At 62.8% G+C, this 55,342-nt stretch carries 58 protein-coding genes and 1 tRNA gene (1 of these 59 cut by a window edge); 19 read left to right on the forward strand and 40 right to left on the reverse strand.

All coding sequences use genetic code 11. The features are described 5' to 3' along the window. From SE91_RS17795 to SE91_RS17825, 7 genes are all read left to right on the forward strand, one after another. A partial coding sequence (locus SE91_RS17795; protein ID WP_197489480.1) for a substrate-binding domain-containing protein occupies window positions 1-282 on the forward strand: 282 nt, incomplete at its 5' end. Between the two features lie 136 nt (window positions 283-418). Further along, a complete protein-coding gene (locus SE91_RS17800) occupies window positions 419-2,245 on the forward strand; it encodes an IlvD/Edd family dehydratase (protein ID WP_061848497.1) in 1,827 nt (608 codons plus the stop codon). 134 nt (window positions 2,246-2,379) lie between these two features. After that, window positions 2,380-3,111, forward strand: a complete 732-nt coding sequence (locus SE91_RS17805; RefSeq protein WP_061848498.1) for an SDR family oxidoreductase — start codon at window positions 2,380-2,382, stop codon at window positions 3,109-3,111. Window positions 3,112-3,128: 17 nt separating this feature from the next. Beyond that, window positions 3,129-3,875: an SDR family NAD(P)-dependent oxidoreductase gene (locus tag SE91_RS17810; RefSeq protein ID WP_061848499.1), complete on the forward strand. Its 747-nt coding sequence runs from the start codon at window positions 3,129-3,131 to the stop codon at window positions 3,873-3,875. 7 nt (window positions 3,876-3,882) lie between these two features. Next, window positions 3,883-4,275 carry a GFA family protein gene (locus tag SE91_RS17815; protein WP_008552412.1) on the forward strand — a complete coding sequence of 131 codons (393 nt, stop codon included), beginning with the start codon at window positions 3,883-3,885 and terminating at the stop codon, window positions 4,273-4,275. A gap of 151 nt (window positions 4,276-4,426) precedes the next feature. Continuing rightward, window positions 4,427-5,107, forward strand: coding sequence for a site-2 protease family protein (locus SE91_RS17820; RefSeq protein ID WP_060735792.1), 681 nt, complete (start codon window positions 4,427-4,429; stop codon window positions 5,105-5,107). A 62-nt stretch (window positions 5,108-5,169) separates the two neighbouring features. After that, window positions 5,170-5,592: a hypothetical protein gene (locus SE91_RS17825; protein ID WP_061848500.1), complete on the forward strand. Its 423-nt coding sequence runs from the start codon at window positions 5,170-5,172 to the stop codon at window positions 5,590-5,592. On the opposite strand, the gene SE91_RS17830 is transcribed toward SE91_RS17825, so the two are convergent. From SE91_RS17830 to SE91_RS17855, 6 genes are all read right to left on the reverse strand, one after another. Further along, window positions 5,580-6,395, reverse strand: a complete 816-nt coding sequence (locus tag SE91_RS17830; RefSeq protein ID WP_061848501.1) for an energy transducer TonB — start codon at window positions 6,393-6,395, stop codon at window positions 5,580-5,582. The genes SE91_RS17825 and SE91_RS17830 overlap by 13 nt on opposite strands. An 11-nt stretch (window positions 6,396-6,406) precedes the next feature. Further along, complete coding sequence (gene exbD / locus SE91_RS17835; protein ID WP_061848502.1) at window positions 6,407-6,865, reverse strand: TonB system transport protein ExbD; 459 nt, start codon at window positions 6,863-6,865, stop codon at window positions 6,407-6,409. 3 nt (window positions 6,866-6,868) lie between these two features. Further along, entirely contained in the window at window positions 6,869-7,828 is a 960-nt protein-coding gene (exbB, locus tag SE91_RS17840; RefSeq protein ID WP_061848503.1) for a tonB-system energizer ExbB, read from the reverse strand. Beyond that, on the reverse strand, window positions 7,825-8,514 hold the full coding sequence (locus SE91_RS17845) for a Fe2+-dependent dioxygenase (protein ID WP_061848504.1): 690 nt from the start codon (window positions 8,512-8,514) through the stop codon (window positions 7,825-7,827). The genes exbB and SE91_RS17845 overlap by 4 nt, the downstream gene beginning before the upstream one ends. Window positions 8,515-8,516: 2 nt before the next feature. Then, window positions 8,517-10,916: a TonB-dependent receptor gene (locus SE91_RS17850; protein WP_061848505.1), complete on the reverse strand. Its 2,400-nt coding sequence runs from the start codon at window positions 10,914-10,916 to the stop codon at window positions 8,517-8,519. A 386-nt stretch (window positions 10,917-11,302) separates the two neighbouring features. After that, window positions 11,303-11,542, reverse strand: a complete 240-nt coding sequence (locus tag SE91_RS17855) for a hypothetical protein (protein WP_008552445.1) — start codon at window positions 11,540-11,542, stop codon at window positions 11,303-11,305. A 357-nt stretch (window positions 11,543-11,899) separates the two neighbouring features. Here SE91_RS17855 and SE91_RS17860 point away from each other — a divergent pair, with 357 nt between their 5' ends. The 3 genes from SE91_RS17860 (at window position 11,900) to SE91_RS17870 (ending at window position 16,843) form a co-directional block, all read left to right on the forward strand. Next, complete coding sequence (locus SE91_RS17860) at window positions 11,900-13,066, forward strand: efflux RND transporter periplasmic adaptor subunit (protein WP_061848506.1); 1,167 nt, start codon at window positions 11,900-11,902, stop codon at window positions 13,064-13,066. Beyond that, window positions 13,063-16,209 (forward strand): multidrug efflux RND transporter permease subunit, encoded by a 3,147-nt coding sequence (locus SE91_RS17865; protein WP_061848507.1) that lies wholly within the window; start codon window positions 13,063-13,065, stop codon window positions 16,207-16,209. Before SE91_RS17860 ends, SE91_RS17865 begins: the two co-directional genes overlap by 4 nt. Window positions 16,210-16,273: 64 nt before the next feature. Beyond that, a complete protein-coding gene (locus tag SE91_RS17870; protein WP_061848508.1) occupies window positions 16,274-16,843 on the forward strand; it encodes an invasion associated locus B family protein in 570 nt (189 codons plus the stop codon). Window positions 16,844-16,852: 9 nt separating this feature from the next. On the opposite strand, the gene SE91_RS17875 is transcribed toward SE91_RS17870, so the two are convergent. Further along, on the reverse strand, window positions 16,853-17,215 hold the full coding sequence (locus SE91_RS17875; protein ID WP_061848509.1) for a DUF1428 domain-containing protein: 363 nt from the start codon (window positions 17,213-17,215) through the stop codon (window positions 16,853-16,855). A gap of 360 nt (window positions 17,216-17,575) precedes the next feature. On the opposite strand from SE91_RS17875, the gene SE91_RS17880 reads away from it, so the two are divergent. Continuing rightward, complete coding sequence (locus SE91_RS17880) at window positions 17,576-19,360, forward strand: site-specific integrase (RefSeq protein ID WP_061848510.1); 1,785 nt, start codon at window positions 17,576-17,578, stop codon at window positions 19,358-19,360. On the opposite strand, the gene SE91_RS17885 is transcribed toward SE91_RS17880, so the two are convergent. From SE91_RS17885 to SE91_RS17895, 4 genes are all read right to left on the reverse strand, one after another. Next, window positions 19,357-20,277 carry a hypothetical protein gene (locus SE91_RS17885; protein ID WP_061848511.1) on the reverse strand — a complete coding sequence of 307 codons (921 nt, stop codon included), beginning with the start codon at window positions 20,275-20,277 and terminating at the stop codon, window positions 19,357-19,359. The two genes, SE91_RS17880 and SE91_RS17885, sit on opposite strands and share 4 nt — an antisense overlap. Window positions 20,278-20,335: 58 nt before the next feature. After that, a complete protein-coding gene (locus SE91_RS36360) occupies window positions 20,336-20,545 on the reverse strand; it encodes a hypothetical protein (RefSeq protein WP_156489664.1) in 210 nt (69 codons plus the stop codon). Beyond that, window positions 20,542-20,781 (reverse strand): hypothetical protein, encoded by a 240-nt coding sequence (locus SE91_RS17890; RefSeq protein ID WP_061848512.1) that lies wholly within the window; start codon window positions 20,779-20,781, stop codon window positions 20,542-20,544. Before SE91_RS17890 ends, SE91_RS36360 begins: the two co-directional genes overlap by 4 nt. A 231-nt stretch (window positions 20,782-21,012) precedes the next feature. Beyond that, window positions 21,013-21,240 carry a hypothetical protein gene (locus tag SE91_RS17895; RefSeq protein ID WP_061848513.1) on the reverse strand — a complete coding sequence of 76 codons (228 nt, stop codon included), beginning with the start codon at window positions 21,238-21,240 and terminating at the stop codon, window positions 21,013-21,015. 261 nt (window positions 21,241-21,501) lie between these two features. Here SE91_RS17895 and SE91_RS17900 point away from each other — a divergent pair, with 261 nt between their 5' ends. After that, window positions 21,502-22,233: a hypothetical protein gene (locus SE91_RS17900; RefSeq protein ID WP_061848514.1), complete on the forward strand. Its 732-nt coding sequence runs from the start codon at window positions 21,502-21,504 to the stop codon at window positions 22,231-22,233. Between the two features lie 403 nt (window positions 22,234-22,636). On the opposite strand, the gene SE91_RS17905 is transcribed toward SE91_RS17900, so the two are convergent. The 6 genes from SE91_RS17905 to SE91_RS17930 all read right to left on the reverse strand — a co-directional run bounded on the left by SE91_RS17905 (window position 22,637) and on the right by SE91_RS17930 (window position 28,444). Continuing rightward, window positions 22,637-23,407 carry a hypothetical protein gene (locus SE91_RS17905; RefSeq protein WP_156489665.1) on the reverse strand — a complete coding sequence of 257 codons (771 nt, stop codon included), beginning with the start codon at window positions 23,405-23,407 and terminating at the stop codon, window positions 22,637-22,639. Between the two features lie 113 nt (window positions 23,408-23,520). After that, window positions 23,521-25,773 (reverse strand): hypothetical protein, encoded by a 2,253-nt coding sequence (locus tag SE91_RS17910; RefSeq protein ID WP_061848516.1) that lies wholly within the window; start codon window positions 25,771-25,773, stop codon window positions 23,521-23,523. After that, window positions 25,773-26,081 (reverse strand): gene transfer agent family protein, encoded by a 309-nt coding sequence (locus SE91_RS17915; RefSeq protein WP_061848517.1) that lies wholly within the window; start codon window positions 26,079-26,081, stop codon window positions 25,773-25,775. The genes SE91_RS17910 and SE91_RS17915 overlap by 1 nt, the downstream gene beginning before the upstream one ends. Further along, window positions 26,074-26,466, reverse strand: a complete 393-nt coding sequence (locus tag SE91_RS17920; protein WP_061848518.1) for an HK97-gp10 family putative phage morphogenesis protein — start codon at window positions 26,464-26,466, stop codon at window positions 26,074-26,076. Before SE91_RS17920 ends, SE91_RS17915 begins: the two co-directional genes overlap by 8 nt. Window positions 26,467-26,469: 3 nt before the next feature. Then, window positions 26,470-28,068 carry a terminase large subunit gene (locus tag SE91_RS17925; protein ID WP_197489481.1) on the reverse strand — a complete coding sequence of 533 codons (1,599 nt, stop codon included), beginning with the start codon at window positions 28,066-28,068 and terminating at the stop codon, window positions 26,470-26,472. Continuing rightward, a complete protein-coding gene (locus SE91_RS17930) occupies window positions 28,040-28,444 on the reverse strand; it encodes a phage terminase small subunit P27 family (RefSeq protein ID WP_061848520.1) in 405 nt (134 codons plus the stop codon). The genes SE91_RS17925 and SE91_RS17930 overlap by 29 nt, the downstream gene beginning before the upstream one ends. Window positions 28,445-28,491: 47 nt before the next feature. On the opposite strand from SE91_RS17930, the gene SE91_RS17935 reads away from it, so the two are divergent. After that, on the forward strand, window positions 28,492-29,217 hold the full coding sequence (locus SE91_RS17935) for a hypothetical protein (protein ID WP_061848521.1): 726 nt from the start codon (window positions 28,492-28,494) through the stop codon (window positions 29,215-29,217). Between the two features lie 5 nt (window positions 29,218-29,222). Here SE91_RS17935 and SE91_RS17940 read toward each other — a convergent pair whose 3' ends face one another. The 18 genes from SE91_RS17940 to SE91_RS18025 all read right to left on the reverse strand — a co-directional run bounded on the left by SE91_RS17940 (window position 29,223) and on the right by SE91_RS18025 (window position 42,618). Further along, window positions 29,223-29,540 carry a head-tail adaptor protein gene (locus SE91_RS17940; RefSeq protein WP_061848522.1) on the reverse strand — a complete coding sequence of 106 codons (318 nt, stop codon included), beginning with the start codon at window positions 29,538-29,540 and terminating at the stop codon, window positions 29,223-29,225. Further along, window positions 29,537-29,959, reverse strand: a complete 423-nt coding sequence (locus SE91_RS17945) for a DUF3168 domain-containing protein (protein ID WP_061848523.1) — start codon at window positions 29,957-29,959, stop codon at window positions 29,537-29,539. The genes SE91_RS17940 and SE91_RS17945 overlap by 4 nt, the downstream gene beginning before the upstream one ends. Window position 29,960: 1 nt before the next feature. Then, window positions 29,961-30,248, reverse strand: coding sequence for a head-tail connector protein (locus SE91_RS17950; RefSeq protein ID WP_061848524.1), 288 nt, complete (start codon window positions 30,246-30,248; stop codon window positions 29,961-29,963). A gap of 17 nt (window positions 30,249-30,265) precedes the next feature. After that, window positions 30,266-30,622 (reverse strand): hypothetical protein, encoded by a 357-nt coding sequence (locus SE91_RS17955; RefSeq protein WP_061848525.1) that lies wholly within the window; start codon window positions 30,620-30,622, stop codon window positions 30,266-30,268. Then, window positions 30,619-30,948 (reverse strand): HNH endonuclease signature motif containing protein, encoded by a 330-nt coding sequence (locus SE91_RS17960; protein WP_061848526.1) that lies wholly within the window; start codon window positions 30,946-30,948, stop codon window positions 30,619-30,621. Before SE91_RS17960 ends, SE91_RS17955 begins: the two co-directional genes overlap by 4 nt. Next, complete coding sequence (locus SE91_RS17965) at window positions 30,948-31,520, reverse strand: hypothetical protein (RefSeq protein ID WP_061848527.1); 573 nt, start codon at window positions 31,518-31,520, stop codon at window positions 30,948-30,950. Before SE91_RS17965 ends, SE91_RS17960 begins: the two co-directional genes overlap by 1 nt. Before the next feature lie 11 nt (window positions 31,521-31,531). Next, complete coding sequence (locus SE91_RS17970; protein ID WP_061848528.1) at window positions 31,532-32,665, reverse strand: phage major capsid protein; 1,134 nt, start codon at window positions 32,663-32,665, stop codon at window positions 31,532-31,534. A 17-nt stretch (window positions 32,666-32,682) separates the two neighbouring features. After that, window positions 32,683-33,267, reverse strand: coding sequence for an HK97 family phage prohead protease (locus SE91_RS17975; RefSeq protein WP_349540751.1), 585 nt, complete (start codon window positions 33,265-33,267; stop codon window positions 32,683-32,685). Then, on the reverse strand, window positions 33,170-33,487 hold the full coding sequence (locus SE91_RS17980; RefSeq protein WP_061848530.1) for a gene transfer agent family protein: 318 nt from the start codon (window positions 33,485-33,487) through the stop codon (window positions 33,170-33,172). The genes SE91_RS17975 and SE91_RS17980 overlap by 98 nt, the downstream gene beginning before the upstream one ends. Further along, on the reverse strand, window positions 33,487-34,164 hold the full coding sequence (locus SE91_RS17985) for a tail assembly protein (protein WP_061848531.1): 678 nt from the start codon (window positions 34,162-34,164) through the stop codon (window positions 33,487-33,489). Before SE91_RS17985 ends, SE91_RS17980 begins: the two co-directional genes overlap by 1 nt. After that, on the reverse strand, window positions 34,164-35,396 hold the full coding sequence (locus tag SE91_RS17990) for a phage portal protein (protein ID WP_061848532.1): 1,233 nt from the start codon (window positions 35,394-35,396) through the stop codon (window positions 34,164-34,166). Before SE91_RS17990 ends, SE91_RS17985 begins: the two co-directional genes overlap by 1 nt. 229 nt (window positions 35,397-35,625) lie before the next feature. Beyond that, a tRNA-Gln gene (locus SE91_RS17995) sits at window positions 35,626-35,699 on the reverse strand. Between the two features lie 213 nt (window positions 35,700-35,912). Next, complete coding sequence (locus SE91_RS18000; RefSeq protein WP_061848533.1) at window positions 35,913-36,884, reverse strand: Bug family tripartite tricarboxylate transporter substrate binding protein; 972 nt, start codon at window positions 36,882-36,884, stop codon at window positions 35,913-35,915. A gap of 64 nt (window positions 36,885-36,948) precedes the next feature. Then, the gene (locus SE91_RS18005; protein WP_197489483.1) at window positions 36,949-38,079 is read right to left on the reverse strand and encodes an iron-containing alcohol dehydrogenase; all 1,131 of its coding nucleotides are present in this window, start codon (window positions 38,077-38,079) and stop codon (window positions 36,949-36,951) included. A gap of 13 nt (window positions 38,080-38,092) precedes the next feature. Further along, window positions 38,093-39,130, reverse strand: coding sequence for a 4-hydroxythreonine-4-phosphate dehydrogenase PdxA (gene pdxA, locus SE91_RS18010; RefSeq protein WP_061848535.1), 1,038 nt, complete (start codon window positions 39,128-39,130; stop codon window positions 38,093-38,095). Next, entirely contained in the window at window positions 39,127-40,233 is a 1,107-nt protein-coding gene (locus SE91_RS18015) for a four-carbon acid sugar kinase family protein (protein ID WP_061848536.1), read from the reverse strand. Before SE91_RS18015 ends, pdxA begins: the two co-directional genes overlap by 4 nt. Then, on the reverse strand, window positions 40,230-41,675 hold the full coding sequence (locus tag SE91_RS18020) for an FAD-binding oxidoreductase (protein WP_061848537.1): 1,446 nt from the start codon (window positions 41,673-41,675) through the stop codon (window positions 40,230-40,232). The genes SE91_RS18015 and SE91_RS18020 overlap by 4 nt, the downstream gene beginning before the upstream one ends. A 22-nt stretch (window positions 41,676-41,697) precedes the next feature. Further along, window positions 41,698-42,618: a dihydrodipicolinate synthase family protein gene (locus SE91_RS18025; protein ID WP_060735784.1), complete on the reverse strand. Its 921-nt coding sequence runs from the start codon at window positions 42,616-42,618 to the stop codon at window positions 41,698-41,700. 122 nt (window positions 42,619-42,740) lie between these two features. On the opposite strand from SE91_RS18025, the gene SE91_RS18030 reads away from it, so the two are divergent. Both SE91_RS18030 and SE91_RS18035 read left to right on the forward strand, forming a co-directional pair. Next, on the forward strand, window positions 42,741-43,574 hold the full coding sequence (locus SE91_RS18030; protein ID WP_061848538.1) for an IclR family transcriptional regulator: 834 nt from the start codon (window positions 42,741-42,743) through the stop codon (window positions 43,572-43,574). A gap of 93 nt (window positions 43,575-43,667) precedes the next feature. Continuing rightward, window positions 43,668-44,399: a DUF3750 domain-containing protein gene (locus SE91_RS18035; RefSeq protein ID WP_061848539.1), complete on the forward strand. Its 732-nt coding sequence runs from the start codon at window positions 43,668-43,670 to the stop codon at window positions 44,397-44,399. 22 nt (window positions 44,400-44,421) lie between these two features. On the opposite strand, the gene SE91_RS18040 is transcribed toward SE91_RS18035, so the two are convergent. The 5 genes from SE91_RS18040 to SE91_RS18060 form a co-directional block, all read right to left on the reverse strand. Continuing rightward, the gene (locus tag SE91_RS18040) at window positions 44,422-45,324 is read right to left on the reverse strand and encodes a ribonuclease Z (RefSeq protein ID WP_061848540.1); all 903 of its coding nucleotides are present in this window, start codon (window positions 45,322-45,324) and stop codon (window positions 44,422-44,424) included. A gap of 28 nt (window positions 45,325-45,352) precedes the next feature. Continuing rightward, window positions 45,353-46,336, reverse strand: a complete 984-nt coding sequence (locus SE91_RS18045; protein ID WP_061848541.1) for an antibiotic biosynthesis monooxygenase — start codon at window positions 46,334-46,336, stop codon at window positions 45,353-45,355. A 14-nt stretch (window positions 46,337-46,350) separates the two neighbouring features. After that, window positions 46,351-47,748, reverse strand: a complete 1,398-nt coding sequence (guaD, locus tag SE91_RS18050; RefSeq protein ID WP_061848542.1) for a guanine deaminase — start codon at window positions 47,746-47,748, stop codon at window positions 46,351-46,353. Between the two features lie 15 nt (window positions 47,749-47,763). Next, window positions 47,764-48,981: a multidrug effflux MFS transporter gene (locus tag SE91_RS18055; protein ID WP_061848543.1), complete on the reverse strand. Its 1,218-nt coding sequence runs from the start codon at window positions 48,979-48,981 to the stop codon at window positions 47,764-47,766. A gap of 310 nt (window positions 48,982-49,291) precedes the next feature. After that, the gene (locus SE91_RS18060; protein ID WP_061848544.1) at window positions 49,292-50,065 is read right to left on the reverse strand and encodes an alpha/beta fold hydrolase; all 774 of its coding nucleotides are present in this window, start codon (window positions 50,063-50,065) and stop codon (window positions 49,292-49,294) included. A 147-nt stretch (window positions 50,066-50,212) separates the two neighbouring features. Between SE91_RS18060 and SE91_RS18065 the strand changes: the two genes are divergently transcribed. The 4 genes from SE91_RS18065 to SE91_RS18080 all read left to right on the forward strand — a co-directional run. Then, the gene (locus SE91_RS18065; protein WP_061848545.1) at window positions 50,213-50,863 is read left to right on the forward strand and encodes a GntR family transcriptional regulator; all 651 of its coding nucleotides are present in this window, start codon (window positions 50,213-50,215) and stop codon (window positions 50,861-50,863) included. Next, window positions 50,860-52,389: an aldehyde dehydrogenase gene (locus SE91_RS18070; protein WP_061848546.1), complete on the forward strand. Its 1,530-nt coding sequence runs from the start codon at window positions 50,860-50,862 to the stop codon at window positions 52,387-52,389. The genes SE91_RS18065 and SE91_RS18070 overlap by 4 nt, the downstream gene beginning before the upstream one ends. Window positions 52,390-52,462: 73 nt before the next feature. Further along, window positions 52,463-53,830, forward strand: coding sequence for an MFS transporter (locus SE91_RS18075; RefSeq protein WP_061848547.1), 1,368 nt, complete (start codon window positions 52,463-52,465; stop codon window positions 53,828-53,830). Between the two features lie 236 nt (window positions 53,831-54,066). After that, window positions 54,067-55,342, forward strand: partial view of an amidase gene (locus tag SE91_RS18080; protein WP_061848548.1) — the 5' portion only. Its footprint extends 203 nt past the window's final position; the window shows 1,276 of its 1,479 coding nt (coding positions 1-1,276); the start codon lies at window positions 54,067-54,069; the stop codon falls past the right edge of the window.

The following is a 55,342-nucleotide window of genomic DNA, read 5'->3' on the forward strand; positions in this document are numbered from 1 at the left end:
GAACAGATCGCGATCGTCGGATTCAACGACCTCGAATTCATGGCGTCAGCCGTCCCCACCCTCACCAGCGTGCGCACCAATCGCTATGAGATGGGGAAGACGGCTGCAACCATGCTGATCGAGGCGATCGACGGGCGTCGCCCGGAGCAGCCGGTGCTCGATCTCGGCTTTAAGGTGATCGAGCGGCAAAGCTCGTCGGCGCGGCGTTCGGACAGCAGGCCGGTCGCTTCCAGTGCCAGTACGGTGAACAAAATGGTAGCGTTACCAAGTAGCCATGACTAGTATCGCACTTGTGAGGAAATGACCCGCCAGCGGGCCGGCAGACCGGCGCTCGCGCCGCTGGGCATCGCACAAGCCGACACTTGAAGCGGACGCGAGTGAAACGGACGCAAGTGCGTTTGCATTGCAGGAGAGACCAATGACAAAAAAGCCAACCAATGGGCACGCTGCCGGCAACGGCGCTCGCCGCCACCTCCGCTCGCAGGAATGGTTCAACAACCCGCATAATCCGGGCATGACCGCGCTCTATATGGAGCGCTATCTGAACTACGGCCTCACCCGTGCCGAGCTTCAATCGGGCAAGCCGATCATCGGCATCGCCCAGACCGGCAACGACCTCTCCCCCTGCAACCGCCACCATATCGAGCTCGCCCATCGCGTCCGCGAGGGCATCCGCGAGGCCGGCGGCATTGCGATGGAATTCCCGACCCACCCAATCCAGGAGACCGGCAAGCGCCCGACCGCGGCGCTCGACCGCAATCTCGCCTATCTGGGCCTCGTCGAAATTCTCTACGGCTATCCGCTCGACGGCGTGGTGCTGACCACCGGCTGCGACAAGACCACGCCGGCCTGCATGATGGCGGCGGCGACCGTCAACCTGCCGGCCATCGTGCTGTCGGGCGGCCCGATGCTCAACGGCTGGCACGCCGGCGAGCGCACAGGCTCCGGTACCATCGTCTGGAAGTCGCGCGAGCGGCTTGCTGCCGGCGAGATCGACTATGAGGAGTTCATGGAGATCGTGGCCTCCTCGGCCCCCTCGGTCGGCCATTGCAACACCATGGGGACCGCATCGACCATGAACGGGCTCGCCGAAGCCCTGGGCTTCTCGCTGCCGGGCTGTGCGGCGATCCCCGCTCCGTATCGCGAGCGCGGCCAGATCGCCTACGAGACCGGCAAGCGCATCGTCGAGATGGTCTGGGAGGATCTGAAGCCATCGGACATCCTGACCCGCAAGGCGTTCGAGAATTGCATCGTGATCAATTCGGCGATCGGCGGCTCCACCAACGCGCCGATCCACATCAACGCACTGGCCCGCCACATCGGCGTCGAGCTCTCGATCGAGGATTGGCAGAAATTCGGCCATGACGTGCCGCTGCTGGTCAACATGCAGCCGGCCGGCTTCTATCTCGGCGAGGAATTCCACCGCGCCGGCGGCGTGCCGGCCGTGGTGCGCGAGCTGATGAAGCACAAGCGCATCCATGAGGATGCGGTCACGGTCAATGGCCGCGGCATCGGCGAGAACTGCAAGAATGCGCCCGCGCCCGACAACGACGTGATCTGGGCTTACGACAAGCCGCTGGTGAAGGACGCCGGCTTCCTGGTGCTGAAGGGCAATCTGTTCGATTCCGCGATCATGAAAACCAGCGTGATCTCGAAGGAATTCCGCGACCGCTATCTCAGCAACTCCAAGGATCTCAACGCCTTCGAAGGCCGTGCCATCGTGTTCGAGGGGCCGGAGGACTATCACGAGCGGATCGACGATCCCTCACTCGACATCGACGAGCGCTGCGTGCTGTTCATCCGCGGCACCGGGCCGATCGGCTATCCCGGCGGCGCCGAGGTCGTGAACATGCAGCCGCCGGCGGCGCTGATCAAACGCGGCATCCTGTCCCTGCCCTGCATCGGCGATGGCCGCCAGTCCGGCACCTCGGGCTCGCCGTCGATCCTGAACGCCTCGCCGGAAGCCGCCGCCAATGGCGGACTCGCGATCCTGCGGACCGGCGACAAGGTGCGCATCGACCTCAACAAGGGCAGCGCCAACATCCTGATTTCGGACGACGAGGTGAAGAAGCGCCATGCCGAGCTGATGGCCAGCGGCGGTTTCAAGCATCCGGCGAACCAGACGCCTTGGCAGGAGATCTATCGCAATACCGTCGGCCAGCAATCCACCGGCGCCTGCATGGAGCTCGCCACGCGGTATCAGAACGTCGCCGGCACGTTCGGCGTGGCGCGGGATAATCACTAGCAGCCAAACCGTCATTGCGAGCGAAGCGAAGCAATCCAGAGATATCCCCGCGGCGACAGTCCTGGATTGCTTCGTCGCTTCGCTCCTCGCAATGACGCGGGGTGAGCATTCGAATGAATACAAGGGAGAATAAAATGGCAGACCGCCTCAAAGGAAAGCGCGCCGTCGTCACGGCGGCTGCGGCAGGCATCGGGCGCGCATGCGCCGTCGCTTTCGCGCGTGAGGGCGCAACCGTCATCGCCACCGACATCAACGAAGCCGGCATCGCGAGCCTGACCAAGGAAGGCGTGGCCGAGGTCGCCAAGCTCGACGTCCGCAATACCGCCGACGTCAACGCCTTCGCCAAGCGCGTCGGCAAGATCGACATCCTGCTCAATGCTGCGGGCTTCGTGCATCACGGCACCATCCTGGAATGCTCGGAGGAGGATTTCGACTTCTCGTTCGACCTCAACGTCAAATCGATGCACCGGACCATCAAGGCATTCCTGCCCGACATGATCGCGGGTGGCGGCGGCAGCATCGTGAACATCTCGTCCTGCGCCGCGCTGCGGCCGCCGGCGAACCGCTATGTTTACAGCTCGTCGAAGGCGGCGGTGTCGCTGCTGTCGCGCGCCGTCGCGCTGGACTTCATCACCAAGGGCATCCGCTGCAACTCGATCTGCCCCGGCACCGTCGAGACGCCATCGATGCTCGACCGCGCCGCCGCGCAAGGGCCGCAGGGCAAGGAGATGTTCATCTCTCGCCAGAAGATGGGCCGGCTCGGCACCGCCGAGGAGATCGCATCCATGGCGGTCTATCTCGGCAGCGACGAGAGCGCCTTCACCACCGGCGTCGACCTCGTGGTCGACGGCGGCTACATGCTCTGACGCTTGGGGCACCCGGCATGAACAAGATCGATCTCAATGGGCGCGTTGCCGTCGTCACCGGCGGCGCACAGGGCTTTGGCCGCGCCATCACCGAGCGCTTCGTCGCCTCCGGCGCCAAGGTCGCGATCTGGGATTTCGATGCGACGCTCGCTGAGAAGACCGCGAAAGAAATCGGCGACAGCGCCCGCGTGTTCAAGGTCGACGTCACCGACACCGCTGCGGTCGAGCAGGCTCGCGACGCCACGCTGGCCGCGTTCGGCAAGATCGACATCCTCGTCAACAATGCCGGCATCGCCGGCGTCAACAAGCCGGTCTGGGAGACTGACCTCGAGGAATGGCGGAAAGTTCTGCGCATCAACCTCGATGGTCCCTTCATGGTCTGCAAGGCGATCGTGCCCGTGATGCTCAAGCAGAAGTACGGGAGGATCGTGAACATCGCCTCGATCGCCGGCAAGGAAGGCAATCCGAACGCCTCGCATTATTCGGCGTCCAAGGCCGGCCTGATCGCGCTGACGAAGTCACTCGGCAAGGAGCTCGCCGCTCACGACATCCTCGTCAACGCAGTGACGCCGGCAGCGGCAAAGACCGCGATCTTCGACCAGATGACGCAGCAGCATATCGACTTCATGCTGTCGAAGATCCCGAAGGCGCGCTTCGTGTTGGTGGAGGAGCTCGCCGCGATGGTGAGCTGGCTTGCATCGGAGGACTGCGCGTTCTCGACCGGCGCCGTCTTCGACATCTCGGGCGGACGCGCAACCTATTGAGGTCATCATGATCCGGGAGGGCGGATGCCTGTGCGGCGCGGTGCGGTTCAAGGCGGAGGGCGAGCCGCTCAACGTCCGCATCTGCCATTGCCGCATCTGTCAGAAGGCGATGGGCTCGCCCTACTTCGCCCGCGCGCAGTTCGACCAACGCGCGCTCAGCGTTGATGGCGAGACTGCCCGCTACGCGTCCTCCGAGAACATCGACCGCGTGTTCTGCAAACAGTGCGGCACGCGGCTGTTCGCCTGGCGCCGCAACGGAACGCTCGCCGGCGTCGCGCTGGCCACCTTCGACGATCGCAACGCCTTCGCGCCGACCGAGCACATCTGGGTCTCGGAAAAGCTCGCCTGGGTGAAGATTGACGACGCACTGACGCAGTATCAGACGACGATTCCGGCGTGAATTTGCGCGACCGCACGGCGGCGCACCGGGTCAGTGATTTTGCAGCGTGGCATTTCGGAACCGGCCACCCTATGTTGAGCTGGAGCGCTGCTGCACCGCCGGTTCGGCTGGAACGGCTGCGAAGCCGCGAGCCAACCGGGACCAACGAGCCGTGAACATTTCCTTTTATGATCTTTCCGTCTGGGTGCTGCCGCTGGTGCTCGCCATCACCTTCCACGAGGCCGCGCACGCCTTCGTCGCGGATCGGCTCGGCGACAACACGGCCTCGCAGCTCGGCCGGGTCAGCTTCAATCCACTCAGGCATATCGACCCGTTCGGCACCGTGATCCTGCCGGCGATGCTGCTATTCGCGCATTCGCCGTTCCTGTTCGGCTACGCCAAGCCGGTGCCGGTGAACTTCCGCAAGCTGAACAACCCCCGGCTCGACATGGTCTGGGTGGCGCTGGCCGGGCCCGCCACCAACATCCTGCTGGCACTCGCCACCGCGCTCGCCTTCCATGCCCTGCCCCTGGTGCCCGCGAGCGCGGCGAAATGGGTTGCCGACAACCTCAAGAATGCCCTCATCATCAACGCGGTGCTCGCGGTCTTCAACATGATGCCGATTCCGCCGCTCGACGGCGGCCGGGTCGCGGTCGGACTGCTGCCGCGGCCGCTCGCCGTGCCCCTGGCCCGGCTCGAGCCGTTTGGGATGCTGATCCTAATCGGCCTGTTGATCCTGCTGCCGCTGGCGGGTTCGCAGTTCGGTCTAAATCTTGATGTTATTTCAGCAATACTGCGGACGTTGACCGGATATGTGATTCAGGCTGTTCTCTTCCTGACCGGCAATACGTAGTTGACGGCGACACCCGAACACAAGCCGAAGGGCCCGAGGCCGACTTGGTCAAAGCTGCCGATATGCTGATCGCGCGACGCGCCGATACCCGCGCCCGCGCGGATTTTGCCACCTGGAAGATGATGGCCAAGCTCAATGGGTCGTCCGCGCTCCCTCCGGAGGCCCAGGAGTTCCTCGCAAGCTACAAGAACCTCTTGGCACAGCTGAGCGAGGGCGAGGCCACCGAGGCTACCATCGGCGCGATCTACAAGGCCTATTATGCCGAGATGGGCGGCGCTGGAACCCCGCCTGACGTCCGCCCCCGTCCGCCTGAAACCGCGCAAGACAATGTTACCGCCTTCCGCCGCCCGGCACCGAGGCCGAAGACCACCAGCTTTTTCGGAGCGGGCACAGCCGCTGGAACCCAGAAGCGGCCGCTGCCTGTGGCGCTGATCTTCGCCTGCCTGGTCGTGGTCTATGTCGGCATCCGCCTCTACTGGCGCTGAGCCGTGTTCTTCTTTTTCTTGGCGTCCGGCGGCGTGAAGATGATGTCGACGGTGCGCTCGAAGCGGTCGTCGGTCAGCCCGGCGGGCGGCTGGGGAATGGGATCGGACTTGCGGACGATCGAGACCGCGGCCGCATCGTAAGCGGCGTCTCCGGACGACTCCACGACGTCGACCGACAGCACGTTGCCTCTGCGATTGATCGCAAAGCTCACCTTGACCTTCTGGTTATTGGGCTGCTTGCCCTCCGGATTGACCTTGTGGGCTGTCAGATGCGCACTGATCTTGCGATTCCAGTCGGCCGTGATCTTGAGGATGTCCTTGCCGAGGCCAAGCACCGGCGCCAGCGCCTTCTCGGCCTCCCGCGCGTCTTCATCGAGCGTCTGCCGTGCCGTCGCAACCGATTGCGGCGATGCCTCGGCGGCGGGAGTCTCGACCGCCGCGATCTTCGGATCCTCGTCCTGCGGCTTCTTCGAGATGGTCTCGGTGACGACGCGATCGGGATCCTCGACCTCTTGCGACTGATCCTTCGGCAGCTCGGTTTCCTTGGTCTCGGCCTTTTGCTCGGGGAGCGCCTGCTGCTCCTGCATCGCTTCGCTGTCAGGCCCCGGCGGAAGGTCGGTCTCGGGCGCCTTTGGCGAAGCCATCTCGACGGCGAACTCGGCGCCGGCCGCGCCAAGGCCATCGCCGTCGTCGTCGGCCTGCAGATGCGCCAGCGCGAGCGCGGCGCCACCGAGATGAAGCGCCAGCGCAGCCACCGCTGCAAAGATCCAAAGCTTCCGGGAGGGTCCAGCTTCGTTCGGCATCGCGCGTCTTCTCAAGGCTGACCAGCGCCGGCCGCAGGTGCCCCCGGGGCGCCTTCCAGCGCCACCAGCTTCACCCGCGTATAGCCGCCTGAGCGCAGGAGCTCCATGACCCCCATCAACTCCCCATACGGCACCGACTTGTCGGCACGCAGGAAGACGTACTTATCCTTGCTCATGTCGGACATGCCGTCGAGGGTGCCGATCAGCTCGGGCCGATGGACCGGGTTCTCTCCGATCGCAAGCGTCAGATCCGGCTTGATGCTGAGATAGGTCGGCTTGTCCGGCTTCTTCTGCGGCGTCGCGCTCGACGTCGGCAGATCGATCGGCAAATCGACGGTCGAAAGCGGAGCTGCGACCATGAAGATGATCAGCAGCACCAGGATCACGTCGATGAACGGCGTGACGTTGATGTCATGCGTTTCCGAGAAATCGTCGTCTTCGCCGTCGTTGTCTGCGAGTGAAACGCCCATGGCTCACTCCGCTGCGCGTGAATGCACGCTGCCGTGGCTGCGGTCGAGATCGCGCGAGAGCAGCCGACCCGCTGCGCCCGAGGCGCGGCTGACGAGCTCGAGATAGCCTTTCGTCACGCGTGCGAAATGATTGTAGATGATGACGGCGGGGATGGCGGCGACGAGGCCGATCGCCGTGGCGAGCAGCGCCTCGGCGATGCCGGGCGCAACCACGGCGAGGTTCGTCGTCTGCGATTTCGAGATGCCGATGAAGCTGTTCATGATGCCCCAGACCGTGCCGAACAGGCCGACGAAGGGCGACGTGGAGCCGATGGTCGCGAGCACGCCCATGCCGATGCGGATGCGCCGCTGCTCCGCACGCACGATCTCCTGGAAGCTCGAGGCCGCACGCTCCTTGATGCCGGCATCGCTGGAGAGGCCGGCCGACATACGCGCCTCGCGCAGCGCGGCGGCGAGGAAGGACGGCAGGATTCCCTCCTTGGCTCCGAGGGCCATCTGAGCTTCCGCGAGCGAGCGCGCTTCTGCGGTCTTCTTCAGTGCCGAACGAAGCTTGCTGGAGGCGACCGACAGCTCGAGCGACTTGGCGATGAAGACGGTCCAGGTCATCAACGAGGCGAAGGCGAGCCCGACCATCACCGCCTTCACGACGATGTCCGCCGACATGAACATCACCCAGGGCGACAATTCCTTCATGGCCGGGGCGGCAGCCGCTGCATCGAGCTTGGCGGTCGTCGACGCCGTAGCCGCGGGGGACGCCGTTGGAGCAGCGGGCACGGTTGCCGTCGAAGAAGGCGCCGGGGCATTGGGTGCGGTGGCTGCCGGCGCCGCCGGAGCCGGACCGGCCGGTGCCGATTGCGCCGGTGCCGGCGGAGTTTGTGTCTGGGCGGAAACAGGCGAAACGAGCCAGACGGCCGCCAGCATCGCGGCGGCGGCAAGGCTTGCTTGGAAGGTCATGCTCTTCATAGTTCGGCCCAGTAGCGAATGAGGTTGTGATAGATACCCGTCAATTTGACCGTTTCGGGATCGTCACGCCCGAGCCGTTCCACCAGCGCCTGAATCGCGGTGTCGAGGTCAAAGATCATGCTGCGAGCTTGATCGTCCCGTATCATGCTCTGAAGCCAGAAGAAAGACGCAACCCGCGTTCCGCGCGTCACCGGCGTGACGAGATGCAGGCTGGTCGCTGGATAGAGCACGCAGTCGCCGGCCGGCAACTTGACTTCGTGCGAACCGTAGGTGTCCTCGATCACAAGTTCGCCACCGTCGTACTCGTCCGGCTCGGCGAGGAACAGCGTGACCGACAGGTCCGTGCGGATGCGAAGGCCGGTCAAGCGGTCGCCGCGGATCGCATTGTCGACATGCAGGCCGAAATGGTGGCCGCTGCTCGCCGCATAGCGGTTGAACAGCGGCGGGAAGATCTGGAGCGGGATCGCCGCCGCGACGAAGCGCGGGTTCGACGTCAACGCCGAGATGATGCGGTTGCCGAGCTTGCGCGCGACCTCGCCATCCGGCGGCAACTGCTCGTTACGCTTGACCATGGCCGACTGCGCACCCGCAGTCGACCGGCCGTCCTCCCATGCGCTGGCATCCATGATGCGGCGAAAATCCGCCACATCATGCTTGCTGAGAATGCCAGGCAGGCAGGTCAACATGATCAGAACTTCGCTGTCGTGACGACGTAGAAGGCCCGCCCCGGCGCGACCGCCACGAACGGCACGTTGCTGCGATAGAACGAGTCGTAATAGAGCTTGTTGGTGAGGTTCTGCGCGTAGAACTTCATGGTCCAGTTCTGGTCGATCTTCTTCTCGACGAAGGCGTCAAAACGCCAATAGCTCGGCAGCTCGTTGGTGTTGGCCGCAAAGGTGCCGCCATAGACCTTGGAGCGATACACCGCCTGCCCGCCAAGCTCCCAGCCGCCGTCGAACTTGTACTTGGTCAGCATGCTGAACGACTGGTGCGCGATGTTGGCGAGCTGGAGGCCGATGTTGGTGGGAATGTTGCTCTGCGTGACCTTCGACTGCATCAGGACCAGGCCACCGAAGATGCTCCAGCGATCGGTGATCTTGCCTTCGGCTTCGATGTCGATGCCCTGGATACGGTAGGCCGCGTTGGCGGTGAGCAGACCTGCGGCATTGGTCTCGCGCGCATTGTCCTTGGTGGTCTGGAAAAGCGCACCGGTCACCAGCAGGTGGCGATCGGCAAGCTCCCATTTGGTGCCGAGCTCGATCGCCTTGTTGCGCTCGGGCCCGAGCAAGAGCGTCGCGTTGGGGGGAACACCGCCGTAATCGGTGGCGGTCGCGTCAAGCTCCGAACCGAACGGGTTGGCCGAGGTCGCATAGGCCGCATAGATGCTGCCAATCGACATCGGCTTGTAAACCAGGCCGACGTTGTAGTTCACCAGGTCGGCGTTCTGCTTCACATAGCTCGCATTGTTCGACGCGCTCTGGCTATAGCCGTCATAGCGGACGCCGCCATTGACGATGATCGTGTCCTGCCAGTTCGCAGTGTCCATGACATAGACGCTGCTGGTGTTAACGCCATAGCGCGTCGGATTGCCGACCAGCGACGGTATGCCGAAGGGAATGTAGGTGAACTGCGGAGAGTAGAGATTGACGTTCTGGACGGCGCCATTGCTCGTGAAGCCGGCGCCGTTGAGCTCCGATGCAAGGCCGGCATAACGGTCGATCGAGATGTTCTCGTTCGAGTATTCGACGCCGAACACCGCGGTATGCTTGACCCCGCCGGTGTCGAGCTTGAACGTGGCCTCGTTCTGGTTGGCCCAGACGTCAACGTTCTGGTAGCGGCTCTGCGCGCTCGCCGTCGTGGTCCAGAGCAGCGGATTGGGGCTGGTCGTGTTCGGGTTCTGCGGCAGCGTACCGATGTAGTTGAGCACCGAGTGCTCGCCGCGCACCTTGCTCGTGAGCGTGATCGCCTCGTTGACCCGGTACTCGATCGTGCCGGTGCCGAAATCCTGCCGCGCGGTCTGGAAGTCGCGGTTGAGGAAGCCGTACCAGTTGCCGCGCGGAATGCCGGCCGAGGTCACCGGCACGTTGCCCTGCTTGTAATAGGGCACGCCGAAATCGGGCAGACCGCTGAGATCGGTGTGGACGTAGTTCGTCGTGATCTTGATGTCGCTCGTTGGGGTGTACTTGGTCGAGATGAAGCTGCCCCAGCGATTGTCGGTCACGTAGTTGCGACCGGCGACGTTGGCGTCCTGGAACAGGCCGCCGGTGCGCACCGAGAAGGTCGGGTCGATGACCTGGTTGACGTCGAGCGTGACGCGCTTGGTCATGTCGGTGCCGAACTCGGAATCCACGCGCTGGAAGTTGCGATCACCCGCCTGCTTGGTGACGATGTTGATGGCGCCGCCGGCGGTGCCGCGGCCGGCATAGGAGGATGCCGGTCCGCGCAGGATCTCGATCTGCTCGGTGAAGAAGTTCTCGCGGATCGAGACGGCGGGATCGCGGATCCCGTCGATGAAGACGTCGTTGCGTGCGTCGAAACCGCGAATGAAGAAGCGGTCGCCGAACGCGTTGCCGCCCTCGCCCGAGCCCAGCGTGACGCCCGCGGTCGATCGCCCGATCTCCTTCAGCGTCGTCGCGTTCTTGTCCTCGAGCACTTCCTTGCTGAGCACCGTGATGGACTTCGGCGTGTTCAGCATCTTCTCGGGAAACTTGCCCGAGGCCTGGACGTGGTCGACCTTGTAGGGCGCGGCAGGATCGGCATAGGGATTGCCATCGGGCGGTCCGGACGGCGTGGTGGGTGCCGTCTGACGGGCCTGCTGTCGCTGCGCGGCACGGCGCAGCGCGTTGCGGGCGCGAACCTGCTCCGGCGAAGGCTTCGACGTCACCGGACGCGGACGCTGCACAGGAGCATCGACCGTCACCGGGGGCAGGCTCGACTGCTGCGCCTCAGCGCCGCTCGACACCGTCGCGACGGCGAGGAAGCTTGCAACGGCGGAGACTGTCTTGCCCGCGGCAGCATCGAAATTCTTGTCTATAGACTTTCTTGACGCGGCCGAACGCAACGACCGCGGTGACCTCATATTCCCCATTTCACGCCCCACTATTGCACGACGATTGGTCGCATTGCGACAACTCGACGCAACGGTGCTATCGGGCGTGTGAACAGGGGTCAACGCGATCAGGGCAACATTCCGACTGAATCCGTCCATTTCAAAACAATTCTAATCTCGACGGCCGCCGCAGCTTCAAACGATTCTAAAGTTGAAGCGTTCTAATCTGCATTTCGATTGCCGCGCTCCGCAACGCTTCCATCAGCGCACTGAGTGATGCGCGTGATCGAAACGGAGCTGCCGACAACAACGCGGTCCTATCGGTCGAGCAAAATCAGGTCAATGCAACTCGCCCGTCCGCAGATTTGAATTTGTCCAGATCGGCCGTGCTGAGATTTCAAACAGTCGAGGTGCCCGAACCCCACTCAGTCGCTGCTCGGCGGCTTCATCAGCGAGAACAACTCGTCGACAGTCTTCTGCGCGACCGCACGCACGCGATCGGTGCTGTCCATGCCCGCGATGTTGACGCCGTTGACGACGGCTTTGATCTCGTCGCGAAAGTCGGTGAGGAAGCGCAAGGGATCGTGCTGCTCGTTGGCGACGCGCGCGATCAGCCCCGTGATCAGGATCTGACACGCGATCAACTTGCCGTTCAGTTCGTCCATTCCTTGCGCTCCCTTCGTGGCGGCGCCGATATGGACGATGCCGAATTTCCTGACAACCGAAACCGCCTGCGCGCGATTTAGAACCGTTCTCGCAACGCTTCGACCTGCACGGCGCACACCGTCAGCGTGCATTGTTCGACGGAGACACGCCGCATCGGGCGCACGGATGGAAATGCAATACTGCGCACGCCCGCGCCAGCGACTGCTCCAAGCGGTGCAAAGCTTTCCAATTGTTTAGGATTCTCGACCGATAGTGCTGTTTACACTGGAACTTGGCGTGTATTATACAAGCCCGCTGGAACCGTACGATTGCCCCATAATTCGTAAGTTAGGGCACAAGAGCCGACACGAGACGATATGAAAAAGTCCCGGCCGATCCTCTGGATTCTGATCATCGCGGCCGTGGCCTCCGCAGGTTACTATGGGTGGGAGAAATTCGGCTCGGCCGGAACGACCCGGACAGCACTGAAGGCGCCGCCTCGGCCGTCCGCCGTGCCCGTCAGCGTTGCGCCGGTCCAGAAGACCGACTTCCCGGTCTACCTGACCGGTCTCGGCACGGTTCAGGGCTTCAATACCGTCCAGGTCCGCAGCCGGGTGGACGGGCAGATCACCAGGCTTGAGTTTAAAGAGGGCCAGATCGTCCAGCAGGGGGAGCTTCTGGTCTCGATCGATCCCCGCCCCTATCAGGCCGCGCTCGACCAGGCCAAGGCCAAGAAGGCGCAGGACGAGGCGAGCCTCGCCAACGCCAATCTCGAGCTCCAGCGCGCCATGAAGCTTGGCGAATTCTCCACCGCACAACGGGTCGACACCCAGCGCTCCACCGTCGCTCAGCTCACCGCCCAGATCGCCGGCGACGAAGCCGCGATCGTCAACGCCCAGACCCAGCTCGACTACACGCAGATCAAGGCGCCGATCACGGGCGTCGCTGGGCTCCGCCAAGTGGACGTCGGCAACATCGTCAACGCCTCGACGCAGACGGGCATCGTCACGATCTCACAGGTCGAGCCGATCTCAGTGATCTTCACGGCGCCAGAGGACCAGCTCCCCTATATCAGCGAAGGCCAGAAGGACGGCGCGCTCAAGGTCATCGCCTTCACGACGGACGGCAAGAAGACGCTGGCCGAGGGCAAGCTCGCCGTCATCAACAACCAGGTCGACACCACCAGCGGGACGATCCGGCTCAAAGCGGTGTTCGAGAACAAGGACCACGCGCTGTGGCCGGGGCAGTCCGTTTCGACGCGGCTTCTGGTGCGGACGCTGAAGGATGCCACGGTGGTTCCCGATGATGCGGTCCAGCATTCGACGAATGGTCTTTACGCTTATACCGTCAATCAGGACAACAAGGCCGAGCTGCACAAGATCAAGGTCCGTTATGCCATCGATGGACGTTCCGTCGTCGATGAAGGCCTGACCCCCGGGCAGCAGGTCATCACCGGCGGTCAATTCAAGGTCCAGCCCGGAAGCGTCGTCTCGACAGCGGTGGCGAGTTCGGATCCGGCCCAGAAAAAGGTTCGACAGGAATGATCGGCGGCGGGATTTCGGCACCTTTCATCCGTTATCCCATCGGCACCTCGCTGCTGATGGCCGGCATTCTGTTCGTCGGCCTCGTCGCCTACCCTCTGCTGCCGGTCGCGCCGCTGCCGCAGGTGGACTTCCCGACCATCCAGATCACCGCCAATTTGCCGGGCGGCAGCCCCGAGACGATGGCCTCGTCGGTGGCACAGCCGCTCGAGCGGCAATTCGCCCAGATTCCAGGCATCGCACAGATGACCTCGACGAGCTATCTGGGCACGGCGTCGATCACCATCCAGTTCGACCTCAATCGCAGCATCGACGGCGCCGCCAACGACGTCCAGGGCGCCATCAACGCGGCCAGCGGCCAATTGCCGAAGAACCTGCCCTCGCCGCCGACCTATCGCAAGGTCAACCCGGCGGACGCCCCGATCCTGCTGCTGTCGGCAACGTCCGACACGCTGCCCTTGACCAGCGTCAGCGACGCCGTCGACGCCCAGCTCGCCCAGCAGATCAGCCAGCTCTCCGGCGTCGCGCAAGTGTTCATCGGCGGCCAGCAGAAACCGTCGATCCGCATTCAGATCGACCCGGCGAAACTCGTCGCCAAAGGCCTCTCGATGGAGGACGTGCGCAGCCAGATCGCCATCACCACGGTCGATAGCCCCAAGGGCAATATCGACGGCCCCAAACGCGCGTACACGATTTACGCCAACGATCAGCTCACCGACGCCAAGGACTGGAACGACGTCATCATCGCCTATCGCAATGGCGGCCCGCTCCGAATCCGCGACATTGGCCAGGCGGTCAGAGCCGCCGAAGACGCCAAGCAGGCGGCCTGGGCCAATGGCAAGCGCGGCGTATTCCTTGTCATCTTCAAGCAGCCCGGCGCAAACGTCATCGAGACGGTCGACCGCATCAAGGCCACCCTGCCCCGGCTGGTGGCCGCCATTCCGCCCGCCATCAAAATCGAGCTGATCAGCGACCGCACCGCGACGATCCGCGCCGCGGTCGAAGACGTCCAGTTCACGCTGCTGTTGACCATCGCCCTCGTGGTCATGGTCATCTTCATCTTCCTGCGTAGCTTCTGGGCCACCGTCATTCCCACCGTGACGGTGCCATTGGCGCTATTGGGCGCGTGCGCCTTGATGTGGCCGGTCGGCTATTCGCTCGACAATTTGTCGCTGATGGCACTCACCATCGCAGTCGGTTTCGTCGTCGACGACGCCATCGTGATGCTCGAGAACATCACCCGCTACATCGAAGAAGGCTACTCGCCGATGGAGGCCGCCTTCAAGGGCTCCAAGGAAATCGGCTTCACCATCGTCTCGATCAGCATCTCGCTGGTCGCGGTGCTGATCCCCCTTTTGCTGATGGGCGGTATCATCGGGCGCCTGTTCCGCGAGTTCGCCGTGGTGTTGGCGATGACCATCTTCGTCTCGATGTTCGTGTCGCTGACGCTGACGCCGATGATGGCTTCGCGCTTCCTGCGCGCTCACGGCGAAGTCACCCACGGCAAGCTCTACCAATGGAGCGAGCGCGCCTTCGACGGCTTGCTGCGCGGCTATGAGTATGTTCTGGACCACGCCCTCGCCTGGCGCCGCACCACGCTGGCAATCTTCTTCGCGACGCTCGGATTGTCGATCTACCTGTTCGTTTTGATCCCAAAGGGCTTCTTCCCGCAGCAAGACGTCGGCCTGATCACGGCGACTTCCGAAGCCTCGCAGGACATTTCGTTCAAGGAGATGGTCAGACGCCAGGAGCAGCTTGGCAAAATCATCCTGGCCGATCCCGACGTCGCCAGTGTTGCCATGTCGATCGGCGGCAGCGGCCGCGCCGGCAACAACGGCAATCTGTACATCACGCTGAAGCCCCGCGAACAGCGCGACGCCTCGGCGCAGCAGATCATCGCACGGCTGCGCCCGCAATTCGACAAGGTCGAGGGCGCCCGCCTCTACATGCAGGCGGCCCAGGACGTCCGGCTCGGCGGCCGCCCGACCCGCACCCAGTTCGAGTTCACGCTGCAGGACGCCAATCTCGACGAGCTCAACGAATGGGCGCCGAAGATCCTCGCCAAGATGCAAACGCTGCCGCAGCTGCGTGACGTAGCGACCGACCAGCAGACGCAGGGCACCACCGTCCAGCTCAAGATCAACCGCGACACTGCCTCGCGCTACGGCATCCAGCCGCAGTTAATCGATGACACGCTGTACGACTCCTTCGGACAGCGGCAGGTGACGCAGTATTTCACGCAGCTCAACACCTACAAGGTCATCTTGGAAGTCCTGCCTGAATTGCAGGGCGATCTCGAAACCTTGAACAAGCTCTATCTGAAATCACCCTTGACCGGCGAGCAGGTGCCGCTGTCGACCTTCGCAACCTGGAGCACCGATCCGGTCCGTCCGCTGTCGATCAGCCATCAGGGCCAGTTCCCGTCGATCACGATCAGCTTCAACCTGGCTCAAGGCGTCGCGCTCGGGCAGGCAACTGAGGCCGTGCAGCGGGCGATGGCCGAGCTCGGCACGCCGCCGACGCTCAATTCCAGCTTCCAGGGCACCGCGCAGGCGTTCCAGCAATCGCTCGGCACCGTGCCGCTGTTGATCCTGGCGGCTCTCGTCGTGGTCTATCTGATCCTCGGCATTCTCTACGAGAGCTACATCCATCCGCTCACGATCCTGTCGACCCTGCCCTCGGCCGGCGTCGGCGCGCTCGCGATCCTGATGGCGGCGGGCTTCGACTTCAGCCTCATTGCATTGATCGGAATCATTCTGCTGATCGGCATCGTGAAGAAGAACGGCATCATGATGGTCGACTTCGCGATCGCGGCCGAGCGCGACGAGCACAAGACGCCGGAAGAATCGATCCGCCAGGCGGCGCTGCTGCGCTTCCGGCCGATCATGATGACGACGATGGCCGCGCTGCTGGGGGGCGTGCCGCTGATGCTCGGTCACGGCACCGGCGCGGAGATCCGCCAGCCGCTCGGCTACGCCATGGTCGGCGGCCTGATCGTCAGCCAGGCGCTGACGCTGTTCACGACGCCGGTCGTCTATCTCTATCTCGACAAGCTCAACAACTGGTTCTCGACCTGGGGCCGCTCGGGTGACGGCGAAGGCGACGAGACGCCCGCGCACGGCACGGTCAAGGAAGCCGCCGAGTAAGCTTGCGCCGCGCCTCCCGCGACGCTACAGCGGGACTTTCGGTTCACGCCAACGCGGTTTCGCCATGCTCATGCAATCCAGACTTGCCGCCCTCGCCGCCGCCGTCCTGTTGTCGAACGGCGTCGCGTTTGCCCAGCAGGGCGCCAAGAAGAACGCCGCTCCTGCTGCACCGGCCGCGCAGCCCGCGGCTGCCCCGACGCAAGCGCCGGCGGACGGCACACCGGGACAGCCCGGCTGGATCGTGCGCTGTACCAGCCCGAGCCGCGAGGCGCCGCTCGAATGCGCGATGGAGCAGAACGCGGTGCTGACCAAGACAGGCCAGACCGTGATCCTGATCAACATCCGCATCGCGCCCGATACACGCACGCCGATTGCGCTGCTTCAATTGCCGCTCGGCCTCAACCTTCCCGTCGGCGCCAAGCTCCAGGTCGACGAGGGCAAGACGTTCGATCTCCAGATCCAGACCTGCGAGAACCGAGGCTGCTACGCCTCGACGCCGGTCGCGCCCGACCTGCTCACCGCCTTGCGGTCAGGCAAGCAGCTCAGGGTCTCCTTCCAGAACATGGCCAAGGAGACGATCGCGATCCCGATGCCGCTGAACGATTTCGCGGCGGCCTACGACAAGATCAAGTAAGGGGTATCATCAGGTCACGATGTCGTTCGCCCGGAGCAGCGTCGTGAAACCGCCGTAGATCATGCGCTTGCCGTCGAACGGCATGCCGTCCATCTTCAGCCGTGGGTCCTCCATCACCTTCTTGTTGATGGCGTCGCGGCTCTCCCGGTCACGATAAACGATCCAGGCGAAGATGACGACCTCGTCCTCCTTCGCGATCACCGCGCGTGGGAACGAGGTGAGTTCGCCATAGGGAACGTCGTCACCTATGCATTCGACATAGTCGAGCGCGCCGTGCTCCATCCAGATCGCGCAGGCTGTCGTCGCCATAGCCTTGTAGGCTTCGATGTTGTCCTTGGGCACGGCGAGCACGAAACCATCGACATAGGGCATCACGGATCTCCTTGGGTTATGTGCCTCAAGGACGATGGAGTACGCGGCGATCCGACACGAAAATGCGATCTTCTGATGAGGCAAACGGTCGCGACCGGCGGCACGGCCAATCGCGCGCCCCGGCCGCGGCTTCTTTGCGCTCACCCGCTGCTGCGGGACGCCAAGCGTGCATAAGGACGACCATTCCACGCGGACTCGCAGAAGGCTCGGACGGCTATCGTCGGGGAGCTGGCTGGGGAACCTGGACCCTGGGGACCCCCAGCAAAAATTCAACAATTTCAACAAAGGCATGATTCAAAACGGCTTTTCAGGTCGAGCGGTTACGAGTAGTGGTTACGAGCCACGGTTACGAGGACTCGAATGTCGATCGCCACGAACATCCAAAAACGTCCGGGTCGCACGTCCTACTACGTCCGCGTTGGCGTGCCGCTGAAGCTCCAGCCGGTGCTCAAGCGCAAAGAGATTTGGCAGTCACTCAAGACCAGCGACCCCAGGCAGGCACGTGATAGAGCCGCGCCGGTGATCGCTTCATTCCGCGCTCGCTTCGCTGACCTGGAGCAGCGCCGAGAGCCCTCCCCGGCCGATCTTCAGACTGCCGTGTGGTCCCACTACCAAACCGGGCTCGACCAAGACGGCCGGGCGCGCGCGGCGATGCCGACCGACGCGGTGATCCAGGAAGCAAAGGGCAAGCTCGCAACCGATATCGAGGCGGGCCGCGTCCCATGGTCCGGTGATCCGTTGGTGCAGCTCAACGCGACCATTGATCTGATTGTCATGAGGGATGCGGCGAAGCTCGACCGCGAACGGCGGGCTATCCAGCTTGTCGAGTTGCGGAAGCACCTCGCCACGGGCGAGACGGCGCTGATCGAATGGAAGGCTGATGAGGTGATCCAGAGCGAGCGGCTTCTGGTCGCCAAGGGCTCGCCGGCCTATCGCGATCTATGCCAGCGATTGCAGCGCGCGCAGATCGAGGTCTTGGAGCGAGCCGCCGAACGCGACGCCGGCAACTGGGCCGGTGTCCCGTCTGACCCGATCGTCGTGCCGGCCGATCTCACGCAGGGCAAGCGGGTTGCCGCGCCGGGTGAAACCCTGATGGAGCTTTACGACAAGTTCAAAGCTGAGCGCATTGGCGACGCGCGGCCGGACACCTGGGATCAGAACCGCAAAATTGTGAAGCTATTCGCTGAATTCGTCGGCGAAGCCTCGCACGTCTCGGTGATCACGCGCAAAGCGGTGCGCAACTGGAAGCAGGAGCTGGCGCGCTGGCCGGTCAAGGCGGCGGACAGCAAGGCATTCGAGGGCATGTCGTTCCGCAAGGTGATCGAGGCGAACGAGACCGTCAAAAAGCCGACGATCAGCCAGAAGTCGATCAACAAATATCTGGCAGCGCTCGGCAGCTTTGCGCGATGGCTCTTGCAGAACGAGTATATCGACGATGACGTGATGAGCGGCATGTATCTGTCGATCGACAAGCGACGGAAGAACCGCTTCCCGTTCACAGACGATCAGCTCAAGACGATCTTCAATTCACCACTGTTCGGCACCTGCCTTGGCGACGGTGCCGAGCACAAGCCGGGCAATGTGGCGATCAGAGATTGGCGCTACTGGATTCCGTTGATCGCGATCTATTCGGGCGCACGCCTGGGCGAGCTGTGCCAGTTGCTGACAGCCGACGTGCGGCAGCTTCACGGAGTGTGGATCTTTCATATCACCGAGGTCGGCGATGAGGATGAGGACGGGTCGGCCAAATCGACCAAGACCGGCGGGTCAATGCGCGTGGTGCCGGTGCATTCCAGGCTGATCGAGCTGGGCTTCATCGACTATCATGTCAGCGTGGCCGCGCGTGGCGAGCAGCGACTATTTCCAGAAGCCGCACGCGACAAGCGCGGCTACTTCGGCGAGGCCTCGAAATTCTTCAATGGCTATTTCAAAGCCGTCGGCGTGAAAGTGGATAGGCGCGTCAACTTCCATAGCTTCCGACACAATGTCGCGGATGCCTTCCGTGCGGCGGGCTACCTCGATGAGCAGCATGGTGTGCTGTTGGGGCACACCAAGGCGAGCACGACAGGACGCTATGGCGTGCTACCAGAGGGACCGCTGCGGGATCGCGTGGCAATGATCGAGGCGATAAAATATGGCTTCTAAAAATCAACGCGGCGCTTAGCAAAGTTGACCATCGTGAAATACTTCTTTTGCATGTGTTCGAGGTATTCCACCATGGGCCCCGAAATATACACGGGCTCGCCAGCCTGGGTGCCATCTTCATCAATCGGCAAGATAGAAAGGGGCGCAGGATATTGAGGGTTCGGAACGCAACTAGTGAAGCGGGCCTCGCTTGTCGCCAATTGTGCGACCCAGGCCCTTCTCTTTGAATCCGTCATTTTTCGGAACTTGTCGTGGACCGCTGAGACGCCCTCAATGTATTCGCGAACCATCGGCTTAAATTCGATCTGCCCAAGCTGAGATATCTCCAGCAACACAGATTTTTTGAATTGGCCATCTTGAGCGAGGCGCTCACGATCGACAGTTGGTAACACTGCGAACGTCATGCTAGTCGGCTGGTCCACTCGATCCCACAACGCGTGGGTAGTGACACCATGGATAGGTAGGGCGGCATGCTGGGCGTAGTTGCGAAGCGCCTCCATCACCCGGTAAGCAAGACATGCGTCATACTGTAAATTTGTTTCCTGTTTGACTTTGGCTTCCATTTCGGCGGCGTCGTCGGCCGCAAAAATCTTCTTTATGGCCTTAGGAAGTGTGTCGAGATATAGACGAGCGGAAGTCAGTAGGTTGGCGAGCCTTCGAGCAATAAGTTTCCGTGCAGCTTGCAGTTGGTCGTAGTCGGCCCGGAAAGAGATCATCTGCTGAAGAGTGTGCTGGCTGATCGCGCTCTCCCATTCGACGTAGTTCTCGATCAGGCTCTCGTAATTTTCTTCGACGGCTGTGATCTCGTCGATACCCCCGACCGCAGAGACGCAACTGTCATACTCGGCCTTGGTGCTCGGAACGTGCTCACAAGAGCCGATCGCCGTCCCACAAATAATATATGATACTGCTGACATAAAAGCTCCCTCGCGCAATCTAAGCGCGAGGGATCGATTTGGGCAATAGGTCGCGATGCTAACGTGGCTTGGCCGTGCCGAGCTTTATTGCCGTCGCTAGCTCAGCGAGCATCCATTCCGCCGTTCCTTCGGGCGTCTTGCCCGGAAGAGGTCTGCACGGCGCGGTTCGGTATCGAGAATGCTCCAGGTAGACAAGCTGACCATCAAAATACCAATCGGCTATGAGGCCCGATTTCGGGCCGACCGTTCCCTCTAGGACGTCGCTCATGCAGCTTCCTCCAAGAGATCGAACTGTTCCTTTATCCAATCATCGATCCGTTCGAGCTCCTGGAGGGACGCCTTCTCGACCAGAGTCGGTGACGTCGCCATCATCACCCGCACATACAGAGCTCTCCATTCTTCCACTCGCCGGATTCGCTCTAGCTCCTTCACCGACGTCTTGTGCCAAAAGCTCATAACGCGATGCAACCTATCCTCCGGTGTCTCCTTCGGCTTCCTGGGCATTCACTTCTCTCCTTGTCAGCAGTTGGATTGATCGCTCCCCTGACAGATCAGCCGGCGGATGCGCCGCCGGCTGAGTCACTGACAGAGGAGAAGACGAGCAGCGCGACTAAAGCCGCTCACCCATTCGGCCCTATAGTCAGGGCGATGTAGGACAATCGGCGCTTTGCGATCACGAAGTGTTGCAGAATGTTACAAAGAGCGATGCTGCGCAAATGCCACGCGGATCAGGTTCTATTGCCGGTCGGCATGCTCCAGAGCGTCAATGATCAGGTCCCCGCGAATCTCCAGCGGCCAGATATCGCCGATCATGCCGAGCACAAGCTTGATCTCGTTCTCGCGCCACTCGTGGGCTGCGCGACTGCCCTCACTGAAGGGATTGCGGTGATCGATCGCAATCAGCGCGGTGACGAGATCGTTGTAAGTCGAGGTGGGAATGAACGTCCCAAGGTCGGTGGTCATCTGTCAGCCCATGTTGGTGATGCACGGGAATCCAGATGCGCGATTTGCGAGAAACTAGCCAGGGCAGTAAGTTCGCTAAAAGCGAAATGTAAGCCGCCACTAACTGCGAGAAGCGAATCACCCCAATGAGTTGGCCGCGCAATATTTATTTTCAAACAGCTCGCACTTACCAACATTTGGCGAAAACCGGTGGAAGCGACCGGAGCGTGCTACTCTTCCGTGCTAGAAGACTGACGACATAAGTTGAACCAGAGGCGCTCCATGCTTGATGGCTGGCCGATCATTGCGCGTTTCGTTCTTGGCGGGTTTTTGGCCGCTATCGGAGCGGTCGTCGTTCCGATGGCGGGTTACATTTTGAAGGATGCATGGGACGCTTGGAAGGCGAAGTCGCAGCCGGCGACGTCAACCAGTCAACCTGTTCAGGGGCCCGCAGCCCTTCTCTTCAAGTGCGATCTCGCGAAACTGCCCTCGACGGTTCCAGCCTCCGGGCAGGTATTCACGATGGATATCATCAGCAAGCAAGAAGTCGGCGCTGAAGCATGGGGATTAGGCACGCGCCACGGTCAGCCGGGAGAGAAGTGGGAATGGTTCAAAGAGCGCGAGATCTCGCTGGTTTCACGCTGCGATATTACCAACTACGCCGACTTCCCAATCTTCAACGTCGTTATGGTGTTCAAGCAAGAATTCCGCGCGGCCGTAGTCCCGAAAGACAATCCCGCATCCACTGTTTCGGGCGACGTAGTGGACGCTTCCGACAGAACAGTCGTGATCGATAACATTGACGCGAAGTCCACCTTCAGCTTCTACGCCTATAGCCAGAGCCGACACTTCGTGGCCGTGGAGATACCAAAGGAGGTGACCTACCTGCGTGCCGGCGGGGAAACGCGGGAGAGTGCGAAGATTCTGCCTGGGTTTCTGGCCGGCATGTCTTTCAGCCCTCGAACGGATAATAGCGGGCCGGAGACGCCTCCAGCCGGAGTCACTGTTCACTAGAACCTAAATCACGAGACAAGCCGGTGAGATGAACGCGCTAACTGCGTCACGACGTGACGAAAGCCACGCCGGCAGAGCAGAATATCGGCGGAGGAGCAATGCGATTAGCTGATGTCATCAAGGATGCACTTCGAGAGTTAGGCGGAAATGAGAGGCCCATCCATGGGAGTAAACTCATTCCCCTGGTAGAAAAACGGTGGCGTGAACTCGGACACCTTATCGAGGGTGATTTCGGCGCGCAGGTAAGATCAACAGTGCAACAATACTCCTCCGACAGCGCAACGTGGAGGAGGAGCAAGATAGACAGACCGGATTCGGAGGACATGTTCGTAATGCACAAAGAACGCGGCCGCTGGAGTGGTGCATATTCGCTGCGACCGGGAGCTACTTTGGAGGAATTGATTTAGGAGCGCATGATCCTCCGCACCTCGCTGTAGGTCCATTGCGCATCCTGTTGTAGCGGTCGGGTCATAGTGAACGCAGTGCCAATTTTGGTCGACACCCGACGCAGATTCCGCGTCGCGTAGGTTGCCCATCCGTCGTCGCGAAGCGGCTTTATTTTGATCTGGTATTGCCGGCTTCCCTTCCGGGATGCACCCCAGGCCCGGCGCATGACTTCCTTCAGAACCTCGTTTTCGGTGACGGCGCTGAAAGCACCGTGAATGTGCAGCCGGCCATCCCAATCCCGATCGATGCAGAACCAGTAAGGCAGCCGAACGCCAGCCCGGGCCAGCTGCTTGTCAAAGGACCGTTTCAGCGACTCCAGGAAGCCCCTGGGATGAGTCAGGGCCTTTTCCCGCGCCTTCTGAGTCAGATTGAACGTAAACGCATAGGCGGGCTTGTCTGCGATCTGGAGGGCCGCTGTCGCGGCCACGGCTTTGACCACGTCACCGGTAAGAGCCCACACGGGTATATTGTCGTTGGAGAGTGGTGTTACAGAGCTGTCGATAGAGAGATTAGAGGGTGTGGGGTGTGCAACTGAAGTCTCTTCGGCCAGCACGTGAGCCGGAACGCGGAAAGACGCTATCTTTGCGAGGGTTTGCTTGTCCTTGAAGGCGGATTGCCGAACCCGTTTGGGGACTTTTTTCGACCGCTTTGTGGGCTGGTTGTCCTGTGGGATCGGGCGCGCGGCGCTATACTGATCTCGTTCGGGCGTTCTATTGAGCAATGGCAACGTTCGGCACTCCTTAGAAAGCCACCGTCTTCGCCGGGCGGTGGCTTTCGCATTTCAGGTTGATCGTCCAATGACCGGATATAGCGTCCGCGAGTAGACCTTCACCGGGTTTGTTATCGCAGCACGCCGCCTGGGCGCCGCTGGGTGCGGAGTTCCTGGGCGATCAGCGACTTGATCTGATGTTGGGCTGCCTGGGCGATGGTCTCGCCCATGCGCTGATGGTCCTGCGAGGATTGCCCCGGACTCCCCTGCACCGAGACGCTGATCTGCGGCGCGATGACATTCGATGGCGCGATCATGGGCGCCGACGACGCTCCGCCGCCGGCTGAGCCGCCAACCAATCCGCCATCCGCAAACCTGGGGGCGCGGTTGATGCGCTCCAGGAGGTCGCGGTGTTTGGCGGTGGCGTGGGCGTTGACTACATACTCGCCCGGCGACAAGCGGGCCAAAACTCGGTCATCCCTGGGGCCGCCCGGTCCCGTCACGGGTCCACCATCGGCGAACGTCGGCATGGAGTAGTCGCCAACCATTATGCTGCCGGCCCCGCCGAACATGCCGCCCAGGGAGCGCATGAGTGGCTGCACGATCAGCATTTTGATCATGGCCTCTTCCATGGCGCGGACGATCGCCCGGGACATGTCAGCGAAGCCAGCCGACACGCTTTTGGTCCCATCCAGGATGTCCGCAAGACCAGTCGTCAGGCTGCTGCTCATGGTGCTGCCGATGGACCGCATGGCTTCGTTCGTCCGCATTGCGCTCGCCTCTACCGAGTTCAACGCCTCCGAAACATTCGGATAGAGGCCCCTAAGTTGTTCCGCGATTGCGACGTCGCTGGGGTCCAATAATGCCGTCTGCCCGCCGCGCCGGATTGACTGTGCGACGGTCGCCTTTTCGATGGCCTCGGTGGCTTTCCCATAGGCCTCGGTGACTTCCTCGATACGCTGACGCTGCTCAGCCGTAACCACGCCCTCGCCCTTCCCAGCGGCGGCGTTGGCCTGCATGGCGACGGTTTCAAGCTGTGCAGCCACCTTGCCGCGCTCCCGCGCGGCCGTTGTCAAATCGAGCCCGGCCGCCTCCGCCTGCAATGCGGCGATGCGCTTTTCGATGCTGTCGGCGGCTGAGCCGAGCTTGTCCACGTTGCTGCCGGTGCTGATCTTGGTCGGCGCCGGGCCGGTGCCCCGCGTCTGGTTGGGCGCCGGCGGGCCATACTGCTCCCCGTTTGCCGTCAGGGCAGTGATCTCCTTTTGCAGTCGATCGCGGTGCGCCTCCAGGTCCGCCGTCGTGCCAGCGTAGACCTGACCGATGCCGGGGATCGACAACGGTGGAAGGTTGACGCTGCCGAGCAGCCCGCCGCCTGTCCCATTCAGGCGCGCGTTGACCTGGGCGAGCGCGTCACGCTTAGCCTCCAAGTCGGTCGAGCTGGCAGGCATGCCGGGAATGCGCGGGAGCTTGTTAGTCAACTCCACGGCCTTGGAAATATAGCCGATCACGTCTGCCCATGCGCCCTTGATGTCCATCATAACGCTGGCGAGATCATCCCAGGATGGCTTTAGGGCCGTCGAGAGGCGTTGATGGGCGAGCTTGAGTTGGTCGTCGACTTCCTTCGCGCGCTCCACCAGGGCATTGCTGAAAATCCCGTCCGCGTTCGCGCTCGCATCTTTGATCGTTTGCAACATGCTTTCGGCGCTGGACTTACCCTGCCTCACCCGGTCAATGAGCTGCGAGCCGAACATCTTCTCGCCCAGGTCCAGACTGGCCGCGTGCTGGCCGATCTTGTCGAGCTGGATCATGGCCGCGAGCACAGCCTTGATCTTGTCCTCTTGGGTCTGAGCATCCCGGAACAAGACCAAGCCTTGCAACGTCTGGCCGGCGGTCTTTGCCAACGTTCCGTTGTAGACCCGAAGCGCGTGCTCTACGGCAGTGATCTTTTCCTCGCCAACGCTCCACTCGCCAATGTCGATCGGCGAGCGGTCCTTGGTTGCCTGAAACGCGTGATCTAAGGCGGATTCGAGCTCGCCCGCCTCAACTTTGAGCCTGCGCGCTTCCGCGGTGAAGGCCTGCAAGAATGCCGGCGAGACGCCAAGGTTTTGAGCCTTGTCGGCGATGTCGACCATCTGTTGCATTTGCTCACGGGCGCCGCTGATCGCGGCCGTCATGAGCTTGTAGGCGCCAACCGCCAGTGCGACCTTGCCGGCTAGATCGATAGCGCCGCGCCCCATCGTCGCAAAGATCGCGTCCTTGGCGAGGTCTTTGTTCATGTCGAGGAACTGCTTCGCGATCTGGCGACTGGCGCTCCCGGTGAGCGACGTCGTTTGCCGCAGCTGTTCCTTCAACTGGTCTAGGTTGAGCGAGACGGGAATGCGCATCAGGCAGCTCCAACAAAGAGCGCGGCCAGGACAGTGCTGGCAATGATAACGTTGGGCGCTAACGGCTTATGTCGCACATACTGGTCCAGCAGCGCCTCAACCTCGCGCTCCGCCACGCCACCGCCGATCAGTCCCAATTCGATCAGTCGCTCTACATCCTCCGGGGTGTAGTTGCCCGCCTCAAACCGCGCCAACGCAGCGGCCGGCGCTGGGCCTCGGTAGCTCATGACGCGGCGAACCCAAGGGTGCCCCAGGTCGAATTTATGGGTGCCGCCAGCCCAGGTGATCTCGCGGTAAGTCTCAGTCATTTAGAACCTCGTTTATGGCATCTTCAATTGCCCGCTGCATCTCGTCACGCATGGCGTTGTAGGTGGGGTAAAAGAACGGTCGCGCCGGCTGATGGCTTGTGCCCCATTCCATTGCATTGGCGTAATCGAATGGTTCTCCGCTGCCCTCGCGGACCTCCTTCGTGGTAAGCGGTCCGCCCGCGAGAACTACCCACTCCAATTCATTCTCGCCGGGTTCGACGCGGCAAGACTCTTCAAGGTGCCCTGTTTCATCGGGCGATTGTTCAAGGCCCTGCAACGCGTCGCGCTGGGCCTGCGACAAGCGTTCGGCCTGCTCGCGAATGACTGCCGATAGCTTTTTGGTGATCTTGTCCGGCAGATCTTCGAAGTCGTCGTTATCGGCCATGCATCACCACGAAAGTAGGTCAACAGCGTTAGGGAGATCGTAGAGCGATCTGTTGCTTTCGCCCGTCGAGGCGCGGCTAACGGCCATAGCTGTCGCGACCGCACCGTCGATACTCAGCCAGCGCTTGGATTTGTGGAACCGCACCGCATGTTGTTGTCTGTTCCGCTCAACCTCCGCGTTGGCGAAGCAGAACCGCAACACCGGATGCCCGCCATGCCGGAAGCGCCTCGCGATAATCGAGCGCTCTAGTTCCGATAGCGCGGGCATCATGAGGCTGGGGACCTGCCTGAAATCGACGACCGGCAATCCCTTTTCGAGCAATCGGGCCTGCATCATGCGTGCCATGTAAGGGTCGAAAGCGATCTCCTGCACGTTAAACCGACCGCAAAGCTCTTCGATAGTGGCTTGCACCTTATCGAAGTCGATCACGTTCCCTTCCGTCGCGGTGATCAGTCCGTCGCGTTCCCATTGGATATAAGGCGCATTCGTCTTATTCTCCCGCTCGCGAAGGTTGGCGCGCGGAACGAAGAACCATGGATGCACATCATAGCCGCCTTCATCGTCGGGCCATGCTGCCGTGACGACTGACAGGTCGGTGTTCGATGAGAGATCGACCGCAAGCCAGCACGGGCGCGAAGCGAGCGCGTCCAGGTCGACCGGCGCCTTGCCTTCGTCGTAAACCTCCATTGAAACGAAGGGACTCGAGCTGGCGTCGATCCATTGGTTCAGATTGTAGCAACAGAAATCCTCGCGATCGGCCGGCTTGTCGGCGGCCTCCGATGCGGCTTGCCGCATGCCCTTGATATCCGGGAAGCCGTATTTCAGGCCTGGGTTGACGGTGTGCCAGACCTTTTCGTCGCGCCAGTCGAACTTCGCGGGCGGCTCAAAGATGATCGGCAGATAGGCAGGGTTGACGATCTCGCCCGTCGCAACTTTCTTGGCATAGGCGTATTCCTCAAAGCCCAAGTTGTCTTGGCCACGCCCTGCCGTAGTGATGATCACTAGCAGGGTGTTAGGCACCTTGAGCAGGCCGCTCTTCAGCGCGCGCCAGAGGCGGCGGTTCTTCCACACGTGCAGTTCGTCGATGAGGACGAAATACGGCGTCTTACCTTGCTGCACGTCGCCTTCGGCCGGAATGGCCTTCAAGGTCGAGCTAGAAGCCACATGCTCAAGCTCCAATTCGGATTCGACAATATAGGTGGCCTTGGCGAGCGGCGCCGTTGCCTTCACGAAGGCCCGCGCTTCGTCAAAGGCAAGCTCAGCCTGATCCTCAGCGCTCGCGGCAAGAATGCAGGCGCCGCCGGGCACCTTCTCATGGCCGCAAGAGTGCAAAAGGCTGAGCGCAGCGCCAAACGTCGCTTTACGGGCCCCTCGGGGGATTTGAATAAACACCGTCCGCACCTCCCGATCGCCGTTGGCGTCGGAAGGCCCATAGATGCGTCGCAGAATGCGCTCCCAGAACGGCGCAAGCTCAAACGCACGCCGGGGCGCGGTCGACTTAGGATGCTTCAAAGCCCGGAAGAATTTCACAGCGCGTTCGCCGCGCCCGTGCGGGTCCGGGATGGGTGTCTGATCAAACACCCAGGTCGGATGCACTGTCATCGTCTTCCTGGTCGGTTCGAATAGCGGGGCGGTTGCGGCTTGTGGGGCTGAGGCCTAGCTCATTTCCAATAAGGCGAGCGCGGTTCATGGCGTCCGCCTGAATGCGGACGGCGGGATGCGCGCGTAAGCCGCGCTCGGTCATGACCACGCTCCCTTCGCAAGCGATGATCTTCTGCATCTCTCTGACTTGGCCGGTCGCCGTGCAATAGTGCTCCAAGCTCGTGAGATCGGTATCTGTCAAGATGCGGCGATCAATGAGGATTGGTGCAACGCGGCGCCATTCGGCTTTGGCGTGCTTGCTCAACCAAGCCGGCGGCTTGGTCGAGGCGTTTAGCGCGCTAGCGTCGCCGACAAGCTGTGGTTTTCGGCCTTTCATGCCGCAACCCTCTCGACAAACGGCGGGACAGCCGGCAACGTTGCCGCATGAATCAACGCTACGATCTTTTTGCCGTTTCTCTCCTGCTGTTCATCGCGCTGTTGGCGGGAGCCTTGACCTTGGCGCCGATCAGCCTTGAAGGCATTTCGCGGTGGCAAACCTTGATAGGAGGCGCCATCGGGGGCACCATCACCGGTCTGGGGCTTCTCGTGGCCACCATGAACGTGACCCGGCAACTCCGGCTGACCGCCAGAGGAAAAGAGCAGGACAGGTTGGAAAAGGAGCTTCCTGGTCTGCGTGCGGCCGCACACTTGCTCGCCCGCATTTCTAACGCGCTTGAAAAGGAAGCGAGCGGGACGAAAGTCCTCACGGAGCTGGGTGAGCGCGGCTTTGACAAAGATAAGCCCGGCGATTTCATCCTCCAGGTCGTCGATGCACTTCCCACCACGCCCGACGCAACAAAGCGCGAACTGGCAATCGAATTGTTCAAGCTGCGTGCTAGCGCGTCCCGCGTAATCCAGAAAGAATGGGCTTTCAACGCCTCGCGCAATCACCTTACGAGAACCCCGGCCATGCATCAGGACAGGACGGATGCAGAAGCGGCACTCACAACGTTGCATGATGAAATGGAAGACGCGCAGGAGCGATTTAAAGAGGCGCTTACTGAATTCGAGGCTTACCGCGAAAGACTGATCGCGCTCGGAAAAAGTGAGGCCCAAAAATATCAAATCCTCCGCCGAGAACAGGAGAAGCATTTGGCCCTTCCTCACTGACGGGATCATGCGCCGACCCGCTGACAGGTCACGTCCATGCCGACACGCCGGCCGATCTCGGTGATGCCAGTGATCTCGAAATGCTTTTCCTCGTAGAGCAGCCGATCATTGAGGCTCAGGCTGGCGAAGTAATACATGCGGAGGGTCAACACCGCGTCCGTGGTGTGCCCGCGCGCGCCCTCCCGGTCGTCGGTGGCGTTCTTGAGGAGTTGCGCCCGCATGGTGGCGAACGTGGTCCAGGCCTCTACGGGCGTGCCGTAGTGGTCCAGGCCGGTGGTGCGGCGCTGGATTTCAATGACGCGGTCAAGGCTGCCGGCCCTCATGCCGCCCTCGCTTGGACGATCGCCGCGACCGTCACAACGCCATGGCTGAATGAACCGAAGCTGTCCCGAAGGTAGCGGGTCTGGGTGGCCTGCATGTCGTGGACGGTGAAGCCTTCGATCGGCAGCACGCCATCAGCCTGGGCATCGATCCGAAGCGCCCCGACAATGGCCGACACGGCTTCCTTGCACTGGACCAAGCCCGGCTCTTGGAACCAGACGTGCAAAGTCGCGAAAGAAGTCGCGCCCCAACGCCGCAGGATCGATTGCCCTTCGCCGATGTAGACAGCCGGCATGATCTCCGGTCGGCCATTGGCGTCCATCACATGGTCAGCCTGGACCAGGGCCATCAGCTCTGGGCTCGCAATCAGGCGTGCTCGGATGGCCTTTTGGAGTGCCAAAGAAGGGTCAGAAGTCGTCATTTCAGAAGCAGAACGCGCGATAAGGGGCCAGCAAATCGAGGAAGCCGAAGGGCAATTCCTGAGCGGTGACGCCAACCAGGGTCGCCTCGCGATTGGCGTAGAGATGCCCAACCAGCTGTAGCGTAGCCTCGCGGATCGGCGCTGGGGCCGTGTCCGCGTCCGGATCGGAGGCCGTATAGGCGCCAACCCAGGCCTTTGCCGCCGCCAACTTGTCGGTAAGCAAGGCGTCGTCGGCGTCCAGGGTGACGTTCAAGTGGGCTTTGGCTCGGTCGAGGGTGATGCCGGGCATGGTCAGAAAAACTCCAATTAGACGCGGTCCTGCACGACCCGGGGGCACCGGTCGTTCGCGCTTTTGTTGATGTTTTCACCCACCCCCCGGGTATGCCTCGCCGAGAAGCGGACGCGGCGCTGCGGCATGCGCTCAGGCATGGGCTGATCGTTCTTTTCGGCCTCTGCGATCAAGGGCAGCGCATGCTTGCGCACCTTGATCGGGTCCAGCTCTGCGAGGCTGCAAACGTCCTCAAAGTCGCTGTTCGGCTCAGTCAGCCATTCGCGGGTGCGCATCTGGTCGAGGCGAATGGAACGACGCTTGGTCGAGAGAGGTAGGGTTGCATCCGTGATCGCTTGCTGGATCACGGCGCGCCAAAGGGCCTTGTCGCTCATTGCTGGCGCTCCTGAGACTGCTTGCTGCTGTTGTGGTGATGGGCGCAAAGAGGTTGCCAATTGCCTTTGTCCCAGAACTTGGCCTTGTCGCCGCGATGCGGTGTCTTGTGATCGACCACGACGGCGGGCTTGCCGCACATGACGCAATGCGAGTGCTTATCGAGGAAGCTACGGCGCGCCTGCTTCCACTTGCTGTCATAGCCGCGATCGTTGGCGCTGGGCCTACGCTGGTCGGCCTCTGCCTTTTGCCTGATCTGGCATTCACAGAGGTCGGTTGCCGATATGATCTTGCCGCAGCGACACACGCGGCGCGGTTTCCAGGCCATCAGCGCGGCCTCGAATGGTTGGTGAGATCGCCGATCGCGTTGAGATCGGCCTTGACGTTGCCAAGCTCAGAAGCTTCCGCAGTTTGTTCCTTGCTGCCGAACAGGGCCTTGAGCATGTCCATGCGGCCCTTTTGAGCGTTGATGATCTCGGAAACCGTTGCTTCCCAGGTGTCATCGGGCGTCCAGCCAAGCCAGCCGGTGCCGATCTGGAAAAGCTGGGTGAAGTATTCATCGAATGGAAGCGGCTTGCCCGTCTGCGGCTTGTCGCTGGCCTTGTCGTCGGCCCCAGCGAGCAGCATGACGAATTCGATCAGGTCACCGGTTGCGGCCAAGAGGTCGCGCACGACAGCACCATTGGCCGGCAGGGCATATTTGCCCCAGGCCTTCGCGTCGACGATGGTCGCGCTGATGATGTCTAGGGCGGCGGTCAGGCTTCCTTCGGCGAGATGGCGCGAAAGGTTATGGAAGCCGTCATAGCGTTCGTAGAGGATGAATGCGGCTCGCAGCGACGGCTTCAGGTCAAAGGACCTGTCTCCAAGCTGGAGGCTGAAGGTATTCGCTGCGAGCCGCATAGTTGCTTTCCTTAGGTCGCCGAGACCTTGAGCTTCACAAAGCGATCGGGATGGGTCACGTCGGCGCCGACGCGCTTGCGCGCGTGGAAGCGGACTTGGCCCTTGGTCGCCAGCGTGTAGGGGTCGCGAAGGATCGAAATGCCGACGCGGTCCACGATGCGGTAACCCTTGAGGTCGCCGAACATGACCGGGAAGGCATTGGCCGCAATGTCGGGCATATCGACTGCTTCGACGATCGGGCGGCCCAGCAAGGTCGTGGGCGCGCCTTCCGAAATGGGGTCGAGGACGAGATAGCGGCCCATGCCGTCCTTCCAAAGGCGGATAGCACCGAGCGTGTTGCGGTTCATGAGCCACACGCCATTCTGAGCATGAACGCCCGGGAGCTTGTGGAACATGTTGATCAGCACGTCAGCCGGCGTTGAGGTCGGGAAGTTGGTGGCGTTGCCGGTGACGACGGTGGTGATGCCGGCGGCAGTCAGCAGGCCCATCGGCTGAGTGGTGCCGTTGCCCTTGACGAAGTGGGTGCCCTCGCCAATGCCGAAAGCCTCACCGAACTCCGAGTGAAGTTCGCCCTCGATGCCATAGGCGTTGTCTTCGAGCAGCCAGTTGGAAATGTCCGTAAAGGTCGCATACTCAAACGGAGTGATGCCGATCTGCTCATACGACGGCTCGCTTCCGGTGCGGTCGTCGGTTTCGCCGACAATCACAGCGGCCGGGCTGCCGGTGCGCCGGGGATACTTGACCTGACCAGCGCCAATGGTGCGGACGTTCGCATACTGACGGATGGGCGAGAACTGGCGCAGCAGTTTCAGGATTTCGTTGCCGAATTCCGGCGGTGCGATCGCAGTGTTGTTGCTGACGACCAGCGACTTCTTTTCGAGATCATCCATCTTGTCGGCGCCGCCGCGAAGGAAAGACTCGAACGCCTTGGTTTCGATCTTCGACTCATTGTCGTTCGCCGCACGATTGGCCGGGCGATTGATCTTGGCCTCGATACGGTCCAACCGCTCGGTGAGCTTGGTGTTGTCGTTGGCAGCCTTCGTTTCGAGGGCCGCCTTCAGCTCTGCCAGCTCTTTCGCCACAGACGCGATCGGATCGTCGGCCTCGCCGGTGTCTTTAAATTCGAGTGCGTTCGAAGTCTTCATTGGGTGGTCCATAGCTCCTAGGATTTCAGCGTTGCCGTGAAACGCTTGATGAGATCGGCCGCCGCGAGTGCGGCGTCATAGTTCTTCGCGGCAGTGATACGCGCGCGCGGATGGCTGGGATTGCGGACGACGCTGATCTCGTAGAGATCGAGCGCGGCGATGACGCGGTTTCGGCCCTGCTGGGTCGAGGCCTTCGTCTTGAAGCCAATCGACAAGCCGGAGACCAGGCCACTTTTGACCATGCCGAGCACCGTTCGGGCTCGCGGCTGGTCCATGTGGAGCTTGCCCTTTACGACCAAGCCGTCCGCTGTCTCCGCTGCATCAGTCCAGGTCCCGATGAGGTCAGCCGGATTGTGCTGGAATAAAATCGGAAGCTCATTCGAGACGAAATTGAATGCGCCTTTGACGATCAGATCGCCGGCCGTGTCTGGTTCGCCAAACGGCCATGCGGTGCCAGTGATCTCTCCCGCATCGGTGACACTGAGCGAAGCTTTGATTTCGAGCTTATCCATTGCTTGTCTCATGAGGTTTGCCGAAAAGCGTTCGCTCCAGGATTTTCGTGGCGAGGTCGTAGGTTTCGGCGAGCGGCCGGCCGTCGACATACGCCACGATCAGTTCATGGGCGCGCTTGGGGGATGTGTCGCCGCCGATGAGCGCGAGCCGTATAGTTTCGGTAAGGTCGGCCTGAGCGAAGTTGCGCGCGAACAGCCGAGTGGCGATGCCGCCGATGGGACCGCACTTGGTCTCAAGCTCGCGAATGAGTGCCGGCGTGAGCTTGAACGTGTGCTCGCCGTCGCCAAAGAACGTGATGAGATCAGCCATCAGCCGGCCTCCCCAAAAGCGGTCTCGATTGAGCCGGCGCTGTCGGCATAGACGCTGATGTCTTCAACGTCGGACCACGCTTGAACCGGCGTAGATCCGACAAAGCACTCGCCGTAGATCAGCGGAATAGCGTCGCCTTGCCTGCCTGAGTTGCCGATGTTGCCGCCGTTGACGCTGAGACCGTTGGAAGCTTGGGTTTGCTCGCCGGCCGGTTTGGTGAGCAGCGTTGACGCGCCAGCCAAGGCGAGGCCCAGGCCCAGCGCGGCTACCGTGCCGTAGCTCATGCCGCCGACCAGCGGAATTCCGCTCAGCGCACCGATAGGCGTGGCAAGCATGCCGCCGGATAGGAAGATCGCGCCGCCGACAAGAGCGGCACCGAGAACAATCTTGGTGGTGCCCTTGGCCGCTTCGTTCTTGGCACCCTTTACGACCGGGATCATGTGCAAGTCAGCGTGGCCGAGGTTGAACTGATTGATCAGGTCGATGTCGAGCTGCATCCCGTTGCGCTTGTCGCCCCGGACGATCCGGTAAGACCCGCGCTCAATTGCTTTCACGAAGCGACCGGGGAAGGCGCAGTTGAGCGCGCGCAGCGCTTCAGCGGCCGTCGCTACGTCAAACTGATAGGAAGCGCCGAATTCCTTGCCGAGCCTGCCGTGCAGGTGGATGGTGCGAAGCATCAGGCCGCCTCTTGATCGTTAGTGTTGCTGTTGAGCTTGCCGCCGGCATGAGCGGATGAGGTGTTGAAGTTTTCGAACACGTCGCCGCCCTCATAGGCCGGGAGACCAAAGCCCATCTGTCGGGCTTCGTTCGGGTTGAGCACGCGCGACGATACAGCGGTGCTCATTGCTTGCGCTCGCGTGAGGAGATCGGCGCGCGCAAATCCATCCAAGTTGAATTCGATGCAATACTGGTCGCGCTCTTCCGGCGTGAGCAGCTTCAATTCAAGCTCTTGCTCGAAAGCCTTGAGGCGGGGCAACAAGGCTTGCGACAAAAATTCTTGGCCGATCGATTCAATCGAGCGCGGCTGAGCACGATCGACCTGCATCAACATGTGCAACGGGACGCGAAATAATCTCGCGATTTCCGCCACGGCATACGTCCGCATTTCGATGAATTGACTATCGACGCTATTGAAAGCACGCGGCTCCCACGAAGCGTCAGAAGGAATCACGGCAGTGCCACCGCCGTTGTCGCCGCCTTGAGAAGCTTGCCAGGCAGCTTTGGCCGCCTTGAGCGTCGCTTCGGTCACGTTGCCCTTGAGGGACAGCACGCCGCTGGGGCGCGCCATGTTGCCGAACAGGCGCGATGCATGACGCTCAAGCACAAGCGCCAGTGCAATGGCCTCGCGACCTTCGCCGACCAGGCCCTTGCGCTGATCGTAAGCCGGGGACGGGATATGGATCAGGTCGGCGGCAGCGATCTCGCGACCATTCACCTTGTAGGTCGGTTCAATCTCGCTGTCATCGACGGCAACCGGTGTGCTCCTGGGATCAAGCCGGATCAGTTCTGCGGCCTTGCCGCCATCAACGCGAATGATTTGCGCGAACGCGCCGTGCGGCTGCAAAAGCGCGTCGGCCATAAGCTGGGTGCGAAACAGCGCGGCTGGAGCGAAGCTGTTCGGGGCGTCGTGGAGGAGCGTGTAGAGGGGATGGCCGGTGGCCTTCTCTTTGCCGCCGTCCGCGAGCCGCTTGTAAATGTGAAGGGGAAGCGAGCCTGCCGGCTCAGAGATCGAACGCACTGCGCACGCGACCGGCGCGCACGTCATGGCGCTGTAGGGCGTGACGGTCACGCCGGCCAAGGTCGGCGTCGCGCCGAACAAATCGAAATAGAAGCCGCTGCCGTCAGCGAGGCTGGGCGCGGCTTTGGCCTCGATACCGAGAAGGGATTTGAAACGGGACGCGATCGACAAAAGAGCACAAACAGAGGTTGGCCCGCTGGGTTAGGCGAGCGGTGGAACGGTTCTCTGTGTGCTTTTGTTTCGGAGCAGCCTCCGAACGCGCAATTATCTTGCGCAAAGATTGTGGCAAAATTGAGTCGCTGGCTACCCCTGCTGGTGCCGACAAGCGGTTACGAATGGCACCGACTTTGCGCGCAGCGTTTCCGCCTAACTATTTGATTTGTCTATTGAAACGGCTAAGTGGCTGGGGAACCTGGATTCGAACCAAGACAAACAGAGTCAGAGTCTGTTGTGCTACCGTTACACCATTCCCCAAGGAATAGTCGAACAAATTCAATAACTTGCTGATTTGCCCGACTGTCGCCGAAAGCGCGTTTGGCGCAAATCACGGCTCAGGCGTGGCAGCGTTCTACCTGCTCGGCCCTGGGCTGGCAAGCGCTCCGGTGAATGGGTCGTGTCTCCTCAACAGCTGCAGGAGACCCGACCCTTCAGACGCCCCGCTGGCGAGTTGGCGCAGGGACTCGGGATCTAATCCAGCTTGATGTTCGCGGCCTCGATCACTTTCTTCCATCGCGCCGTCTCCGTTGCGATGTAGGCCGCGAACGGCTCGGAATCCAGCGCGACCGCGGTGGCACCGAGCTCGGCCATCTTCTGCACCGTCTCCGGCTGCTGCATGAAGGCACGGATCTCGGCCGAGAGCTTCTCGACGATCGGCTTCGGCGTTCCCGACGGCACGAAGAAGCCGTGCCAGGCGACGGCTTCGAAGCCCGGCAGAAATTCGGCAACGGCTGGAACTGCCGGATCGAAGTTGGCGCGTTTCGGAGTTGCGGTCGCGAGCATCGCGAGCTGCCCGGTCTTCACTTGCGGCAGCAGCAGCGGCACGTTGTCGAAAGCGAGGTCGATCTGGCCGCTGAGCAGGTCGGTCAGCATCTGGCTCGAGCCCTTGTAAGGCACGTGCACCATCTTGGTGCCGGTCATCTGCTGGAACAGTTCGGCGGCAAGATGCTGCGACGTGCCAACCCCGGCCGAGCCGAACGAGATCTTGTCCGGGTTTGCCTTGAGATAGGCGATCAGCTCCGGCACCGTGCGCGCCTTGATCTTGTTGGGGTTCACGACGAGGACGTTGGGCACGATGCTGATCTGGGCGACCGGCAGCAGATCCTTGTCCGGCTGGTAGCTGAGCTTCGGCCCATAGAGCGACGGATTGATCGCGAGCGCGGACGTGCTGGCAACGCCGAGCGTAATGCCATCGGGCGCCGACTTCGCCAGCCGCGTCACGCCGAGGATGGAGCCGGCGCCGCCGACATTCTCGACCACGAAAGGCTTGCCGAGCTTCGCCTGCAAATGGTTCGAGACCATGCGGGCGAGGATGTCGGCGGTGCCACCGGCAGCGAAGGGAACGATCACCGTCACCTGCTTAGAGGGATAACCATCCTGGGCCTTTGCCGGCGAGGCCGCCAGCAGCACGAGTGAGGCAAGAACAAGCCACGTCGATCTCATCGAAGTTTCCTCTGTTTTCAATGTTGTTGATTGGTAGCCGCGCGCGAGCGAGCGGCGAAGAAGGCTAGAACGCGACCTCGTACATGTTCAGGATCGCATGCCGGCCGAGGTCGCGCGGATTGTTGTCGAGCAGGCGGCGAATGGCGTGGGCCTCATCCGCCATCACCGCGAGATCGGCGCGGGGCACGCCGAGCGCCGACAACCGCATCTCGATGCCGAGATCGGCGCAGAACCTGTAGGTTGCCTCGAACGCCAGCTTTGCATCGCCCCGCTCCGGTAACCCGAGCGCCCGGAGCACTGCGACGGTCTTCGCCTCCACCGCCGGCATGTTGAAGGCCAGCGTGTGCGGAAAGATCACGGCGCAGGCTAGGCCATGGGCGATATGATGGCGCGTGCCGAGCGGATAGGCGACCGCGTGACCGGCAGTGGTATTCACCGGTCCGAGGCAATAGCCGCCATAGAGCGAGGCCAGTGCCAGGCCCGCACGCGCCTCACGATCGCCGCCATCGGCCACTGCCCGCTCGAGATACTGCCCGACCAGCCGCGCACCTTCGAGCGCGTAGAGGTCGATCGTCGGATGCGCCTTGCGGCTGGTATAGGCCTCGACACAATGCGCCAGCGCGTCGACGCCGGTCGCCGCCGTGACTTCTTTCGGCACTGTCATCGTCAGATCGGGATCGACGATCGCGATGTCGGCCAGCATGAAGCGGCTCTGCACCGCCTGCTTGTTCTGGCTGACCGGATCAGTGACGAGCGCGCGGGTGCCCGCCTCACTGCCGGTCCCCGACGTGGTCGGGATCTGCATCAGCGCTACGCTGCGACCGGCCACCTTCTCCGGCCCGACGATGTCCGCGAAGGCCACATCGCTCGTGCACATCACCGCGACCAGCTTGGCCAGATCCATCGCGCTGCCGCCGCCGAAGCCGACGACGAGATCGGGCTTGAGATCCTTCGCCATCGCCACTGCCTTTTGGAGGTTGGGCAGGTCCGGCTCCGGCTTCACGTCGCCGAACACTTTCACCGTGCCCGGCAGCGCCAGCGTGTCGACACGGCGGGCGTTGAAAGCGTCGGAAATCACCAATGGCCGTCTTGCGCCGATCCGTTCGGCGAAGCGTGCCGCAGCGGCAATCGTGCCGCAGCCGAATTCGAGGACGGTCGGACGAAGGATCTCGATGGGCGCGAAGGCATTGGTCATCGTGGGCTCGGTCTCATGACTTGGATGCGGAGGCGCCAGCGGCCAGACGTTCGGCATAGTCGATGGCCTCGATCAGGCTGTGCTCGTTGGCGATGCCCTTGCCGGCGATGTCGAAAGCGGTGCCGTGATCGACGGAGGTACGGATGATCGGCAAACCCAGCGTGATGTTCACGCCGGAGAGCTCCTGCCAGCGACCGGTGGCGGGATCGACCTGGAAGCCGAGCAGCTTGACGGGGATGTGTCCCTGATCGTGGTACATCGCGACCGCGGCATCGTACTGGCCCGCGCGCAGCTTGACGAAGATGGTGTCGCCGGGCACCGGGCCGACGACGTCGAGACCGTCGGCGACCGCCTTGGCGATCGTCGGTGCCGACACATCGATATCCTGCCGGCCAAACAGGCCGCCCTCACCGGCATGCGGATTGAGCGCGGCAATCGCGATCTTCGGCCTGGCAATGCCGAGCCGCCGCAACGCGTCGTTGGTGAGGTCGATCACCATGCGCAGGCGCTCCGGCGTCAGGCGTTTCGGCACATCCTCCAGCGCGACATGGGTCGAGACATGGCTGACGCGCATGTTGCCATGAGCAAGCAGCATCACCGAGCCGCGCACGCCGGTGAGATGCGCAAGCATCTCGGTATGTCCGGGGAAATGATAGCCGGCCTTGTTGAGCGCCTCCTTGTTGAGCGGTGCCGTGACGATGGCGGAGGTCCGTCCCGCCTGCGTCAGGCGCACGCCCTGCTCGATCGCCTTGTAGGCAAAGCGGCCGCCGTCGGCGCTGAGCACGCCGGGCTTGATCGGCTCGCCTTCGGCGTCGGCCTGGAGGAAGCACAGATTGGGCCAGTCACGATCTTGGTTGCTGACCTCGGGAATGGCGATGTCGGCGCCGAGTGCCGCTCTTGCACCCTCGAGCGCCGCGCCGCTGCCGATGATCAGCAGACGCAAATCGCTCTTTGCGATCCGGTCCTTCAGTCCGACGCAGGCCTTGACGATGATCTCCGGCCCGATCCCCGCAGGATCGCCCATCGTGATGGCAAGATGCCGAGAGGTCATGTCGGGCTCTCCATGTTGAGCAAATGATTGTCCCGGAGCAGATCGCGCCAGAGCGCGCTCGGCCCGAATGCACCGGACTTCGAGACCACGTCCACGCCGGACCACCGGCCTCCCTGCAGAATCGAGCGCGGCAAGCCCGGCACGATACGTCCCGTCACCTGGAGCGCATGCGCACCGAGGGCAACGCACGCGGCCTTCAGCGTCTCGCCACCGGCAACGATCAACGTGCCCGGCGGTTCGAGCGCCGAGATCAGCGTCGTCATTTCGCGCGCGATCCGCCGCGCCGCCTCGGCGCGACTGAGACCTTCCGCGAGTGAGAATTTGACCAGCGCCACGCCGTCCTCGGACAGCTTGCGCCGGACGGGCGCAGCGCCCTCGCCTTCCGCAAGCGCGATGGTCGCCGCGCCGCACGCCGTCAGCTGAGACGCAGTCGCAGGCTGGTCCGACCCGAACAACCCCAGTACCGGCAGCTTCAATTGGCCTGGCGCATCGGCGCGATGGCTGCGGGCGAGTGCGCCGGCGAGTCCGCCACTGCCGCACCATAGCACAGGCCCCGGCATGCGCTGTCCCATCGCGACGATCCGATCGAGATCGATGTCACTCTCGGCATCGAACACCTGGACGCCGCCCTGCGACAAGGTATCGGCCCCGCCCTGCTGCGCCGCGATGCCGTCCTGCCGCAATTGAGACAGCAGATTGTCACCGACCCGGTGCCAATCGCCTTGCACGGTGCGCGCGAATTGCTGGCCCCCGACGGTACGGCGCCCCTGATAGTCGAAGGCGGGCGCGACTACGCAGGACGCCCAATCGCCGCCGCGCAGGCAGGCGCCGAATTCGGCCGCCCACGCGCCACGAAGAAGACTATCGACCTTCTTGTAGGCGATCGTCGCTCCGCGAAGCTGCGGCGCCAGCCGCGCTACGATCTCAATGCTCTCGGCCTTCGATCGCTCGCGCGTCCCGCTATCGATCGCAAGGCTCGGAGAGGACGATACGACGGCCGCATCCGGCCATGTAACGTCGAACGGTCCGCACAGGCCGACGAACTCCGCCGCGGTGTCGAGCGCCCCGGTGAGATCGTCGGCAAGCAGGCGAACGCTCGTCATCGTCGCACACCTCCGGCCGCGAAAATCTTGCCCGGATTCATCAGGCCGTTTGGGTCGAGCAATTGCTTGATGCCCCGCATCAGCTCGATGTCGAGCGGATCGGTGACGCGGGCGAGCCGGCTGCGATTGGTGATGCCGATACCGTGCTCGGCACTGATTGCTCCGCCCCGCGCTGCGGTCTCGTCGTCGACGATCTCGTTGATCTCGGCCACCAAAGCGGCCGTTGCAGCGGACTCCTGGCAATGCGCGCGGTCGATCAGGGCGATCACGTGGATGTTTCCGTCGCCGATATGGCCGTGCATCACCACGTTCGCATGCGGAACCGCGGCCTTGATGCGGGCTTCGACATTGGTCACGAAGTCGGCCTGCCGCTCCAGCGGCACCACGCTGTCGTGCGACACGACATAGCCGCTGCGTTTGTTGCCCTCGGACACGCTGTGTCTGACAGCCCAGATCGCCTTGGCCTGCGCGAGGTTGGAGGCGAGGATGACGTCATCGGCGAGCCCAGCCTCCATCGCCTCCGCGAGCACCGTGGCAAGCGGCTCATTGAGGTCGATTCCTGCGAGTGTATCGGTCAGTTCGACGATCAGATACCACGGAGTCGTCAGCTCGAATGGAATGGTCATATGCGGCACGGTTGCGACGATGGCTGCGATCTGCGAGCGCGACATGATTTCGAGGCTGCCGAGCCGGTCACCTACCGCGCCGCGAAGACGCTGCATGATGTCGAGCGCCTGCTCGACGCCTTGCAATTTCAGCAGCGCCAGCGCCGAGCTGCGCGGCGGTGCGAACAACTTTAGCACAGCCGCGGTGACGATGCCGAGCGTGCCCTCCGCGCCGATGAAGAGCTGCTTCAGGGCATAACCGGTGTTGTCCTTGCGCAGCGCCCGCAGGCCGTTGAACACACGGCCATCGGGCAACACGACCTCGAGCCCGAGCACGAGATCGCGCGTCGGCCCATAACGCAGCACGGCCGTGCCGCCTGCGTTGGTAGAGACGTTGCCGCCGATCTGGCAGGAGCCCTCGGCGCCCAGGCTCAGGGGAAAGTAACGATCGACGTTGCGCGCTGCATTCTGCACCTCGGCAAGAATGCAGCCGGCTTCGACCGTGATCGTGTTGGCGAGCGGGCTGATGTCGCGCACGGCCCGCATGCGGTCGAGCCGGATGACGACACTGCCCGCCCGATCGTCCGGCGTCGCGGCCCCGCACATGCCGGTGTTGCCGCCTTGCGGCACGATCGTGAGGTGCCTGTCGGCGCAGTATTTGACGACGGAAGCGACTTCGGAGGTGGAGCCGGGCTTCACCACCGCAACCGCTCGGCCGTGATAGCGTCCGCGCCAGTCCACCACGTAAGGCTCCTGGTCGGCTCCGGACGCGATGACATGCTTGTCGCCGACGATTGCGGCGAGATTGGTCAGCGCATCCTGGAAGGAGTCGGACATCGGATCGCCTCGCCGGCCGCGCCTAGAAAGCGGCAGCGAACGCGGTGGCATTCGCCAGCAGCGTTTTCAGCTGGTCGGGCTGCAAGGACTCTAGTGGCGGCCGCAGGCGCTGCCATCCGGCGTGCTTGGTGCGGTCGGCCGCCAGCGCCTTCAGCGAAGCCATCTGCGGAAACTGCGAGACCAGCTCGCGGGCTTTTACGATGCGCTCCTGCGCCGCCTTGAGGGCGGGATCGTCGTCGCTGTCGCGAAAATGCTTGTAGACATAGGCAAGACTACGCGCGACGAGATTGGAGGTCGCGGTGATGCATCCCGCGCCGCCCTTGCGCAGTAGCGGCAGCATCAGCGGATCGGCGCCGCCCAGGACGGCGAACCCGGGGAAACGCTCCACCATCGCCGTCATGTTGGCGAAATCGCCGGACGAATCCTTGATGCCGGTGAACGTCGCCGGATAGGTCTTGCGCAACCGCTCGATCAGCGCATGCGAGATCGGCTGCGCCGACATCTGCGGATAGTGATAGAGGACGACCTTGAGCCTTGCATCGCCGATGCGCTGCACGATCTCGCTATAGGCGGCATAGATGCCGTCATCGCTGACGTTCTTGTAGTAGAACGGCGGCAGCATCACCACGGTGTCGACGCCGACCGAAAGGGCATGACGCGTCAGTGCGATGGTGTCGGTGAGCGCGGCAACGCCGGTGCCCGGCAGTAACTGGTTCGGCTTGATGCCGCCGGCGATCGCGGCCTCCAACAGCGCCGTGCGTTCGGCGATCGAGAAAGAGTTCGCCTCCCCCGTCGTGCCCAGCATCGCGATGCCGTCGCAGCCTTCGTCCAGGAGATAGCGGCAGTGTTCGACGAAACGCTGATGATCGGGAACGAGCTCGGCATCGAGCGGCGTCAGCGCGGCAGAGAACACGCCATGAGGGTGCAGCGATGATGTCGACAATACTTCCTCCGATGGCGGATCGATGTTGTTCGGAATGCGAACATTTGTTATTGAGTTGACCTGTCGTAAAATCAGCGCGTCCCCGCGTCAAGGGCGATGGCTGTCCTGACGGGACACTCGGCATGACCAAGGTCGAAACCAAGGCCGCACGGCGCAAACCTGAAGCTGGCGCGCAGAATCCCAAGAATTACGTTGCTTCCGTCGGCAAGGCCTTCGCCGTGCTCAGGAGTTTCAGTAGCGAGGCCTTCGAACTCACGCTGAGTGAGATTGCCGCACGCGCCGACCTCGATCGCGGAACGGCATTCCGGCTAATCCAGACGCTGGTCGAGCTCGGCTACGTCCAGGCGGTGCCGCAAAGCCGCCGGTTCCGCCTTGGCATGGCCTGCCTCGACATCGGCTACACCGTGCTGTCGCATGGATCGCTGCGGACGGTCGTCGAGCCGCTGTTGCGGGAGCTCGTGCCTGGTGTGGGCGACGCGGCCTCGCTCGGTATCCTCGACGGGGGCGATGTGGTCTATCTCGCGCGCGTCGGCGCCGGCCTCGACCGTCACAAGATGGACCGCCGGCCAGGCACGCGGATTCCCGCCTACAGCGCTGCCCTCGGGCACGTCTTGCTGGCCCATCTGGGGCGCGATGAGCAGATCTCGCGCCTGGAGTCACGGCCGCGCGTCAAATTGTCGGAGCGGACGCTCACCGATCTCGATGCCCTGCTCGCCCGGCTCGATCAGGTGAAGAAGAAAGGCCATGCCGTGTCGGACGGCGAGAACGCCTACGGCCTACGCACGCTGGCAACGCCGATTTTCGATGCGCAGGGCCTGGTGGTCGGCGGATTGAGCGTCACCATCGATGCGACGCGCATGGACATGCCCACTTTTCGCGATGCGGCGCTGCCGAAGCTGACGCAGGTGACGCGGCAGGTGCAGGACGTCGCGATCAAGTCGGGATTGACGCGATGAACGCGGGGACTTTTCGAACATCATTGTGAAAGCGCGAGCAGAACCTATATCGTCGAGGTGTCCCGCCGAACCTGATTTCCCTTGAGAAAATCCGTGCTCATATTTCTGCTGCTGGTCTTCGTGCCGATCGGAATTTCGGCCGCCCGCTATTTCTGGGCCGGGGATGGCCGCGGCAATTGGCAGACCGCGGACCGTTCAAGCGCCGGCCTGCTGCCGCCCGCCGCCTCGCATCCGGAAGCCCTGATCCGAGTCTACGCTGCCCGAACGGTGCGGTGGCGAAGCATCTTTGCGGTCCACACCTGGATTGTCGTCAAGGAGAAGGACGCGGCCAGCTATAGCCGCTACGACTATACGGCCTGGGGGGAACCGATCCGGAGCAATGGTTTCGTCCCCGATGGACGTTGGTTCGGCGCCATGCCGGAGGCCGTCGTCGCCATCGACGGCGCCAAGGCTGAAACGCTGATCCCCAAGATCCGAGACGTCGTCGAGAACTACAGATTTCGAGCCTACGGCGATTACAGCGCCTGGCCCGGTCCGAATTCGAACACCTTCGTGCAGGCCGCTTTGGATGCCGTGCCGGAGCTTCACGCGGTTCTGCCGCCGACAGCCATCGGCAAGGACTATCCCTATTCCGGGCGATGGATCGGATTGACCGCCTCTGGCACTGGCTTCTATGCCTCGCTCTCGGGCTATCTCGGCCTGACGCTCGGCTGGGTCGAAGGTCTCGAGATCAACTTCTTCGGCGCCGTGCTTGGCTTCGACATTCGGCGCCCCGCGATCAAGCTGCCAGGCATCGGCCGCCTCGGTGTTGCCGCCGGCCTGTGAAGCCAGCCGAGATGACGTCTCGCTAGACGACGATGCGATCGAAGTCGGCCGCGATCCGGGTGCTCGGAAAGATCGCGGCTGCTTCCGCAAGGACCTCGTCGTCCTCATAGCGGCCTGACTGATGCGTGAGCACGAGCTGGCCGATATTGTTTGCCGCGGCAAAAACGGCTGCATCGCGCGCAGTGAGGTGGCCGTAGTCGCGCGCGGTCGACGCGTCGCGATCGAGGAAAGTCGCCTCGATCACCAGCAAATCAGCGTCAGCCGCATATCGTGCCAGACCCTCGGTGGTCTCGGTGTCGCCGATCACGACGAGCTTGCTGCCGCCGCTCGGTGGCCCCAGGACCTCTTCCGGGTTGATCGTTCGATCGCCGATCACGACCGGTCGTCCCGCAGCCAATTCTCCGCGCAAGGGACCGTCGGGAAGGCCGAGCGCGGCGAGGCGATCGGACAAAAGATGTCGGCGTGCGGGACTCCTGAAGGCGAAGCCAAAACTGTCGGTATCGCGATGGCGAACCGGAAAGCAGTCGATGGTGAAGTCGCCGGCGTCGATGACCCGCCCTTCCGTCAGCGACGCGAACGCGACTGCGATCGGCGCCCTGCCCGCACCCCACAGGCCTGCGAGCATGCTGATGACGAGGTCGAGCGTGCCCTGCCCTCCATGGACAGTCATCGTCTCGGCGGTCCGGCGCAAGCCGAGCGTCGAGAAGAGACCGGGAATACCGAGCACGTGATCAAGATGAGCATGCGTCAGCAGGATGCGGTCGAGCCGCCGGAAGCCGGCGCCACTGCGCAGCAGCTGGCGCTGGGTGCCCTCGCCGCAATCGACAAGGATACGCTTGCCCGCGGCCTCCACGAGCAGCGCCGGATGGTTGCGCTCCACCGAGGGAACGCTGGCCGAAGTTCCGAGAAATGTCAGGGCGAACATGGTCGTCGCGTGCCGACTGTGGACAGTCTCACCGTCCCCAATGCCACGCAAGCAGCAGCGCGTACAGGCCCATCGACGCGCCGTAGAGCGCGGCAAGGAGTGTGTATCCCGCAATCTGGCGGCTGATCGTCGCCTTCGGCGTGACCCACCAGTCGAGCGCCCTGAAGGCGGCCGGCACCAGCCACCACCCCAGCAGCTGCGTGCTGACGAGATTGCCGATGAAGAGCGACAACCAGACCGGCACGCCACGACTGTCGATCAGGGGGGCGCTGATGAAAGTGCCCCAGAGATAGACCACGGGATAGAGCACCAGAAGGACGATCAGGTTGCTCTTCCAGATCAGGCTTGAGCTCTGCTCCGGGGCCTGCGCCTTGCCGGATGGGAACCAGAAATTGAAGCCGTAGCTTGCCCGCTTGACGTTCATCCCGGCGTTGAAGCGCTCGCCTTCCCTCAGAAGTGTCTGCCGCAACGGCGAGTCCAGCCATGCATTGAGATTGGCATCGGTATCGAACGACAGGATGATGATCCATTCGTCGTGCAGGCCCGGAATAGGCCGCTCGATCTTGTGGCGCAGAAATCCCTTGAACTCGGCTTCCGCGGCCTGGATGCGCTGCTGCCATTTGAGGAACGCATCGTCGAGCCCGTCCGGGACCTCGAAGGAGATGACGGCGGAGACCGCATTGTCGCGCTGAACGCCGGTGTCGGGCAGGATATGGACGTCTTCCGAACCGACGAAGAAGCGCTGCACCTGTCCGATCAGCTTCGCCCGCACCTCGCTCTGAAGCCAGGCGCGCGCCGCGGCCGGGCTGGCGAAACGCAAAATCGTCACCCAGTCGACATGCGCCGGCGGCTGCGGCGGCACGACCTCCTGGCTGAGGAAGCCGGGCCATGTCTTGAGCGCCTCACCGACCTCGCCGTTCCAACGTGCGAACGCAGCAAAGCCGTCGTCAGTGATGCGGCGCTGGATGACGAGAGCGACCGGCTGGCTGGCCGCATCGGGAGTTGCGCTCATTGGCCGCGTCCGCTTCAGTTCTTCTTATAGAGACGCTTGCCCATCACCCAGGTCTCGTCGACGCAGCGATCGTCGCCGACCATCATGACGGCAAACAGCATGCTTGCGGCCTCGTCCATCATGCGCGGCCCGGCGCCGTCGGCGATCAACGACTGATGCCAGGACTGCGCGATCTGCCCGCCGTTCGGATCGAGCGCGACGAAATCGGCTTCCTTGCCGGGCTCGAAATTGCCGAGCTTGTCGTCGATATAGAGGCCTTCGGCGCCGCCGAGCGTGATCGACCAGAAGCCGCGATAGGGCGAGAGCTTGTTGCGCTCTGCTTCCGCGAGGTCCTTGCGAGTGGGATCGATGCTGCCGTCGAGCAGCGTATTGTTGCACATGCCGACCTTGTAGGCGTCGTCGAGCACGGAGATCATCGAGAAGCGGTTGCCGCCGACGACATCGGTGCCGAACGACATCTTGACGCGATGCTCGGGATCGGTGGCGCGGCCAAGCCGGAACAGGCCGCTGCCGAGGAACAGGTTCGAGCACGGGCAGAACACCACTGCCGCGCCCTTCTTCGACATGCGGCGGAACTCGTTGTTCGAGAGATAGACGCCGTGGCCGCCGGAGAATTTCGGGCCGACCAGGTCGAACTTCTCGTAGACGCCGAGATAGTCCTGGCAGTCGGGATGCTCGACGAGGACGCCACTGCATTCGGCCGGGTTCTCGGAGATGTGGGTGTTGACCCAGCAGTCCGGATGCTCGTGCTTGAGGCGCTGACACGCCTTCAGCAGTTCCGGCGAGGCGCCGAAGGCGAAGCGCGGCGTGATCGCGTAGAGGTTGCGGCCCTTGTTGTGGTACTGCGCAATCAACCGCTTGCTGTCGCGATAGAAATTCTCGGGCGTATCGATGAAATCGGCCGGCGCGTTGCGATCGATGCCGGTGAGGCCCGCGATGACGCGCATGTTGCGGCGGGCCGCTTCCTCGAACAGCTCTTCGGTCGAGACCGGAGAGGAGCTGGTGAAGGCCTGGCAGGTGGTGGTGCCGGAGGCGAGCAGCGCGTCGAGGAAACGCTTTACGCCCTCGCGCGCGTAGTTGCGATCGCGGTATTTGAGCTCTTCCGGATAGACCCACTTCTGGAGCCACGGCAGGAGCTGCTCACCATAGGCCCCCAGCACCCGAGTTTGCGGCAGATGGATGTGACCGTCGATGAAGCCCGGGACGATGATGCGATCCTTGATGTGGGTGATCTCTAAGTCCGGATGCGCAGCGGAAATCTTGTCATAAGGACCGAACGCCTTGATGACACCGTCCGTGACGACCATGAGGCCGTCCTGGTGAAAGCGCGCAGCCGCCTGCTCGTTGCCGACGTGCTTCCAGGGGTCGTCGACGAAGTCGAAGAACGTGCCGCGAATACCAACGGTGGTCATGATTTAGGTCCTTCCTTAATTCTGTGTGGCTTGGCGCGCCGAAGGCAGCGAGATCGTGAGCAGAGTGCCGGCAACAATGCAGAGACCGAGATAGAGCCATCCGAGCGGCGCCTGCGTCGCCTCGGGCAGCACTGCCGCGATCGCCATGGCGCCGCTCACCGCGAGATAGCAGAGCGCGCTGATGAGGCCACCGATCAGGCCGTGGTCGCGTTCGAACAGGCCGAGCGCCATGCCGTACATCATCGGGCACAGCACGCCGCAGCCGCCGAGCACCAGCGCGCCGCCAAGCGTGATCGACACGAAATCGAGGCCCAGCGTCAGGCCTGTTACGGTCAAGACCGCAGCGCCGGCGAGGTATAGTGCGAAGGCGCCGAAGCCCATCATGCGAGCCGGCATGAAGCGCGCGAAATGCGCGCAGCCGAGCTCGCCGGCGAGATTCACTCCGCCAAGTCCGAGCGCGACGAGGCCGTAGATGGCCGCGGAATAACCAAGCCCGGTCTGGTAGAAGAACGGCGCGACGACGCCGAATGCCAGTTGCGCGCTGGCGGCCGCGGCAAATACCAGTACGAAAGCCAGGAAGCCCGGACGGACCAGGGCCTCGCGTAAAATGCCGGCGGTGCGACGCGGATCGAACGGCGCGCGCCGCTCTGTCGGCAACGTTTCGGGCAGGAACAGCACGACGACCGCGGCGACAAGCGCAGCTGTGATGGCAATGACGACGAACACGCCGCGCCAGGACGTCAGCTCGACGATGAAGCCGCCCGCGGCCGGTGCCAACACGGGCGCGAGACCCCAGGCCGCGCCAAGCAGGCCGGAAATCGCGGTGAGCTCGCGTCCACGATAACAGTCGGCTCCGACGGCATAGGCGACGACGAGACAGGTGCAGCCGCCGACGCCTTGCAGGAAACGCAACGCGAGCAGCAGCGTCGCGCTGGTGGCCAGCGCACAGGCAATGCTCATCGCGATCAGCACCGACAGGCCCGCGAGCAGGACGTTGCGCCGGCCGAGCGTGTCAGAGGCAATGCCGACCGGCACCAGCGCCAGAGACATGCCGAGCATATAGGCGGTGACAGTATTCTGCATCGAGGCCGCGTCAGTGGCGAGATCGACCACCATCTGCGGCAGGCCGGGCGTATAGGCGTCGAGTGGAATCTGGCTGAACGGCACGACGCACAAAAGGATCGGCACGATCCCTCGCTTCGCGCGATCGGCATCCGACGCAATTGCAGTCATGGCTCACGCCCCCTCGATGCCCGCGGACCCCGTCTTTTCGTGCACGCAATGAGACACGATGCAGGTTGCAGGTTTTGTCGCGCGGAACGTGCCAGAACTGTGTGTAGAAACTCTTAGGGGGTTCCGTATCGATACGGCTTCGGGCGCTGGATGCTCAGGCTCCGGGCACGCTCAAACAAGAATGCGAAAACAACCCCATGCACAGTACAAATCATTGAAGAATTTCGCACCGCATGAGGCGTCCTCCGGGCAGGCATTAACCGCCCGGAAGGCATGGCAATTCGATCGCAAGCCGGCCGCCCAAGTGGGCTCAGCGCAAGAAGTCCTCGATAGCGCCGAGAAACTGCTCCGGTGATTGCAGCTGTGGCACGTGCGCGCATCCCGAAATGATCTTGAGTTCGGCGCGCGGCAGACCTGTAGCCAGCTCGTGTGACATCGGCGGTGGCGTCGCCTCGTCGTGTTCGCCCACTATGACGAGCACCGGCACATCCAAGCCGGCGAGCTCGGCACGAAGATCAAGTCCAGCTAATGCATCGCACGCGGCGCGAAACACATCCGGGTCTGTCCTCAGAAAGGCTTCACGGCGTCCCCGCATCAGCTCCGGGTGCTGCGCCTGAAATTCGGGCGCGAACAGGCGGCGCATCGCAACATCGGTGATGGCCTCCAGTCCCTTCTCGCGCGAGATCCTCGCCATGTTGCGGAACGCCTCGCGGCCGGGCTCGGAAAAAGCTGCGCCGCAATCGGCCAGAACGAGCCGGCTGGCAATTCCCGGATGGCGAAGTGCCATCTGCAAGGCAACGAAGCCGCCATAGCCATTGCCAAGCACGATCGGCGGCGCACCGCCCGCGGCATCCTGCACCGCCTCGGCCATCCGGTCCGCGACAGCAGCAAGTCCACCCTCGACCGCGCGTGAGCGGCCGAACCCCGGCAGCTCCGGGACGATGGTGCGAAACGACGTCTCGAGCTTGGGCACGATCGTGTCGAAGCTGGCCCGATCCGACAGCAGCGAGTGGAAAAGAAAGAGCGGCGGCCCCTCGCCCGTCTGCGCGGCGTTGACGGTCCCGTTGGCAAAAAGCCTGTCCATGTCCGGTCTTCCCAAGCTGCATCAATCGGATCACGCCTGCTCGCGTGCCCTGGGACTGATAAATCAACTGACAGAGAATTCAAGCATCTAGCTCTTGACGTGAAATATCACGACTGAAATATTAGGCCTCAACAGAGGTAATATCACATGCTTTTACGCGAAAATATCTATGACCTTCTCAGATCTGATATTTTAGCATGCCGCTTCGCGCCGGGCGATGAAATGCGAGAGCAGGACCTGGCCGAACGCTATTCGGTGAGCCGCCAGCCGGTCCGGGACGCGCTTTTGCGGCTCCAGCGCGAGCACCTCGTCACGGTGCAGCCGCGCCAGGGCTATCGGGTCACCCCGATCTCGCTCTCGGATGCCCGCGACCTCCTGCGCTTCCGCCTCGCCCTGGAGCCGGCCTGTGTCACTGAAGCGATCGAGAGCGCGCCCGACAGCGTTCTGAAATCGCTCGACGAATTCCGCCGCTTCTCGGGCAGCCACGAGGACTTCATCACCTACAATCGCGGCTTCCACACCGCGCTGGCGCACGCCTCCGGCAATCGCCGCATGGCGACCGCGCTGTGCGACCTGATCGGCCAAGCCGACCGGCTGGTCCGCGTTAGCATCTCCAACCTGAAGGGCCACGACCCCGCCAAGCTCGTCGCCGAGCACGTCGCCCTGATCGACGCCATGCAGAACCGCGAAACGCGAACCGCGGCCCGCATCATCAAGGCCCATATCGGGGCCACCGAAAAACGTGTGCTGCCGGCGCTCAAGCGCAACGCCGTTATCGTCGAAGAGAGGTCATCATGAACGTTCCCCCCAAACCCGCGTCAATCGACGTCGAAACCCACGGCAATTTCATCGATGGACATGAAGTCGAAGCCGGAGGCGGCGCGATGCTGGACGTCCGCAATCCCGCGACCGGCGACGTGATCGCCCGCATCCCCAACTCGACGGCCGAAGACATCGACCGCGCCATGAAGAGCGCGCGCGCGGCGTTCGAAGGCAAGGCCTGGGGCGGTATGGACACGCGCGCGCGTGCCAGGCTGGTCAACAGGCTGGCCGACGCCTTTGAAGCCAATCTCGACAGCCTGTATCGGCTGGAAACCCTCAACAACGGCCGCCCGGTCAACGAGACTCGCGCACAGCTCTCCCGCTTGCCCGATTTCTTTCGCTACTTCGCCGGCCTTGCGCTGTCGCGCCGCGATTCCGTGATCCCCGTCGAAGGCGCCTATCTAAACTATACGCTCCGCACCCCCATCGGCATCGTTGCCAACTGCACGCCGTTCAATCACCCGCTGATGATCCTTTGCAAGTCGCTCGCCGTGGTGCTGGCGACCGGATGCGTCACCGTGGTCAAGCCGTCCGAATACACGCCGCTCACGACCCTGAAGCTGGCGCAGATCTTCACCGAAGCGGGCCTGCCGCCCGGCGTCTTCAATATCGTGCTGGGACTCGGCCCGAGCGCCGGCAAGATGCTGGCCGAGCATGGCGACATCAACAAGCTGGTCCTGACCGGCGGCACCGAGGCGGGCCGCATTGCCGGCAGCGCGGCCGCAAAGGTGTTTGCGCATCAGACCATGGAGCTCGGCGGCAAGACGCCGGTGATGGTGTTCGACGATTTCGACGTCGATCGGGCCGTCAATTACGCCGCCTTTGGCGCGTTCATCGGTGCAGGACAGACCTGCGTCTGCGCCTCGCGCCATATCGTTCAGGCCTCGATCTACGACGAATTCGTCGAGAAGCTGCAGGCCAAGACCCGCACGATCCGCGTCGGCGATCCCTTCGATGCGAACACTCAGATGGGTCCCGTGATCTCGGCCAAGCAGCGCGACCGCGTGCTCGCCTATGCGCGCTATGGCCACGCCGATGGCGCGCGTCTCGTCGCCGGCGGCGTCGCTGCGAAAGTACCGGGTCACGACAACGGCTTTTTCGTCGAACCGACGGTCTTCGCCGACGTCAAGTCCGACATGCGCATCTTCCAGGAAGAAGTGTTCGGTCCCTTCACCTCGGTGACGCCGTTCAAGGACGAGGCCGATGCGCTCAGGCTCGCAAACGATTCGCCGTTCGGCCTCGCCGCGGCCATTCGCACCCGCGATGTCGCCCGCGCGCACCGCGTCGCGGCTTCCGTCAAGGCCGGCATCGTCTGGATCAACGATCATCACCGACTCGACCCAGCCTCGCCCTGGGGCGGCGTCGACGATTCCGGTATCGGCCGCGAATGCGGCACCGAGAGCTTCACCGACCACTTCAATACCAAGAGCGTGATGGTCGCAACGCACGAGCAGCCGTTCGACTGGTATCGCGACACGGCCAATCAGAAGCGGCTGAACTGACAGAACGAGAGGCGGCCGACCGCCCATAGAAGGCGGGCCGGATCAATTAGAATAACAGTCAAGGGAGAGCGCAATGTCGATATCGGTGAACGCAGGCAGCCGACTGGATCGACTGCCGATCGGACCATTCCACCGCCGCATCATGCTGCTGATCGGCATCGGCATGTTCTTCGACGGTTTCGACATTTACATCGCCGGAACCGTGCTCAGCGTGACGCTGAAGTCAGGCTTTTCGACGCTCGCCCAGAACGCGGCCTTCATCTCCGCGACCTTCGTCGGCATGATGCTCGGATCGTTCGGCACCGGCTTCCTCGGCGACCGCTTCGGACGCCGCTTCACCTATCAATTCAATTTGCTTCTTTTCGGCATTGCTTCCCTCGCCGCGGCATTCTCGCCGAACATGACTTTCCTGATCGCCTGCCGCTTCGTGATGGGCGTCGGCCTTGGAGCGGAGAACGTCGTCGGCTATTCGACGATGACGGAGTTCGTGCCGGCCCGCACCCGCGGCAAATGGCTCGGTCTCACCGCCGTGTGCGTCGTGACCGGCCTGCCCGCGGCCCTTTTGATCGCGTCCGTGCTCGTGCCGCACTTCGGCTGGCGCTCGATGTTCGTGCTCGGCGGGGTCGGCGCCCTCGTCGTCTGGTACATGCGCAAGTCGCTGCCGGAATCGCCGCGCTGGCTGGAAGCCGTGGGACGCACCGCTGAAGCGGAAGAGTTGATGCAGGCGATCGAGAAGGAAGCGGCGCAGGGTCAGCCCTTGCCTCCGCCTGCGCCCACGACACCCGCGCCGGTCGCCCCCGATCTCGGCACGTTGTTCACTGCGCCCTTGCTGTCGCGGATGATCGTCGGCGCCATCTGCCTGATCACGATCAACACCCTGCTCTACGGCTTCGTGACATGGCTGCCCGTGTTCTTCGTCAAGCAGGGCCTGTCGGTCGCGACATCGTTCGGCTATTCGCTGCTGATGGCGCTCGGCGCGCCCGTCGGCTCGGCCATCGGTGCATTGACCGCCGACCGCTGGGGCCGCAAGCCCACCATCATCGGCGCATCGCTGATCTCGGTGACGCTGGGCATCCTCTATCCCATGATCTCCGATCCCATCCTGCTGCCGGCCGTGGGCTTCGCACTGACGGTGCCGATCTATGTCCTGGTCGCGCTCCTGTTCGGCATTTACATCCCTGAGCTGTTTCCGACCGAGGTCCGGCTGCGCGCCTCAGGTATCGTCAATACGCTGGGGCGTGGCGCCACGATCGTCACGCCGTTCCTGGTCGTGTCGCTGTTCGAATCGCGCGGCGTCGCCGGCGTGATGGCGCTGATGATCGGTCTGCTCATCGTGCAGATCATCACGGTCTGGGCCCTCGGCATCGAGCCGCGGCATCGCAGCCTCGAGGAGCTCAAGGCGGAGGAAACGGCGTCGCCGGTGCTCAAGGAAGCGTCCTGACCCGCTCCACAGCGTCATGCCCGGGCTTGTCCCGGCCATCCACGCCTTGACCACGCAGCACTGAGAACGTGGATGCCCGGGACAAGCCCGGGCATGACGACCTCTTGTTCGAATACCCTGCGCCCCCACACGCAGGCAGGTCTGCTTCCCGTTGCGCCACCTCCTCGTCCCGCTCCCAACATTGCATGCTCGATGCCCGGATCGGTTCGCCAAGACGATGAGATGTGGAGATTGTGATGACCGCGGACGCCGCTGACCTGGATTACGGCTCGATCGGCACATTGCTGAGCGCCCTCCGCGCACGCAAGGTGTCTGCGTCGGAATTGCTCGAACACACGATTGCGCGCATCGAGTCGCTGGACGGATCGATCAACGCGGTCATCGTTCGCGATTTCGATCGCGCAAGGGACGCCGCGCGCGCCGCCGATGCCGTGCTTGGCCGCGGTGATCGATTGCCGTTGCTCGGCATTCCCGTGACACTCAAAGAACCGTTCAACGTCGCCGGCCTGCCGACCACATGGGGCTTTCCGCATTTCAGGGATTTCCAGCCGGCAGAGGACGCCCTCATCGTCTCGCGGCTGAAGGCAGCGGGCGCCGTCGTTATCGGCAAGACCAATATTCCGATCGGCCTCAGGGACTTCCAGAGCTACAACGAGATCTACGGCACGACGAACAATCCGTGGGATCTCGGCCGGTCGCCCGGCGGCTCCTCGGGCGGATGCGGCGCGGCGCTGGCTGCGGGCTTCAGTCCGTTGTCGATCGGCTCGGATATCGGCGGCTCGATCCGAGTCCCTTCGCATTTCTGCGGTGTGTTCGGACACAAGCCGAGCCTCGGCGTGGTCCCGCTGCGCGGATACAGCCTGCCGCCGGCAGCGCCCGTCCCCGGTCAGGGCGATCTCGCTGTCGTCGGGCCGATGGCGCGCACCGCCTCGGATCTCGCATTGTCGCTCGACGTGATTGCCGGCCCCGACGAGACGCGCGATGGCATCGGCTATCGCCTTGCGCTGCCCGCGCCGCGCCAGGACCGGCTCAGGGATTTCAGAATCCTGGTGATCGATACCCATCCGCTGATGCCGACCGGAGATGCCGTGCGCTCGGCGATCGGACGTCTGGCCGACCGGCTCGACAAATCGGGCGCGCGGATCGCACGTTCGAGCACTTCGCTGCCCGATCTCGCCGACTCCGCGCGGCTCTACATGAAGCTGCTCAACGGCGCGCGCAGCCCGCGGCTGACCCCGGCCGCTCTCGCAGAGGCGCAAGGGATTGCCGCTACACTCTCGCCCGACGACCACAGCCTGCAGGCCGAGCGCGCACGCGGCTGGGGCATGCTGCATCGTGACTGGCTCGTGGCTGACGCCGCTCGCCTGCAGTTGCAACAGAAGTGGCATCAGCTCTTCCGCGACTTCGACGCGGTGATCTACCCGGCCGCCGCCGTGCCGGCTTTTCTGCAGGACCAGTCCGAGCCGTTCGACGCGCGGCAACTCGACATCGATGGAAAGCTTCATCCTTACG

The organism is Bradyrhizobium sp. DOA1 (genome assembly GCF_001593325.1).
Classification (GTDB): Bacteria; Pseudomonadota; Alphaproteobacteria; order Rhizobiales; family Xanthobacteraceae; genus Bradyrhizobium.

What these genes read in the sequence shown, in the direction of transcription:
- SE91_RS17885 (WP_061848511.1), bottom strand. Translation starts at nt 20,277, where the DNA reads ATGTCAGCAGTATCATATATTATTTGTGGGACGGCGATCGGCTCTTGT.
- SE91_RS17930 (WP_061848520.1), bottom strand. Translation starts at nt 28,444, where the DNA reads ATGAAAGGCCGAAAACCACAGCTTGTCGGCGACGCTAGCGCGCTAAAC.
- SE91_RS17855 (WP_008552445.1), bottom strand. Translation starts at nt 11,542, where the DNA reads ATGGACGAACTGAACGGCAAGTTGATCGCGTGTCAGATCCTGATCACG.
- SE91_RS17970 (WP_061848528.1), bottom strand. Translation starts at nt 32,665, where the DNA reads ATGAAGACTTCGAACGCACTCGAATTTAAAGACACCGGCGAGGCCGAC.
- SE91_RS17800 (WP_061848497.1), top strand. Translation starts at nt 419, where the DNA reads ATGACAAAAAAGCCAACCAATGGGCACGCTGCCGGCAACGGCGCTCGC.
- SE91_RS17825 (WP_061848500.1), top strand. Translation starts at nt 5,170, where the DNA reads ATGCTGATCGCGCGACGCGCCGATACCCGCGCCCGCGCGGATTTTGCC.
- SE91_RS18060 (WP_061848544.1), bottom strand. Translation starts at nt 50,065, where the DNA reads ATGGACAGGCTTTTTGCCAACGGGACCGTCAACGCCGCGCAGACGGGC.
- SE91_RS17880 (WP_061848510.1), top strand. Translation starts at nt 17,576, where the DNA reads ATGTCGATCGCCACGAACATCCAAAAACGTCCGGGTCGCACGTCCTAC.
- SE91_RS17945 (WP_061848523.1), bottom strand. Translation starts at nt 29,959, where the DNA reads ATGACGACTTCTGACCCTTCTTTGGCACTCCAAAAGGCCATCCGAGCA.
- SE91_RS18055 (WP_061848543.1), bottom strand. Translation starts at nt 48,981, where the DNA reads ATGACTGCAATTGCGTCGGATGCCGATCGCGCGAAGCGAGGGATCGTG.
- SE91_RS17900 (WP_061848514.1), top strand. Translation starts at nt 21,502, where the DNA reads ATGCTTGATGGCTGGCCGATCATTGCGCGTTTCGTTCTTGGCGGGTTT.
- SE91_RS18020 (WP_061848537.1), bottom strand. Translation starts at nt 41,675, where the DNA reads ATGTCCGACTCCTTCCAGGATGCGCTGACCAATCTCGCCGCAATCGTC.
- SE91_RS17845 (WP_061848504.1), bottom strand. Translation starts at nt 8,514, where the DNA reads ATGTTGACCTGCCTGCCTGGCATTCTCAGCAAGCATGATGTGGCGGAT.
- SE91_RS17815 (WP_008552412.1), top strand. Translation starts at nt 3,883, where the DNA reads ATGATCCGGGAGGGCGGATGCCTGTGCGGCGCGGTGCGGTTCAAGGCG.
- SE91_RS36360 (WP_156489664.1), bottom strand. Translation starts at nt 20,545, where the DNA reads ATGAGCGACGTCCTAGAGGGAACGGTCGGCCCGAAATCGGGCCTCATA.
- SE91_RS17940 (WP_061848522.1), bottom strand. Translation starts at nt 29,540, where the DNA reads ATGAGGGCCGGCAGCCTTGACCGCGTCATTGAAATCCAGCGCCGCACC.
- SE91_RS17920 (WP_061848518.1), bottom strand. Translation starts at nt 26,466, where the DNA reads ATGGCCGATAACGACGACTTCGAAGATCTGCCGGACAAGATCACCAAA.
- SE91_RS18030 (WP_061848538.1), top strand. Translation starts at nt 42,741, where the DNA reads ATGACCAAGGTCGAAACCAAGGCCGCACGGCGCAAACCTGAAGCTGGC.
- SE91_RS17805 (WP_061848498.1), top strand. Translation starts at nt 2,380, where the DNA reads ATGGCAGACCGCCTCAAAGGAAAGCGCGCCGTCGTCACGGCGGCTGCG.
- SE91_RS18045 (WP_061848541.1), bottom strand. Translation starts at nt 46,336, where the DNA reads ATGAGCGCAACTCCCGATGCGGCCAGCCAGCCGGTCGCTCTCGTCATC.
- exbB (WP_061848503.1), bottom strand. Translation starts at nt 7,828, where the DNA reads ATGAAGAGCATGACCTTCCAAGCAAGCCTTGCCGCCGCCGCGATGCTG.
- SE91_RS18015 (WP_061848536.1), bottom strand. Translation starts at nt 40,233, where the DNA reads ATGACGAGCGTTCGCCTGCTTGCCGACGATCTCACCGGGGCGCTCGAC.
- SE91_RS17910 (WP_061848516.1), bottom strand. Translation starts at nt 25,773, where the DNA reads ATGCGCATTCCCGTCTCGCTCAACCTAGACCAGTTGAAGGAACAGCTG.
- SE91_RS17925 (WP_197489481.1), bottom strand. Translation starts at nt 28,068, where the DNA reads ATGACAGTGCATCCGACCTGGGTGTTTGATCAGACACCCATCCCGGAC.
- SE91_RS17865 (WP_061848507.1), top strand. Translation starts at nt 13,063, where the DNA reads ATGATCGGCGGCGGGATTTCGGCACCTTTCATCCGTTATCCCATCGGC.
- SE91_RS17950 (WP_061848524.1), bottom strand. Translation starts at nt 30,248, where the DNA reads ATGCCCGGCATCACCCTCGACCGAGCCAAAGCCCACTTGAACGTCACC.
- SE91_RS17960 (WP_061848526.1), bottom strand. Translation starts at nt 30,948, where the DNA reads ATGGCCTGGAAACCGCGCCGCGTGTGTCGCTGCGGCAAGATCATATCG.
- SE91_RS18065 (WP_061848545.1), top strand. Translation starts at nt 50,213, where the DNA reads ATGCTTTTACGCGAAAATATCTATGACCTTCTCAGATCTGATATTTTA.
- SE91_RS17895 (WP_061848513.1), bottom strand. Translation starts at nt 21,240, where the DNA reads ATGACCACCGACCTTGGGACGTTCATTCCCACCTCGACTTACAACGAT.
- SE91_RS17915 (WP_061848517.1), bottom strand. Translation starts at nt 26,081, where the DNA reads ATGACTGAGACTTACCGCGAGATCACCTGGGCTGGCGGCACCCATAAA.
- SE91_RS17935 (WP_061848521.1), top strand. Translation starts at nt 28,492, where the DNA reads ATGAATCAACGCTACGATCTTTTTGCCGTTTCTCTCCTGCTGTTCATC.
- SE91_RS17830 (WP_061848501.1), bottom strand. Translation starts at nt 6,395, where the DNA reads ATGCCGAACGAAGCTGGACCCTCCCGGAAGCTTTGGATCTTTGCAGCG.
- SE91_RS17810 (WP_061848499.1), top strand. Translation starts at nt 3,129, where the DNA reads ATGAACAAGATCGATCTCAATGGGCGCGTTGCCGTCGTCACCGGCGGC.
- pdxA (WP_061848535.1), bottom strand. Translation starts at nt 39,130, where the DNA reads ATGACCTCTCGGCATCTTGCCATCACGATGGGCGATCCTGCGGGGATC.
- SE91_RS18075 (WP_061848547.1), top strand. Translation starts at nt 52,463, where the DNA reads ATGTCGATATCGGTGAACGCAGGCAGCCGACTGGATCGACTGCCGATC.
- SE91_RS17965 (WP_061848527.1), bottom strand. Translation starts at nt 31,520, where the DNA reads ATGCGGCTCGCAGCGAATACCTTCAGCCTCCAGCTTGGAGACAGGTCC.
- SE91_RS17870 (WP_061848508.1), top strand. Translation starts at nt 16,274, where the DNA reads ATGCTCATGCAATCCAGACTTGCCGCCCTCGCCGCCGCCGTCCTGTTG.
- SE91_RS18040 (WP_061848540.1), bottom strand. Translation starts at nt 45,324, where the DNA reads ATGTTCGCCCTGACATTTCTCGGAACTTCGGCCAGCGTTCCCTCGGTG.
- SE91_RS17860 (WP_061848506.1), top strand. Translation starts at nt 11,900, where the DNA reads ATGAAAAAGTCCCGGCCGATCCTCTGGATTCTGATCATCGCGGCCGTG.
- SE91_RS18000 (WP_061848533.1), bottom strand. Translation starts at nt 36,884, where the DNA reads ATGAGATCGACGTGGCTTGTTCTTGCCTCACTCGTGCTGCTGGCGGCC.
- SE91_RS17985 (WP_061848531.1), bottom strand. Translation starts at nt 34,164, where the DNA reads ATGCTTCGCACCATCCACCTGCACGGCAGGCTCGGCAAGGAATTCGGC.
- SE91_RS17875 (WP_061848509.1), bottom strand. Translation starts at nt 17,215, where the DNA reads ATGCCCTATGTCGATGGTTTCGTGCTCGCCGTGCCCAAGGACAACATC.
- exbD (WP_061848502.1), bottom strand. Translation starts at nt 6,865, where the DNA reads ATGGGCGTTTCACTCGCAGACAACGACGGCGAAGACGACGATTTCTCG.
- SE91_RS17890 (WP_061848512.1), bottom strand. Translation starts at nt 20,781, where the DNA reads ATGCCCAGGAAGCCGAAGGAGACACCGGAGGATAGGTTGCATCGCGTT.
- SE91_RS17850 (WP_061848505.1), bottom strand. Translation starts at nt 10,916, where the DNA reads ATGGGGAATATGAGGTCACCGCGGTCGTTGCGTTCGGCCGCGTCAAGA.
- SE91_RS17980 (WP_061848530.1), bottom strand. Translation starts at nt 33,487, where the DNA reads ATGGCTGATCTCATCACGTTCTTTGGCGACGGCGAGCACACGTTCAAG.
- SE91_RS18005 (WP_197489483.1), bottom strand. Translation starts at nt 38,079, where the DNA reads ATGACCAATGCCTTCGCGCCCATCGAGATCCTTCGTCCGACCGTCCTC.
- SE91_RS17975 (WP_349540751.1), bottom strand. Translation starts at nt 33,267, where the DNA reads ATGTCGACGGCCGGCCGCTCGCCGAAACCTACGACCTCGCCACGAAAA.
- guaD (WP_061848542.1), bottom strand. Translation starts at nt 47,748, where the DNA reads ATGACCACCGTTGGTATTCGCGGCACGTTCTTCGACTTCGTCGACGAC.
- SE91_RS17955 (WP_061848525.1), bottom strand. Translation starts at nt 30,622, where the DNA reads ATGAGCGACAAGGCCCTTTGGCGCGCCGTGATCCAGCAAGCGATCACG.
- SE91_RS18070 (WP_061848546.1), top strand. Translation starts at nt 50,860, where the DNA reads ATGAACGTTCCCCCCAAACCCGCGTCAATCGACGTCGAAACCCACGGC.